Source organism: Streptomyces cucumeris, from assembly GCF_024295805.1.
Classification (GTDB): Bacteria; Actinomycetota; Actinomycetes; order Streptomycetales; family Streptomycetaceae; genus Streptomyces; species Streptomyces cucumeris.
In genome coordinates this window covers 249,281-304,790 of sequence record NZ_JANCLX010000007.1, presented here as the reverse complement: position 1 = coordinate 304,790, position 55,510 = coordinate 249,281, and the positions used below count along the sequence as shown (strand labels likewise).

The 55,510-nt window shown below is 72.7% G+C and carries 56 protein-coding genes and 1 pseudogene (2 of these 57 cut by a window edge); 38 read left to right on the top strand and 19 right to left on the bottom strand.

Annotated elements, in window-relative coordinates; genetic code table 11:
* Together NMK44_RS13950 and NMK44_RS13945 are read left to right on the top strand one after the other, a co-directional pair.
* On the top strand, positions 1 to 363 hold the 3' portion of the coding sequence (locus tag NMK44_RS13950) for an aspartate aminotransferase family protein (RefSeq protein WP_254742471.1). 1,038 nt of this gene lie to the left of the window's left edge; the window shows 363 of its 1,401 coding nt (coding positions 1,039-1,401); its start codon lies beyond the left edge, outside the window; it ends in the stop codon at positions 361 to 363.
* Positions 364 to 382: 19 nt separating this feature from the next.
* Positions 383 to 1,597 carry a serpin family protein gene (locus tag NMK44_RS13945; protein ID WP_254742468.1) on the top strand — a complete coding sequence of 405 codons (1,215 nt, stop codon included), beginning with the start codon at positions 383 to 385 and terminating at the stop codon, positions 1,595 to 1,597.
* Between the two features lie 59 nt (positions 1,598 to 1,656).
* Here the strand turns inward: NMK44_RS13945 and NMK44_RS13940 are convergent, their stop codons facing one another.
* Complete coding sequence (locus NMK44_RS13940; RefSeq protein ID WP_254742465.1) at positions 1,657 to 2,466, bottom strand: tyrosine-protein phosphatase; 810 nt, start codon at positions 2,464 to 2,466, stop codon at positions 1,657 to 1,659.
* Between the two features lie 171 nt (positions 2,467 to 2,637).
* Between NMK44_RS13940 and NMK44_RS13935 the strand changes: the two genes are divergently transcribed.
* Together NMK44_RS13935 and NMK44_RS13930 are read left to right on the top strand one after the other, a co-directional pair.
* Positions 2,638 to 4,737 (top strand): alpha-galactosidase, encoded by a 2,100-nt coding sequence (locus NMK44_RS13935; RefSeq protein WP_254742462.1) that lies wholly within the window; start codon positions 2,638 to 2,640, stop codon positions 4,735 to 4,737.
* Positions 4,738 to 4,815: 78 nt separating this feature from the next.
* Entirely contained in the window at positions 4,816 to 5,613 is a 798-nt protein-coding gene (locus NMK44_RS13930; protein ID WP_254742459.1) for an SGNH/GDSL hydrolase family protein, read from the top strand.
* Between the two features lie 132 nt (positions 5,614 to 5,745).
* Here the strand turns inward: NMK44_RS13930 and NMK44_RS13925 are convergent, their stop codons facing one another.
* Positions 5,746 to 6,186 (bottom strand): ATP-binding protein, encoded by a 441-nt coding sequence (locus tag NMK44_RS13925; protein WP_254742456.1) that lies wholly within the window; start codon positions 6,184 to 6,186, stop codon positions 5,746 to 5,748.
* Positions 6,187 to 6,322: 136 nt separating this feature from the next.
* On the opposite strand from NMK44_RS13925, the gene NMK44_RS13920 reads away from it, so the two are divergent.
* Genes NMK44_RS13920 through NMK44_RS13910 form a run of 3 tightly spaced genes read left to right on the top strand, consistent with a single transcriptional unit; the run spans position 6,323 to position 8,288 of the window.
* Entirely contained in the window at positions 6,323 to 7,189 is an 867-nt protein-coding gene (locus NMK44_RS13920; protein ID WP_254742453.1) for a Sco1979 family transcriptional regulator, read from the top strand.
* 3 nt (positions 7,190 to 7,192) lie between these two features.
* Positions 7,193 to 7,444: a DUF397 domain-containing protein gene (locus NMK44_RS13915; RefSeq protein WP_254742450.1), complete on the top strand. Its 252-nt coding sequence runs from the start codon at positions 7,193 to 7,195 to the stop codon at positions 7,442 to 7,444.
* A gap of 16 nt (positions 7,445 to 7,460) precedes the next feature.
* Entirely contained in the window at positions 7,461 to 8,288 is an 828-nt protein-coding gene (locus NMK44_RS13910) for an SAM-dependent methyltransferase (RefSeq protein WP_254742447.1), read from the top strand.
* Here the strand turns inward: NMK44_RS13910 and NMK44_RS13905 are convergent.
* From NMK44_RS13905 to NMK44_RS13885, 5 genes are read right to left on the bottom strand one after another with little or no spacing between them, the layout of a single operon-like run.
* Entirely contained in the window at positions 8,261 to 9,154 is an 894-nt protein-coding gene (locus NMK44_RS13905) for an STM4011 family radical SAM protein (protein ID WP_254742444.1), read from the bottom strand. The genes NMK44_RS13910 and NMK44_RS13905 overlap by 28 nt on opposite strands.
* Positions 9,155 to 9,165: 11 nt before the next feature.
* Complete coding sequence (locus NMK44_RS13900) at positions 9,166 to 10,515, bottom strand: STM4012 family radical SAM protein (protein WP_254742441.1); 1,350 nt, start codon at positions 10,513 to 10,515, stop codon at positions 9,166 to 9,168.
* Positions 10,512 to 11,315 (bottom strand): STM4013/SEN3800 family hydrolase, encoded by an 804-nt coding sequence (locus NMK44_RS13895; RefSeq protein ID WP_254742629.1) that lies wholly within the window; start codon positions 11,313 to 11,315, stop codon positions 10,512 to 10,514. Before NMK44_RS13895 ends, NMK44_RS13900 begins: the two co-directional genes overlap by 4 nt.
* Positions 11,316 to 11,322: 7 nt before the next feature.
* On the bottom strand, positions 11,323 to 12,507 hold the full coding sequence (locus NMK44_RS13890; RefSeq protein WP_254742438.1) for an STM4014 family protein: 1,185 nt from the start codon (positions 12,505 to 12,507) through the stop codon (positions 11,323 to 11,325).
* Between the two features lie 41 nt (positions 12,508 to 12,548).
* Positions 12,549 to 13,490 (bottom strand): STM4015 family protein, encoded by a 942-nt coding sequence (locus NMK44_RS13885; RefSeq protein WP_254742435.1) that lies wholly within the window; start codon positions 13,488 to 13,490, stop codon positions 12,549 to 12,551.
* 181 nt (positions 13,491 to 13,671) lie between these two features.
* On the opposite strand from NMK44_RS13885, the gene NMK44_RS13880 reads away from it, so the two are divergent.
* A complete protein-coding gene (locus NMK44_RS13880) occupies positions 13,672 to 13,998 on the top strand; it encodes a DUF8820 family protein (RefSeq protein ID WP_254742432.1) in 327 nt (108 codons plus the stop codon).
* 17 nt (positions 13,999 to 14,015) lie between these two features.
* Positions 14,016 to 15,179: a DUF6745 domain-containing protein gene (locus NMK44_RS13875; protein ID WP_254742429.1), complete on the top strand. Its 1,164-nt coding sequence runs from the start codon at positions 14,016 to 14,018 to the stop codon at positions 15,177 to 15,179.
* Here NMK44_RS13875 and NMK44_RS13870 read toward each other — a convergent pair.
* Positions 15,155 to 15,745, bottom strand: a complete 591-nt coding sequence (locus tag NMK44_RS13870; RefSeq protein WP_254742426.1) for a carboxymuconolactone decarboxylase family protein — start codon at positions 15,743 to 15,745, stop codon at positions 15,155 to 15,157. The two genes, NMK44_RS13875 and NMK44_RS13870, sit on opposite strands and share 25 nt — an antisense overlap.
* A gap of 203 nt (positions 15,746 to 15,948) precedes the next feature.
* Here NMK44_RS13870 and NMK44_RS13865 point away from each other — a divergent pair, with 203 nt between their 5' ends.
* The 3 genes from NMK44_RS13865 to NMK44_RS13855 all read left to right on the top strand — a co-directional run bounded on the left by NMK44_RS13865 (position 15,949) and on the right by NMK44_RS13855 (position 19,119).
* Complete coding sequence (locus NMK44_RS13865) at positions 15,949 to 16,860, top strand: GNAT family N-acetyltransferase (RefSeq protein WP_254742423.1); 912 nt, start codon at positions 15,949 to 15,951, stop codon at positions 16,858 to 16,860.
* A 76-nt stretch (positions 16,861 to 16,936) separates the two neighbouring features.
* Entirely contained in the window at positions 16,937 to 18,151 is a 1,215-nt protein-coding gene (locus NMK44_RS13860) for an MBL fold metallo-hydrolase (protein WP_254742420.1), read from the top strand.
* Between the two features lie 104 nt (positions 18,152 to 18,255).
* Positions 18,256 to 19,119 carry a chitosanase gene (locus NMK44_RS13855; RefSeq protein ID WP_254742417.1) on the top strand — a complete coding sequence of 288 codons (864 nt, stop codon included), beginning with the start codon at positions 18,256 to 18,258 and terminating at the stop codon, positions 19,117 to 19,119.
* A 67-nt stretch (positions 19,120 to 19,186) separates the two neighbouring features.
* Here the strand turns inward: NMK44_RS13855 and NMK44_RS13850 are convergent, their stop codons facing one another.
* The 3 genes from NMK44_RS13850 to NMK44_RS13840 form a co-directional block, all read right to left on the bottom strand.
* Positions 19,187 to 19,885, bottom strand: a complete 699-nt coding sequence (locus NMK44_RS13850) for a gamma-glutamyl-gamma-aminobutyrate hydrolase family protein (protein WP_254742414.1) — start codon at positions 19,883 to 19,885, stop codon at positions 19,187 to 19,189.
* A gap of 50 nt (positions 19,886 to 19,935) precedes the next feature.
* Positions 19,936 to 21,411, bottom strand: coding sequence for an ethanolamine permease (gene eat / locus NMK44_RS13845; RefSeq protein ID WP_254742411.1), 1,476 nt, complete (start codon positions 21,409 to 21,411; stop codon positions 19,936 to 19,938).
* 148 nt (positions 21,412 to 21,559) lie between these two features.
* Positions 21,560 to 22,324, bottom strand: a complete 765-nt coding sequence (locus tag NMK44_RS13840) for a FadR/GntR family transcriptional regulator (protein ID WP_254742408.1) — start codon at positions 22,322 to 22,324, stop codon at positions 21,560 to 21,562.
* An 87-nt stretch (positions 22,325 to 22,411) separates the two neighbouring features.
* Between NMK44_RS13840 and NMK44_RS13835 the strand changes: the two genes are divergently transcribed.
* The 6 genes and pseudogenes from NMK44_RS13835 (at position 22,412) to NMK44_RS13810 (ending at position 28,086) form a co-directional block, all read left to right on the top strand.
* Entirely contained in the window at positions 22,412 to 23,779 is a 1,368-nt protein-coding gene (locus NMK44_RS13835) for a glutamine synthetase family protein (protein ID WP_254742405.1), read from the top strand.
* 11 nt (positions 23,780 to 23,790) lie between these two features.
* The gene (locus NMK44_RS13830; protein WP_254742402.1) at positions 23,791 to 25,173 is read left to right on the top strand and encodes an aldehyde dehydrogenase family protein; all 1,383 of its coding nucleotides are present in this window, start codon (positions 23,791 to 23,793) and stop codon (positions 25,171 to 25,173) included.
* A gap of 1 nt (position 25,174) precedes the next feature.
* Positions 25,175 to 25,957 carry a 3-oxoacyl-ACP reductase gene (locus NMK44_RS13825; protein WP_254742399.1) on the top strand — a complete coding sequence of 261 codons (783 nt, stop codon included), beginning with the start codon at positions 25,175 to 25,177 and terminating at the stop codon, positions 25,955 to 25,957.
* Between the two features lie 79 nt (positions 25,958 to 26,036).
* Positions 26,037 to 26,144 (top strand): annotated as a pseudogene (locus NMK44_RS42435) (DUF2510 domain-containing protein); the annotation flags it as partial.
* Between the two features lie 249 nt (positions 26,145 to 26,393).
* A complete protein-coding gene (locus NMK44_RS13815; RefSeq protein WP_254742647.1) occupies positions 26,394 to 27,083 on the top strand; it encodes a hypothetical protein in 690 nt (229 codons plus the stop codon).
* A 55-nt stretch (positions 27,084 to 27,138) separates the two neighbouring features.
* Positions 27,139 to 28,086, top strand: coding sequence for a DUF2510 domain-containing protein (locus tag NMK44_RS13810; protein WP_254742396.1), 948 nt, complete (start codon positions 27,139 to 27,141; stop codon positions 28,084 to 28,086).
* Between the two features lie 20 nt (positions 28,087 to 28,106).
* Here NMK44_RS13810 and NMK44_RS13805 read toward each other — a convergent pair whose 3' ends face one another.
* Complete coding sequence (locus NMK44_RS13805) at positions 28,107 to 29,312, bottom strand: amino acid deaminase/aldolase (protein ID WP_254742393.1); 1,206 nt, start codon at positions 29,310 to 29,312, stop codon at positions 28,107 to 28,109.
* 305 nt (positions 29,313 to 29,617) lie between these two features.
* Here NMK44_RS13805 and NMK44_RS13800 point away from each other — a divergent pair, with 305 nt between their 5' ends.
* Positions 29,618 to 30,601 carry a hypothetical protein gene (locus tag NMK44_RS13800; RefSeq protein WP_254742390.1) on the top strand — a complete coding sequence of 328 codons (984 nt, stop codon included), beginning with the start codon at positions 29,618 to 29,620 and terminating at the stop codon, positions 30,599 to 30,601.
* A complete protein-coding gene (gene mycP, locus NMK44_RS13795; RefSeq protein WP_254742387.1) occupies positions 30,598 to 31,812 on the top strand; it encodes a type VII secretion-associated serine protease mycosin in 1,215 nt (404 codons plus the stop codon). Before NMK44_RS13800 ends, mycP begins: the two co-directional genes overlap by 4 nt.
* Here the strand turns inward: mycP and NMK44_RS13790 are convergent.
* On the bottom strand, positions 31,790 to 32,836 hold the full coding sequence (locus NMK44_RS13790) for a serine hydrolase (protein ID WP_308358461.1): 1,047 nt from the start codon (positions 32,834 to 32,836) through the stop codon (positions 31,790 to 31,792). The genes mycP and NMK44_RS13790 overlap by 23 nt on opposite strands.
* Before the next feature lie 63 nt (positions 32,837 to 32,899).
* Between NMK44_RS13790 and NMK44_RS13785 the strand changes: the two genes are divergently transcribed.
* Positions 32,900 to 33,634, top strand: coding sequence for an SseB family protein (locus NMK44_RS13785; RefSeq protein WP_254742384.1), 735 nt, complete (start codon positions 32,900 to 32,902; stop codon positions 33,632 to 33,634).
* A 152-nt stretch (positions 33,635 to 33,786) separates the two neighbouring features.
* Complete coding sequence (locus NMK44_RS13780; protein WP_254742381.1) at positions 33,787 to 34,632, top strand: MIP family channel protein; 846 nt, start codon at positions 33,787 to 33,789, stop codon at positions 34,630 to 34,632.
* 32 nt (positions 34,633 to 34,664) lie between these two features.
* Here NMK44_RS13780 and NMK44_RS13775 read toward each other — a convergent pair whose 3' ends face one another.
* Complete coding sequence (locus NMK44_RS13775; protein ID WP_254742378.1) at positions 34,665 to 35,027, bottom strand: DUF1844 domain-containing protein; 363 nt, start codon at positions 35,025 to 35,027, stop codon at positions 34,665 to 34,667.
* Between the two features lie 551 nt (positions 35,028 to 35,578).
* Here NMK44_RS13775 and infC point away from each other — a divergent pair.
* The 10 genes from infC (at position 35,579) to NMK44_RS13725 (ending at position 46,560) form a co-directional block, all read left to right on the top strand.
* Complete coding sequence (infC, locus tag NMK44_RS13770; protein WP_254742623.1) at positions 35,579 to 36,196, top strand: translation initiation factor IF-3; 618 nt, start codon at positions 35,579 to 35,581, stop codon at positions 36,194 to 36,196.
* 149 nt (positions 36,197 to 36,345) lie between these two features.
* Positions 36,346 to 36,540: a 50S ribosomal protein L35 gene (gene rpmI, locus NMK44_RS13765; protein ID WP_254742375.1), complete on the top strand. Its 195-nt coding sequence runs from the start codon at positions 36,346 to 36,348 to the stop codon at positions 36,538 to 36,540.
* A 102-nt stretch (positions 36,541 to 36,642) separates the two neighbouring features.
* A complete protein-coding gene (gene rplT, locus NMK44_RS13760; protein ID WP_254742372.1) occupies positions 36,643 to 37,026 on the top strand; it encodes a 50S ribosomal protein L20 in 384 nt (127 codons plus the stop codon).
* Between the two features lie 129 nt (positions 37,027 to 37,155).
* Positions 37,156 to 37,989, top strand: a complete 834-nt coding sequence (locus NMK44_RS13755; RefSeq protein ID WP_254742369.1) for a TrmH family RNA methyltransferase — start codon at positions 37,156 to 37,158, stop codon at positions 37,987 to 37,989.
* Positions 37,990 to 38,029: 40 nt separating this feature from the next.
* The gene (locus tag NMK44_RS13750; RefSeq protein WP_254742366.1) at positions 38,030 to 39,217 is read left to right on the top strand and encodes a sensor histidine kinase; all 1,188 of its coding nucleotides are present in this window, start codon (positions 38,030 to 38,032) and stop codon (positions 39,215 to 39,217) included.
* A 176-nt stretch (positions 39,218 to 39,393) separates the two neighbouring features.
* Positions 39,394 to 40,542, top strand: a complete 1,149-nt coding sequence (gene pheS / locus NMK44_RS13745) for a phenylalanine--tRNA ligase subunit alpha (protein WP_254742363.1) — start codon at positions 39,394 to 39,396, stop codon at positions 40,540 to 40,542.
* Positions 40,542 to 43,067 (top strand): phenylalanine--tRNA ligase subunit beta, encoded by a 2,526-nt coding sequence (gene pheT, locus NMK44_RS13740; protein WP_254742360.1) that lies wholly within the window; start codon positions 40,542 to 40,544, stop codon positions 43,065 to 43,067. Before pheS ends, pheT begins: the two co-directional genes overlap by 1 nt.
* Positions 43,068 to 43,410: 343 nt before the next feature.
* Positions 43,411 to 44,550, top strand: coding sequence for a PP2C family protein-serine/threonine phosphatase (locus tag NMK44_RS13735; RefSeq protein ID WP_254742357.1), 1,140 nt, complete (start codon positions 43,411 to 43,413; stop codon positions 44,548 to 44,550).
* A gap of 74 nt (positions 44,551 to 44,624) precedes the next feature.
* The gene (locus tag NMK44_RS13730) at positions 44,625 to 45,962 is read left to right on the top strand and encodes an NsdA family TPR-like regulatory protein (RefSeq protein WP_254742354.1); all 1,338 of its coding nucleotides are present in this window, start codon (positions 44,625 to 44,627) and stop codon (positions 45,960 to 45,962) included.
* Positions 45,963 to 46,029: 67 nt separating this feature from the next.
* Positions 46,030 to 46,560, top strand: coding sequence for an NUDIX hydrolase (locus NMK44_RS13725; protein WP_254742352.1), 531 nt, complete (start codon positions 46,030 to 46,032; stop codon positions 46,558 to 46,560).
* Between the two features lie 32 nt (positions 46,561 to 46,592).
* On the opposite strand, the gene NMK44_RS13720 is transcribed toward NMK44_RS13725, so the two are convergent.
* Positions 46,593 to 46,850, bottom strand: coding sequence for a hypothetical protein (locus NMK44_RS13720; RefSeq protein ID WP_254742350.1), 258 nt, complete (start codon positions 46,848 to 46,850; stop codon positions 46,593 to 46,595).
* A 250-nt stretch (positions 46,851 to 47,100) separates the two neighbouring features.
* Between NMK44_RS13720 and NMK44_RS13715 the strand changes: the two genes are divergently transcribed.
* Positions 47,101 to 47,889, top strand: coding sequence for an MgtC/SapB family protein (locus NMK44_RS13715; protein ID WP_254742348.1), 789 nt, complete (start codon positions 47,101 to 47,103; stop codon positions 47,887 to 47,889).
* Positions 47,890 to 47,950: 61 nt separating this feature from the next.
* Here NMK44_RS13715 and NMK44_RS13710 read toward each other — a convergent pair whose 3' ends face one another.
* Positions 47,951 to 48,808, bottom strand: a complete 858-nt coding sequence (locus tag NMK44_RS13710) for a 3-hydroxybutyryl-CoA dehydrogenase (RefSeq protein WP_254742346.1) — start codon at positions 48,806 to 48,808, stop codon at positions 47,951 to 47,953.
* 340 nt (positions 48,809 to 49,148) lie between these two features.
* On the opposite strand from NMK44_RS13710, the gene NMK44_RS13705 reads away from it, so the two are divergent.
* On the top strand, positions 49,149 to 50,381 hold the full coding sequence (locus NMK44_RS13705) for a glycoside hydrolase family 10-like protein (protein WP_254742343.1): 1,233 nt from the start codon (positions 49,149 to 49,151) through the stop codon (positions 50,379 to 50,381).
* Between the two features lie 38 nt (positions 50,382 to 50,419).
* On the opposite strand, the gene NMK44_RS13700 is transcribed toward NMK44_RS13705, so the two are convergent.
* Entirely contained in the window at positions 50,420 to 50,623 is a 204-nt protein-coding gene (locus NMK44_RS13700) for a DUF1918 domain-containing protein (protein ID WP_254742341.1), read from the bottom strand.
* A gap of 47 nt (positions 50,624 to 50,670) precedes the next feature.
* Positions 50,671 to 51,675, bottom strand: coding sequence for a DMT family transporter (locus tag NMK44_RS13695; protein WP_254742338.1), 1,005 nt, complete (start codon positions 51,673 to 51,675; stop codon positions 50,671 to 50,673).
* On the opposite strand from NMK44_RS13695, the gene NMK44_RS13690 reads away from it, so the two are divergent.
* The 4 genes from NMK44_RS13690 to NMK44_RS13675 all read left to right on the top strand — a co-directional run bounded on the left by NMK44_RS13690 (position 51,674) and on the right by NMK44_RS13675 (position 54,904).
* Positions 51,674 to 53,122, top strand: a complete 1,449-nt coding sequence (locus tag NMK44_RS13690; protein WP_254742337.1) for an aminotransferase-like domain-containing protein — start codon at positions 51,674 to 51,676, stop codon at positions 53,120 to 53,122. The two genes, NMK44_RS13695 and NMK44_RS13690, sit on opposite strands and share 2 nt — an antisense overlap.
* An 83-nt stretch (positions 53,123 to 53,205) precedes the next feature.
* Positions 53,206 to 53,652, top strand: a complete 447-nt coding sequence (locus tag NMK44_RS13685; protein WP_254742335.1) for a GNAT family N-acetyltransferase — start codon at positions 53,206 to 53,208, stop codon at positions 53,650 to 53,652.
* A gap of 13 nt (positions 53,653 to 53,665) precedes the next feature.
* Positions 53,666 to 54,247, top strand: a complete 582-nt coding sequence (locus NMK44_RS13680) for a histidine phosphatase family protein (protein ID WP_254742333.1) — start codon at positions 53,666 to 53,668, stop codon at positions 54,245 to 54,247.
* 147 nt (positions 54,248 to 54,394) lie between these two features.
* On the top strand, positions 54,395 to 54,904 hold the full coding sequence (locus NMK44_RS13675) for an allene oxide cyclase barrel-like domain-containing protein (protein WP_254742331.1): 510 nt from the start codon (positions 54,395 to 54,397) through the stop codon (positions 54,902 to 54,904).
* An 84-nt stretch (positions 54,905 to 54,988) separates the two neighbouring features.
* On the opposite strand, the gene NMK44_RS13670 is transcribed toward NMK44_RS13675, so the two are convergent.
* Positions 54,989 to 55,510, bottom strand: the 3' portion of a protein-coding gene (locus NMK44_RS13670; protein WP_254742329.1) for a beta-ketoacyl-[acyl-carrier-protein] synthase family protein. It continues 723 nt past the right edge of the window; only the last 522 of its 1,245 coding nucleotides appear in the window; its start codon lies off the right edge, out of view — the gene reads right to left on this strand; its stop codon occupies positions 54,989 to 54,991.

Genomic DNA, 55,510 nt, shown 5'->3' with positions numbered 1-55,510 from the left:
CTGGTGGACCGCTACGAGCTGCTGCACGACGTACGCGGCCGCGGCCTGATGATCGGCATCGAGTTCGGCAGGCCCTCCTCGCTCGGACTGCGCGGCCGCTGGTCGATGCTCCAGGCCGCGCGCAAGGGGCTGTTCGCGCAGATGGTCGTGGTCCCGCTGCTCCAGCGCCACCGCATCCTCACCCAGGTCTCCGGTGACCACCTGGAGGTGATTAAGCTGATCCCGCCGCTGATCATCGGCGAGCGGGAAGTGGACCGTTTCGTCGGGGCGTTCACTGCGGTCATGGACGACGCACACGGGGGCGGCGGTCTGATGTGGGAGTTCGGACGGACTCTCGTCAAGCAGGCGGTGGCCCACCGCTGAACCGACGGGGGACAGAGGCATGCTCGACGCGCACGCGATACGGGCCGTCAACACACTGAGCGCGCGCTGGGCGCGGGAGGCCGTGGCGGACGAGGGCACCGTCTTCACCGGCGCCGGGGTGTGGGCGCTGCTGGCCCTGCTGGCGGGCGGGTCCGGTGGCCCGGCCCGCGCCGAGCTGGAAGGCGCGCTCGGGGTGAGCGCGGACGGCGCGACGGCGCTGGGCCGTGACCTCGTCGGAACGCTGGCCGCGATGGACGGCGTGGACGCGGCCACCGGGCTGTGGACCCGTCAGGACCTGCCCATCAGGCCCGAGTGGGAGGCGGAGCTGCCGCCGGGGGCGCGCGGCGCGCTGACCGGCGATGCCGATCGGGACCGGAAGGAGCTGGACGGCTGGGCGTCCCGGCAGACCCGGGGCGAGATCGCGCGGATGCCGGTGCCGCTGAGCTCGGCCACCGTGCTGGTCCTCGCCGGTGCGCTGTTGCTGAGGACCACGTGGGTGCAGCCGTTCCGGGTGGGCTGGATGTACCCCTCCAGCGGGCCCTGGGCCGAGCGCTCGCTCGCCGGACTCACCCGCCGTACCGCGGATCTGGACGGCACCCTCAAGGTCGTTCCGGACACCCCGGCCGGACCGCTGACCTTCTCCGGGGTGGCGGGTGACAACGGCCTGGATGTGCATCTGGTGCTCGGTGGCGAGGACGTCGGCGGCGCCGAGGTGCTGGAAGCGGCGATCACCGCGGTCGGACGGTCCGGGCTGCCCGGTTCGCAACTGCCGCTCGGCGCCGCGGGCCCCGGCGTCGAGGTCCATGAGGTCACCGGATTCGACCCGACACCCCAGTTGGTGCTCAACACCCCGCAGTTCACCGTGCGGGCCGAGCATGATCTGCTGCACCACGCCGAGGTGTTCGGGCTGCGGTCCGCGCAGGACGCCTCCCGGGGGCACTTCCCCGGGATCAGCGACGTCCCGCTGGCGGTCTCCTCCGGAGGCCAGTCCATGACGGCGTCGTTCAGCCGCGAGGGCTTCTTCGCCGCCGCCGTGACCGCGTTCTCGATGGAGGTGGGCGGGATACCGCAGCAGAAGGCGAAGATGATCAGCGTCAGCTACGACCGCCCGTTCGGCTTCCTGGCCGTGCACCGCGCCACCGGGCTGGTGCTGGCGGCGGGCTGGGTGACCGAGCCCGAGGCGGGTGCGGAGAGCCGCTTCGCGCCGGTGCCGCGACTCCGGCCGGGCACCTGAACCAGGGGGCCGGGGAAGCCCCGGCCCCACCGTGCCCGGCCCGTCGGTGCCCCGTGCGGTCAGCCGGTGAGCAGCCGCTCCCGCAGCCGCTCGCGCTGTGGGGCGGTGAACCCGAGCCCCTCGGAGAGGTAGCGCTCGGGGTCGCCCCAGGTCTCCTCGATGGTGGTGAACGCGGCCGCCAGGTACTCCAGGCGGGCGTCGAACAGCGGGAGCAGCAGCGCCAGCACCTCCGGTGCCATGGTGTCCTCGCCGCCGCCCTTGCGCCAGATCTTGTAGCGGCGGTGGGCGGCGGCCGACTCCAGGTAGTCGGCCTCGATCACGTCCCGCTCCACACCGAGGGCGAGCAGGGTCACCGCGATCGACAGACCCGCCCGGTCCTTGCCCGCGGAACAGTGCATCAGCACCGGTGAACTGTCCTCCGCGATGGCGCTGAGCATCCGGCCGTGCTCATCGAGCCGGCCGGTGATCAGGGCCCGGTAGGAGTTGATCATCCGCTGCGCGGCGCGCCCCTCGTCCAGCAGCTTCCGCAGGGTGTTGAGGTCGCCCTCGCGCACCATGGTCCAGAACCCCGCGCCGTCGGCCGGGTCGGACAGCGGCAGATTGACGTTGCGCACGCCCCGCAGGGTGACGTCCGGCCCCTCCAGCTTGATGTCGGCCGCGTTGCGGAAGTCGAAGACCGTGTGCAGCTTCAGTGCGTCGAGGAAGACGGTGTCCTCCTCGGTGGCGTGGGCGAGGTGGCCGCTGCGGAAGAGCACACCCTCGCGCACCCGGCGCCCGTCGGCGGCCGGCAGCCCGCCCAGATCGCGGAAGTTCCGTACCCCCACCAGTGCGGCCTCGGTCTGGGGGACCTGCGGGGGCTGCTGCGTCACGGGCGCTCCTCGGGTTCGGCCGCCTCGGCGCCTCCGGGTGGCGGGGCGGGCTCCGCCGACCCTACGACATGTGTTCCCAGGGCAATCAGTCCGTGGAAGCGCGCAGGGCCATTGCCGTACCGGGCCACCTCCCTGATCCTGTTGGCACCTGTTGAGAAGCGGGGAAGTGTGATGATCGATGTCGGCGGAAACGGTCGGATCTGGCTGCTGTCAGGACGCCACAGCAGCTATGCCCTGCACCTCACCGACCACGATGAGCTGCTCCATCTGCACTGGGGCCCGCGGATCGCGGTCGAGGACGCCGAAGCCCTCGCCGCCGAGCCCGGACCCCCGGAGCGGGGCTTCGAATCACCGCTGGACGGGCGCGAGGAGTATCCGGTCGAGGGCGGCCCCCGCTTCGTCCGCCCCGCCCTGTCCGTACGCACCCCCGGTCTGCGGGGCACCGAGTGGCGCTACGAGGGGAGCGGCGCCGATGACGACACCCTGGGCTTGCGCTTCCACGATTCGCTGCACCACCTCGGGATCACCCTTCACTACCGGATGCGCCAGGACGGCGATGTCCTGGAGCGGTGGACCACCCTGGTCCACACCGGCACCGCGGACCACCCGCCGCTGGACGTACTGCGCGCCGATTCCGCCGCCTGGTCGCTGCCGGCCCGGGACCGCCGGCGGCTGACCCATCTCTACGGGCGCTGGGCCGCCGAGAGCCGGATCGCCCGGACCCTCCTCACCCCCGGGGAGCAGGTGATCGGCAGCCGCCGGGGCCACACCAGCCACCACCATCTGCCCTGGGTGGCGCTGGACGGCGGGGACGCCACCGAGGAGAGCGGTGAGGTCCACGGCTGCGCGCTCGCCTGGTCCGGGTCCTGGCGGATCGCCGTCCAGCGGCTCTCCGACGGGGCGGTCCAGGTGGTCGGCGGGATGGGCCACGACGACTCCGGCCAGCTCACGTTGGCGCCGGGGGAGTCCTTCACCACCCCGGTCTTCGCGGGGCTGTGGACCGACGGCGGGTTCGGCGCCGCCAGCCGGGCCTGGCACTCCTGGCAGCGGGCCCATGTCATCCCGGACGCCGGTGCCGAGCGGCCGGTGCTCTACAACTCCTGGGAGGCCACCGGGTTCGACGTCCGGGAGGGGCAGCAGCGTGAACTGGCCCGGATCGCCGCCGGCCTGGGCGTGGAACTGTTCGTCGTCGACGACGGCTGGTTCGGGGCGCGGACGGGCGACCGGGCCGGGCTCGGCGACTGGACCCCCAGCCCGGACCGCTTCCCGTACGGTCTGAAGCCGCTGGCCGAGGAGGTGCGCGCGCACGGGATGCGGTTCGGTATCTGGGTCGAGCCGGAGATGGTCAACGCCGACAGCGACCTCTACCGGGCCCATCCCGACTGGGTCCAGCACCACCCCGGCCGGACCCGCACCGAGTTCCGCCATCAGCTCGTCCTCAACCTGGCCCGCCCCGACGTCCGCGCGTACCTGTGGGAGTCGATGGACGCTCTGCTCCGCAGCGCCCCCGTCGACTACGTGAAATGGGACTTCAACCGCTCCTTCACCGACGCGGGCTGGCCCGGCGACGGCTGCCCACAACGGTTGTGGGCCGAGCACGTCCACGGGCTGTACACCCTGCTGGGGCGGCTGCGCGCGGCCCACCCCCACGTCGCCTTCGAATCCTGCGCGGGCGGCGGCGGCCGGATCGACCTGGGCGTTCTGCACCTGACCGACCAGGTGTGGACCTCGGACAACACCGATCCGCTGGACCGGCTCGCCATCCAGCACGGCTTCGGCCAGCTTCACCCGGCCCGGGTGATGGCGGCCTGGGTCACCGACAGCCCCAACGCCATGGGCAACGCCCGGGTCTCCTCGCTGCGCTTCCGCTTCGTCAGTGCGATGGCCGGAGTGCTGGGCATCGGCGGGGACCTGCTGCGGTGGAGCGAGGCCGAACGTGCCGAGGCCCGCGACTGGGTGGCGCTCTACAAACGGGTGCGGCCGGTCGTCCAGCACGGCGAGCTGTACCGGCTGCTGCCCCCGGACGGCGACCGGCTCACCGCCGTCCAGTACGTCCGCGGCGAGGAGACGGTGGTGCTGGCCTGGCTGCCCGCGCAGCACTTCGGCGAGGCACAGCCACCGGTGCGGCTGCGCGGTCTGGACCCGGCGGCCCGCTACGAGGACCGGACCACCGGTGAGGTCCACCGGGGCGCGGTGCTGCTCCACCGGGGACTGCGGACCGGGCTGCGCGGTGATCTCGACGCCGCCGTATTCCACCTACGACGGATTTGACTAGTGGTATACATCACCACTCGTCAACCCCTGGTTACGATGGCGTAGGTCACGTATTGAGGTGAATGATGTCCTGACGTGGCAGACGATTCGAAGATAGTGAACAACGGTGGGATCGGGTCGTACGCAGCCGTCGGCGACAGCTTCACCGAAGGCGTCGGCGATCCCGGTCCTGACGGGGTGTTCGTGGGATGGGCTGACCGGCTCGCGGTCCTGCTGTCCGACCAGCGGCCCCAGCACGATTTCCGCTACGCCAACCTCGCCGTGCGCGGCAGACTCCTCGACCGGATCGTCGAGGAGCAGGTGTCCCGCGCGATCGAGCTCGGCCCCGATCTGGTCACCTTCTGCGCGGGGGGCAATGACATCCTGCGGCCCGGCAGTGACCCCGACGATGTGGCCACCCGCTATGAGACGGCCGTCTCCGAGCTGGTGGCGAACGTCGGCACGGTGATGCTGTGCACCGGTTTCGACACCCGGGGCGTCCCGGTGCTGCGCCATCTGCGTGGCAAGATCGCGACCTACACCGCCCATGTGCGGGCCATCGCCGACCGCTACGGCTGTCCGGTGCTCGACCTGTGGTCGCTGCGCTCGGTCCAGGACCGCCGCGCCTGGGACGACGACCGGCTGCATCTGTCGGCCGACGGGCACACCCGGGTGGCGCTGCGGGCCGGTCAGGTGCTCGGTGTTCCGGTGCCGGCCGACCCCGACCAGCCGTGGCCGGAGGAGGGGCAGCGCAGTGCGTCCGAGGTGCGCCGGGACAACATCCACTGGGCGCGCGAGTATCTGGTGCCGTGGATCGGACGACGGCTGCGCGGGGAGTCCTCGGGCGATCACGTCGAACCCAAGCGTCCCGACCTGTTGCCGCTACGGCCCTGAGTGGTCCCGAAGGAATAGGGGCAGACCCCCGTTGGCGCCGCGCTCATCGCGGCGGCGCTGTCGCTGTCCCTATTCCCTCGGCACCGCTCGTCCCGTGCGGTGGTCCCGCGTTTCCCGGCCGGATGCGCGGCTCTAGGCCAGATACGCCCAGACGGCCCGGCCCGTACCGCCGTGCTCGGCCCGTACCCCCCATGCCTCCGACAGGGCCTCCACCAGCATCAGCCCCCGGCCGCCCTCCTGGTCGACCCCTACCGACCTCGCCTGCGGCACCGACCGGGCGCACCCCTGGTCGGCCACTTCCAGCCGCAGGCGGGTGCCTATGAGCTGGAGGGAACAGCGGACCTCTTCGCTGGAGGTGTGGCGGACGGCGTTGGTGAACAGCTCGGAGACCACCAACTCGGCGCTGTCCCGGGTGTCCTCGACCACGCCCCATGAGCGCAACCGGAACACGACATGCCGTCTTGCCTCCGCGACGGAGGTGCTCAGCGCCGGGAGACAGAACACGTCCTGGAGGCACGAAGCGACCATGGTGCCGCCGCGCCCTAACCGGAGAGCCTCGTAGGAAGGAGCCACGTCGACACTATGCTCTGTGAGACTCGCGCATGGCAAGGTTCAATCTGTAAATTACAGAATCGCAAGCGCAGGCTGTTCGGGAAGCTGAGCCCATGCCAGACTGCTGTGCTGTGAAGGTACTTGGAGGGGGACGATAGTGGCGGATGCGCGGGCGGGCGGAGCCCCGACCGTCCTGCGGGTCGTGCTCGGCAAGCGACTGCAGGACCTGCGCGAGAAGGCCGGGCTGTCGTTCGAACAGGCCGGCCGCGCCCTCGACGTCACCCATGCCACCATCCGCCGGATGGAGAAGGCCGAAGTCGGCCTGAAGCTCCCCTATGTCGAGAAGCTGCTGCGCACCTACGGCGTGGACGACCCCGAAGAGGTGGAGGGCTTTCTCGCGCTCGCGCGCGAGGCCAACAAGAACGGCTGGTGGCACCGGTTCCGCGATGTGCTGCCGGAGTGGTTCAACACCTTCGTCAGCCTTGAGGTCGAGGCCAATCTGATCCGCGCCTACGAACCGCACTACATCCCCGGGCTGCTGCAGACCGAGGACTACGCCCGCGCGGTGCTCCGGGCCGGGATGCCGCACGCCCCCGAGTCCGAGATAGAGCGCAACGTCGCGCTGCGGATGGAGCGCCAGGAGCTGCTGACCCGGGACAACCCGCCGATGCTGTGGGTCGTCATGGACGAAACGGTGCTGCGCCGCCCCATCGGCGGGTCCGCCACCATGCAGGCGCAGATCGCCCGGCTGATCGAGGCCGCGGAGTCGCCGCAGGTCCGGCTGCAGGTCATGCCGTTCGACGCCGGTCCGCACCCGGCGATGTACGGCCCCTTCCATATCTTCCGGTTCCCGATCCCGGAACTGCCCGATATCGCGTATACGGAGACGCTGGTCAGCGGCTCCTACTTCGACCACCGCGATGATGTCTCGGCGTTCCTGGAGGCCCTGGACCGGATGTGCGCGCAGGCCGCGCCTGCACAGACCACTCAGGCCATTCTGAGTGGCATTCGCAAGGAGATCTGAACGATGGATCGCATATGCGACAGCCGTGTCTACAGCGGTATGCCGGCGAGGGACCTCGGCAGCGAGGGCTGGCACAAGCCGTGGAGCGGTGGCAACGGGGGAAGCTGCGTCGAAGCGATGAGGCTCAAGGACGGACGGGTGGCGCTGCGTCAGTCGACCGATCCCGACGGCCCGGCACTCATCTACACCCACTGTGAGATGAAACGCTTCATCCAGGGGGCGAAGGCCGGGGAGGCCGACTTCCTGCTTCTGTGACGCCTGATCGCGGCCCATGGGGGCCTTGAGGGGGAATGGTGTGACCGACCTGCGATTCTCCGCCGAGGAGATCGACACCAGCAGACCGCATCCGGCCCGGATGTACGACTACTACCTGGGGGGCCGGGACAACTACGAGACCGACCGCGAGGCCGCCGAGCGGATCATCGCGGTCTCACCGGACATCGTCGACAGCGCCCGCGCCAACCGTGACTTCATGGCGCGGGCGGTACGTGCCGTGGTGGCGGACGGGGCCCGGCAGATCATCGACATCGGGACCGGGATACCGACCTCGCCCAACACCCATGAGGTGGCACGCGGGATCGCCCCGGACACCCGGGTGGTGTACGTCGACAACGACCCGATCGTCGCGGCCCACGCCGACGTCAAGCTGACCGGCACCCCCGGCACCGGCTTCGTGGTCGGGGACGTCCGGACCCCGGAGAAGATCCTCGCCGAACCGGTGGTCCGGGAACTGATCGACTTCTCACGGCCGGTGGCGCTGCTGCTGGTCGCGGTGCTCCACTTCGTCACCGACGAGGAGGACCCCGCCGGGATCGTCGCCGCCCTGACCCGGTCGGTGGCCCCGGGCAGCCATCTGGTGATCAGCCACGGCACCGCCGACTTCCACGGCCGCAACCAGGTGGCCGACGAGGTCTACCGGAAGTCCACCGCCCGGCTGAGCCTGCGCCGCCACGAGGAGATCCGGCCGTTCTTCGACGGCTGGGACCTGCTCGAACCGGGCCTGGTGAGGGTGCCCGGATGGCGGCCGGGTCCGGCCGCCGGCGACCCCGAACGGCGCGGCCCCATCGGGGTCTACGGCGGGGTGGGCCGCAAGGGCTGACCTCCCGGGGCGGCGGGCCCGGTCCAGCCGGCCGGGATCCGCTCCAGCACCCCGCCCGCGAACACGTCGTACAGCGGCAGCGACTCCAGGTGCACATAGCCGATGTGGCAGTCGCACCGGGTCAGCGGACACGGGCGGGGGCGCAGCGCCTCGCGGTACGAACCGTCGTAGAGGTTGCCCAGCTCCTCGGTGACGAAGTGGCAGCGGCGCACCGTGCCGTCGCCGTCCACCGAGATCACCGAGGCGCCGGTCCGGCACGGCAGACCGGCGCTGCGGTGCGGATGGCGGCTGTAGCCGAAGAGCGGGTCCAGCGCGGTCCACCGGGCCGCCTCGGCGTCGGTGTAGGTGTGGCCCTCGGCCGCGTTCACCCACAGATAGACCCGCTCCGGGAGGTCGTCCCGCAGCCGGCGCGCCGCGTCGAGGTGCTCCGGCAGCCCCACGATGCCCACGCTGTGCCGCACCCCGCGTCCGTCCAGCTCATGGCACTTGGCCAGGAACCGGGGGTACGGCGTCTGGCCCGGATGGTAGGTGCACCACAGCGCGAGGGTGTCCGGATCGGCCCGCTCCGTCCAGCCGGTGCGGCCGCTGAGATTGGTCTGGATCGCCACCCGCCGGATATGCGGCAGATGGCTCAGCCCGATCAGCGCCTCCCGGTACCAGGAGCGCACCAGCCCCTCGCCCCACGGGGTGAACAGCACCGAGAGCCGGTCACCGGTCCGCTCCGCCGCCCACGCGGTGAAGCGCTCCAGCGCCGCCCGGTCCGCCCGCAGCCGCCGCGGATCGTCCCGGCGCTTGGCGAACGGACAGTACGGACAGTCGTAGTCGCACGAGGTGAGCGGACCCCGGTACAGGATGGTCAGATCCATGCCGTGCTCCGTCACTTGAGGTCGTACGCGGCCATATCGGCGCGTACCGCGGGTGAGAACAGCTCCGGGCCCAGCGCGTCGGAGTGCGCCAGCCCCTCCGCCGACAGCCGCAGCCGGTCCGGTCCGGCGGCGGGGTCCAGCCAGCCGCGCTCCGCGAACCGTGCCAGCTCGGCCGGGAAGTCCTCGGCCGGATCGCCGCCGAACCGGGTCCGGTAGTCCTCCAGCGGCATCCCCTCGGCCTGGAGCACCGACTGCAGCAGATGGCGGCGGCGCGTCTCGTCGCCCGTCATGGCGCGGCCGTGCTCGGCACGGGCGAAGTCGGCCGCGGGCCGGGACACGTAGTCGTCGATGATGCCGCGTATCTGCCGCATGTCGACGGCGTAGTCGAAGGAGTAGTGCAGACCGTAGGTGTAGGAGCGGGCGCCGCAGCCCAGGCCGATCATGCCGTCGGTCTGGCAGACGTGGTCACCGCCCCCGGTGGCGGGCGCGTCCGCGCGGCGGAACATCCGCATGGACACCTGCTCATAGCCCCGGGCCAGCAGGTGGTCACGGCCGAGGGCGTACAGCCGCAGCCGCCGCGCGTCCCACTCCGCGTCGGTCTCCGGGACGCCCTTGCGGCCGAGTCCGGTCAGCGGACGGACATACAGCGGGTAGAGGTACAGCTCCTCGGGGTGCCAGGCCAGGGCGGCGTCCAGGGAATGCCGCCAACTGTGCTCGGTCTGCCCCTCGATGCCGTAGATGAGGTCGATGTTGAGCACCGGGATCCCGGCCTCCCGGATCCGGCCGAGCGCCGCCTCGACATCGGCCCGGGCCTGCGGCCGCACCGCCGAGCGGGCCTCGGCGTCCACGAAGCTCTGCACCCCCAGGCTCAGCCGGGTGGTGCCGCGCCGGGCCAGTACCGCGAGCCGGTCGGCGGTGGCGGTGGCCGGGGAGGCCTCGACCGACAGGGGGACGGCCCGCAGATCGGCGCCCATCCGCCGCTCGGCGATATCGCACAGCCGCTCCAGCTCGGGCGCCTCCAGGAAGGTCGGAGTGCCGCCGCCGAAGGCCGCGCCCGCGAAACGGGCCCCCTCGCCCAGCGCGTCGGCCACCGCCCCGGCCTGGCGCTCCAGCGCGTCGAGGTAGGCCGTGGTCAGCCCCTCGGGCGCGCCGATCCGGGTGAACAGATTGCAGAAGCCGCAGCGCACCTCGCAGAACGGGATGTGCAGATAGAGCGAGAGCGCGTCCTTCGGCTCGTCCGCCCACAGATCGCGCAGAGCGGGCCGTCCGGCCAGCGGCCGGTACGCGGTCTTGTGCGGATAGGCGTAGACATACGCCTGGTAGGGGCGGACGGGCGCGGAAGCGATGGTGCCGGGGTTCATCGGGCCTCGAGGAAGAAGTGGGTGTACGGCACGGTCCAGACGACCTCATGGCCGATCCGGTGGCCGGTGTGGCCGTCCTCGCCGTACGCCGTGCCGTGGTCGGAGCAGACGATCGCGAACGCGGGCCCCCGGCCGCCCACGGCGGCCAGGAGACGGCCGATGTGGCGGTCCACGTACTCCAGCGCGGCGGCGTGGGAGTCGCGGGTGTCACCGCTGTCGCGGGTGGCGCCGGGCAGATGGAACCAGTTGGGCTGGTGCAGTGCCGACACATTCAGGAACAGGAAGAGCCGTCGCTCCGGATCGAGCCCGGAGATGACCTTCTCGGCACAGGCCACCTGCGCCTCGAACGAGGTCGGCGACGGAACGCCGAACTCCGGTTCCCAGTGGCTCTCCTGGAAGAGTCCCGGCAGCACCGATCCCAGCGCGCCCTGCTTGTTGAAGAAGCCGACGCCCCCGACGCACACCGTGTGGTACCCGGCGGCGGACAGCCCCGACACCAGGTCCGGGGTGTCGAAGACATAGGTGCCCTCCGCGGTGGTCTCACTGCCCGCGAACCGGGCCGCGAACAGCCGCCGGTGCCGTCCCGGAGCCACCGGAGTGGGCAGGAAACCGGCGAACATCGCCTGGTGGGAGGCGTAGGTGAAGCTGCCGGGGGCGTGCCGCTCGTCCCAGATCCCATCGGGCAGATGGCGGGCCAGATGCGGGATCCGGCCCGCGGCGGCCAGTTCGGCCGCCACGTCGTACCGCAGGGTGTCGAGAGTGATCAGCAGCAGGTCATGGCTGCCCACCACCTGGTTCATATCCGGTTCAGCCAGTGGCATCGCGGGGGTGCTCCTCGGGGTCGTTCCAGTGGGCGCGGATGCCGTCCGCGCGGGTGCGCACCACGGCGGCGATCTGTGCGGCGTAGGTGTCCAGGCCCTCGGCCCCGCTGCCGGGCAGTCCGGTCAGCCGCGGCAGCAGATCGCCGAACGCGTTGACCTCGCCGACCGCGAAGCGGCGCCAGCCGGTGGTGGGCAGCAGATCCACCCCCACGCACAGGGTGCCGGGGAAGCGGGCCGCGGCGCGCTCCGCCGTGCCCAGCACCGTGCTCCACGCCACCCCGGCCGCCTCGGCGGCGGCGCGGGCGGCGGCCAGATCGCCCCGCACTCCGCCGAGATGGAGATTGGTCATGGGGGAGCGGCTGGTGCGCACCACGGCATGGGTGGCCCGGCCGCCGACCACCACCACCCGCAGATCCGCCGCCCGCTTGTCCTGGGACGCCTTGGGCAGCCAGTGCTCGATATGCAGTCCGTCGGGTGCCAGCGCGTCGACGATCGCGGCGACCTCCCGCTCGGTGCCGTACCGGCGCACCCGCAGCGAGTTGAACAGCCGGCCGTCCTCGGTGAGCTCCACGGAGGTGGTGGCCCGCACCCGCCCCGGCCCCGCCGTCTCCACGGCGAGCACCCCGGACGCGGACGAGCCGTGCGCCAGCTTCACGAACGCGCGCCGCAGCCCGGAGCTGCCCAGCATGGTCCGCACCTCCTCCCAGTCGCGCACCGGCGGTGCCTGCGGCCCCGACGTCGGCGACGGCGGTACGGGCACCCCCGCCCCGTCCAGCACCCCGTGGCACAGCCGCTTGTCGAACAGCACGGCCAGCTCGGCCGGATCGTCCAGCAAGGCCGCGCCCGCCGTGCGCGCCGCCGCCCCGATGCCCCGTACGGACTCGGTGAACCGCGCGTACCAGCGGCCGGTGCCCTCCACCCGGGTCGGATCGGAGGTACCGCGCAGCAGCCACTCCACCTCGTCGTCCTCGCCCGGGGAGTCGATTCGCACGGTCTCCCCGCGGTGGAACTCCGGTCCGTCGCACAGCACGTCGTGCCACGGCAGGACCCGGGGCGCGGGCAGCCCGGCGCTCCGCGCCGCCTCGGTGAACATCTCCACCCGGCGGTTGCGCGGATTGCCGATCACCGCGAACCGGACACCGTCGCCGGGCCCCGGCACGGACGGCGGCATGGCGGTACTCCTCTCGTCATCGCCGGGGGCGGGGGCTCCGGTCACTCGGCGACCGCGGTGTACCGGAAGACCTGGTCCCCCTCCTCGTCCTCATCGCCCCGCTCGTCCAGCTCCACCCGCACCCCGGACGGCTCCAGGGCGTCCCGCAGCCGCTGGGCCATGGCGGGCGAGAAGAAGTTGTGGTCGAGGTCGAGGCGGGAGAGGTGGGTGAGCGGCTGGCCCTCCAGCAGCGCCTGGCCGCCGGTGTCGGTGAGGATGCCCATGGACAGGTCGAGGGAGGTCAGCTGGGCGACGACGGGCGCCGCGGCCACGGCGGCCGCGATCTCGTCCTGTATCTCGCTGTTCTGGAGGCCCAGATGGCGCAGGGCCGGAAACCGGCCGCCGGCCAGCAGCGGTGCGACATCGGCGGCCGTGGCGTCACCGCCGTACTCGTCGATGCCCAGCCACATCTCCAGGTGCTCCAGAGCGGGCAGGGTGCTGCCGCCGACCCCGCGCACCACCTCACCGGGCAGCCCGCCGGTCTCGAAGCGCAGCCTGCGCAGCCGCTCATGGGTGACCGGCGCGAACTCCAGCCCGTTGCCACCGCGTACGCCCAGCTCGACCAGGTCCGGGAAGGCGCCGAGCAGCCGGGACACATCGGACTGCTCGATCCAGGAGATCTCCTGCTCATCCGGTTCGATATCGCCGATGAACAGCGCCTCCAGGGAGGTGAACCGGTCCTTCGCCGCGATCAGCGGATCGATGACCGAGCGGGAGTCGTCGCCGTACTCCCCCCAGACGCTGGTGATCACCGCGCGTACCCGGGAGACGTCCACCGTGTCCAGGAACCGCTGGAACAGCGGGCCGTAGTCCTCGTCCTCGTCGTGATACGGGTTGGCACAGAACCGCCAGGCCACGCTGTCGGGTTCGGGCAGGGTGGCTCGCTCCTCCTCGGACGGGAAGTCGAAGGCCGGGAGGCCGTGCAGTTCCTCGAGGTCGGGCATGGGGGGTCTCCTGGGGCGGTCGAGCGGATACGCGACGCCGGATGGCGTGTGCGAAGAGTTCTACCAAGCGTCACCGACAGCCGGGTCGGCGGACGTTGTCAGACCCTTGCCCTAGCGTCCTGACCACCGACCGGGCCATGGCGTCCGGTGGGCCACCGACCGCTGCGCCGAGGGGAAGAGCATGTACCGACAGGGGGACGTCCTGATCGTGCCGGTGACACCGGAGGAGCTGCCGCCGGGCACCGGCACCCTGCCCGCGGTGCCGAGGGACGGCCGGGGGCGGCTGGTGCTGGCCCTCGGCGAGGTGACCGGACACGCCCACGCGGTGATCGGACCGGGCACGCTGGTGCGCGAGCCGGGCGCGTTCGGCGTCGCGTACCTCCATCTCCCCGAGGGCGGGCGGGTGGTGCACGAGGAGCACGCCGCGATACCGCTGCCCAAGGGGTGGTACCGCGTGGTGCGCCAGCGGGAGTACACGCCGGGCGCCGTACGCGTCGTGGCCGACTGAGAGCGGGGGAGCGACCGATGACCACGGTGACGAAGGAAGCGACGGGGCCGGTGAACGGCGGGGGCGAGGCGGCGGACACCGAACGGACCGCCCACTGGCGGGCGGTGGCCGCCGCCACCGGCCCGGCCGACCGCGCGGCGGCCGAGGCCGGGGTGCGGCTCGCGTATGCGTTGGCGGGGCTGGCCCCGCCGGAGGCGTTCGTCTGGGTCGGCTCACCGCTCGCGGGCACGGCGGCCGCGCTCCTCCTGGCGGGACGGCAGGAGCTGCTGCCCGGGCCGTTCGCGGAGCGCGCGGCGAACGCGCTGGCGGCGGCCGGAGTGCGGCCGGAGCCGGGGGCCGCGGGCGCCTCGGTGCGGGAGGCGGTGCGCACCCTGCCCTGGGAGCGCGTCCGGCGTGAACTCCTCACCGCCCTCGGCCCGTCCGGCTGGGCGGAGCGCTGGGCCCGTACGGCCGCGCCGCTGTGGGACATCACCCGCGGGCTCACCGAGCGCATCCGCACCGGGCTGACCGAAACCCTCACCGAGGGCTCGGGCCGGGCGGAGCCGGAGGTGCGGCTCGCCGCGCTGGAGGCCGTGGCCGGGCAGCATGACGCGCCCTGGCTGGCCGCGGTCAGCGCCGACCCGGGCGGCGCCGGATCCGATCCGCTGGCCGGGGTGGCCGCGGTCGCCCGCGCCGCCGGATGGTGGTGGCCCTACGAGAAGGCCGTGATCATCTCCGAGCGGCCGGTGGAGCTGCACCGCGACGAGGCCGGACGGCTGGACCGCGCCGACGGACCCGCGCTCGCCTTCCCCGACGGCTTCGCGCTGCACGCCTGGCGCGGTATGCCGGTGCCCGCCGACTTCCTCAGGCAGCTCGGCGAGCTCACCCCGGACCGCATCCGCACCGAGGAGAACGCCGAGCTGCGCCGGGTGATGCTGGAGTCCTACGGCTACGACCGCTATCTCGCCGAATCCGGCGCCGAGCCGGTGCACCGCGACGCGACCGGTGTGCTGTGGCGTATCCAGCTCCCCGACGACGAACCGGTGGCGATGGTGGAGGTGGTCAACTCCACCCCCGAGCCGGACGGTACGCACCGCACCTACTGGCTGCGCGTACCACCGCGGGTGGCGACCGCCCGGGAGGGAGTGGCCTGGACCTTCGGACTGGACGCGGACGCCTATGCGCCGGAGCGGGAGACCTGACCGGCGGCGGGGCCCGGGGCGGCCGGGAGGTCACAGCTGTCCTTGAACCCCTGGCTGGTCAGCCCGAGCGCCGAGTTGATCCGCGAGCGGAGGTTCTCCACCGCCACCATCGCGGTCAGCTCGACGAGCTGCGCCTCGTCGAGGTTCCGGCGCAGCCGCTCCACGAGGGCGTCGTCCACGGTGGGCGGGTTGGCGGTCATGGCCTCGGCGTACTCCATCACGTCCCGCTCCAGCGGGGTGTAGACATCGCTCTCCCGCCACATCGGCACATCGTGCAGCTTGCGGTCGTCGATGCCCTGGCCACGGCTGACCCAGTAGCCGAAGTCCATGCACCAGGAGCAGCCGATGGAGGCGGCCGAGGCCATCTCGGCGAGCGCCTTGAGCCCGGGGTCAAGGGAGTTCCACTTGCTCAGCGACTGCTCGAAGCGCGTGTAGCTGAAGAGCACACGCTGGTTGTGGGCGAGTGCCTTGCCCGGGTCCAGGACCTTCCCGTAGGTGCGCTTCGAGTACCACTCCATGGCGCGGTAGAAGAGGGTGCGGCGCGGGGTGAGCGAGATGCGTGACATAGGGGGTGCCTCCGTACGGGGCCGTGGTGCCGCGGCGGTCGCTGCCGCCCTTCCACACGTACGACGGAGCACCCCGCGCCGGATGTGACACGGACGGATGTGGGCCGCGTCACGTCTTCCAGCGTAGGCACCGATGGGCGGTGGCCTGGCCCCGGCGGAAAACGGGGTGCGCCGGCGGAGGGGCGCGGGCCAGCCTGGAGCCCATGACATGGACGACGACGGACGACCTGGACGCGTTCCTGGCCGCGGCGGGCGGCTTCCTGCGGGGACGCCCGGCCGAGCACACCGTCCTGCTGACGGTGGCCGCCTCGCTGGCGGCGGCGGGCAGCGGCCGGTACGGGGAGCGGCCGCCCCGCTACGGCTGGTGGCGGCCGGAGCCGGGGGCCGGGGGAGACGGGGAGGGATCCGTCGGCGGGGCGTTCCTATGCACCCCGCCCTATCCGCTGGTGCTCTCCCCGCTGCCCGACGAGGCCGCGGAGGAGCTGGCCCGCGTCCTGGCGGAGCCCGGCGCGGCGCACGGCCCGCTGCCACCGGTCACCGGAGTGAACACCGGACGGCGTACCGCCGAGACCTTCGCCACCGCCTGGGAGCGGCTGACCGGGGCCGGCGCCGCGGTGGAGCAGACCCATCGGCTCTACCGGCTGGGCGCCCTGACCCCGCCCGATCCCGCGCCGCCCGGGCGGGCCCGGGCGGCCACCGCCGCCGACCGCGCGCTGGTGCTGAGCTGGTACGAGGCGTTCGCGGGTGAAGTCGGCACGCACGGCGGCGACGTCTCCCGCGCGGTGGACGACCGGCTCAGCGACGGCGGGATCACCCTCTGGGAGGTGGACGGCGCACCGGTCTCGTTGGCGACGGCCAGCCGGACGGAGGCCGGCATGGTCCGGGTCGTCCGGGTCTACACCCCGCCTGAGCTGCGTGGACGCGGGTACGCCGGGGCCGCCACCGCCGCCGTGAGCCGGTCGGCGCGGGACGCCGGCGCCCAGGAGGTGCTGCTCTTCACCGATCTGGCCAACCCCACCAGCAACGCCCTGTACCAGCGGCTGGGATACCGGCCGGTGGAGGACCACCTGGAGCTGTCCTTCACGGCACCAGGAACAACAGCACCCGTCGAGTGAGTTGTGTTATTGCAGTACAGCAGCGCACCCGCGCAGGCCGCGGGGTGACCCGCCACCCCCTCACCCTGGAGGTCCAGTGACCGGCTCCCGTCCGCACCGTTCCCGGCTCGCCGCCGCCCTGCGCCCCGCCGCCTTCGGGGCGGATCCGGCCGGGGAGCGGATGGAGCGCATCCGCCGGTCGCCGAATTTCCGGGACGGCGTCTTCGTCAATCCGGAGGGTGCCCGCACCCGGCCGTCCGGTTCCATGCTGGCGTTCCTCCCCACGTACTTCCGCAAGGAGGAGCGGATCCGCCGGGCCCCGGCCGGTCCGGTGCCGGTCCATCCCACCACCCTCGCCGACCTGGCCGTGCCGCCCGCCTCGGGGCTGCGGCTGACCTGGATGGGCCACTCCACCGTGCTCGCGGAGATCGACGGCCGCCGGGTGCTGTTCGATCCGGTGTGGGGCAGCCGCTGTTCGCCCTTCGCCCATCTGGGCCCCAAGCGGCTGCATCCGGCGCCGGTGCCGCTGCGGGAGCTGGGCCCGGTGGACGCGGTGGTGATCTCCCACGACCACTACGACCACCTCGACATGCCCACCGTCCGGGCGCTGGTGCGCACCGGCACCCGGTTCGTGGTCCCGCTCGGCGTCGGCGCCCACCTGGAGCACTGGGGCGTTCCGGCCGACCGGGTGACCGAGCTGGACTGGCACGAGTCCACCGAGGTCGCCGGGCTGACACTCACCGCCACCCCCGCCCGCCACTTCTGCGGCCGCGCCCTGCGCAACACCCAGCACACGCTGTGGGCGTCCTGGGTGGTGGCCGGGCCCGAGCACCGCGTCTACCACAGCGGGGACACCGGGTACTTCTCCGGTTTCGCGGAGATCGGCGCGGCCTACGGGCCGTTCGACGCGACCATGATCCAGATCGGCGCGTACAGCGAGTTCTGGCCGGACATCCATATGACCCCCGAGGAGGGCATGCGCGCGCATCTGGACCTCCAGGGCGGTGAGCCCACGCGCGGGATCATGCTGCCGATCCACTGGGGCACCTTCAACCTCGCCCCGCATCCATGGGAGGAGCCCGCCGAGGGCACGGTCACGGCGGCCGAGGCCGCCGGGGCCTCGGTGGCCGTTCCGCGGCCGGGGCTGCCCTTCGAACCGGAGCGCGGACTGCCGCTGGACTACTGGTGGCGGGCGATCGCGGCCCGGCCCGCGGCCGGTGCGCCGGACACCACGGCGGTCTCCACGGAGCTCCCGGCGCCTGCGGGCACCACCGGCGGCACCGATCCCGCCGTCCCGGTCCCGCAGCCATGACCTGCGCCCAATTCCTGTAGCGACAGGGCCCGTTGCGGTGATGCGACCGCAACGGGCCCTCGTACGTCCCACCCCCGGTCGTCAGGGAACGGAACGGAGTCCTCATGTCCCAGCGCATCGGCCTCGCCGCCGCGGCAGCGGCCGTGGCGGTACCGGTGGCCCTCGTCCTCACCGGTTGCGGATCCGGGCCGGAGTCCGGCAAGCCGCCCGCCGCCCGTGGGCACCACTCCGCCCACAAGGCCGGTGCCACGTCCGCGGTCGGGCTGGACGACCCGGCCAGGAAGGAGATCGCCATGAAGCTGGTCTCCAGTGCCGAGAACTCCTCCCTGGACTGGCGTGCCCAGTTCGGCTACATCGAGGACATCGACGACGGCCGCGGCTACACCGGCGGCCTCATCGGCTTCTGCTCCGGCACCGGCGACATGCTCGACCTCGTTGAGTACTACACCCTGCGCAAGCCGGACAACGTCCTGGCGACGTACCTGCCCGCGCTGCGCGAGGTCGACGGAAGCGACTCCCACGACGGTCTGGACCCCGGTTTCACCTGGGACTGGAAGAAGGCCGCCGCCGACGAAGTGTTCCGTGACGCCCAGGAACACGAGCGCGACCGCGTCTACTTCACCCCCTCGGTCCAGCGGGGCAAGGACGACGGCATCGGCGCGCTCGGCCAGTTCATCTACTACGACGCCACGGTGATGCACGGCCCCGGCGACGGCGCCCACAGCTTCGGCGGTATCCGCAAGGCCGCGATGCGCCAGGCCAGGACCCCGGCCCAGGGCGGCGACGAGGCCACGTACCTCCATGCCTTCCTCGACGCCCGCAAGGAGGCCATGCGGGCCGAGGAGGCCCACAGCGACACCAGCCGGGTGGACACCGCGCAGCGGAAGTTCCTCGACGAGCGGAACTTCGATCTGGCGCCGCCGCTGAAGTGGAGCGTCTACGGCGACCCCTACGAGGTCAACTCCTAGGTCCTGTTCTGCCGGTGGGCCCCTCGTGAGGGGCCCACCGGCAGAACAGACGGGCGAATGCCCCGGTTCACCGGGCCGCCGCGACCAGCGCCTGCATGACCCGCAGGTCGTCGCCCGCCTCCGGATGCCACTGCACCCCGAGGACGAACCGGTCGGCCCCGGGGAGCTCGGCGGCCTCGATCATGCCGTCGTCCGCCGCGTACGCCGAGGCCACCAGGCCCTTGCCCAGTTCGTCCACCGCCTGGTGGTGGAAGGTCGGCACCGACAGCGGCTCCGGCAGTACCTCGCCGAGCAGTGTCCCCGGCACCGGCTGCACCAGATGGCGTTCGAAGACCCCGGGTGCCCCCGCGTGGCCGTCCAGGTGCTGGATCAGCGTGCCGCCGAGCGCCACGTTCAGCAGCTGGTGGCCACGGCAGATGCCCAGCAGCGGGGTGCCCGCGGCGAGGGCGGCCTCGATCAGCGCCAGCTCCCAGGTGTCGCGCTCCCGCGCTGGCGGGCCGGTGCGCTCATGGGGTTCGGCGCCGTAGCGCACCGGTTCCACATCCGGCCCGCCGGAGATCACCAGCCCGTCGAGGCGGGAGACGACGCGGGCCGCCGCCTCCGGGTCCTCGTCGGGCGGCAGCATCGCGGCGAGTCCGCCCGCCTGCTGCACCAGCCGGTGGTAGCCGACGGGCAGCAGTGCCGCCGGGAGGTCCCACACACCCCAGCGGGCCGAGGACTCCAGATAGGTGCTGATGCCGATCAGGGGCTTGGACAACGGGGACATCCTCTTTCTCGGTCGCTTTCTCTCGGTCGCTTTCTCTCGGTCGTGCCCGCTCAGTCGCGGGACAGTTCCGCCTCGGCCTCCGCCAGCGCGGCGAACTCCTCCTCGGGGGCCGCGGCCACCAGACGGTGCCGGCTGTAGAAGGCGAAGTAGGCGAGCGCCACCGCGTAGACGCCGAGGGCGATGAACGCCGCGTCCTTGTCCACCAGGAAGGTGGCGACCAGCGCCGAGCAGGCGAGGACGAAGGCGATCGACGACGTCACCGTGCCGCCCGGGGTGCGGTAGGGCCGCTCCAGATGGGGTTCGCGGCGCCGCAGCACGATGTGCGAGAGCGACATCAGCGCGTAGGAGATGGTGGCGCCGAAGACCGCCACGTTGAGCATCCGGGCCCCGTTGCCGGACCAGGCGGCCAGCGCGAACCCGATGGCACCCGGGACCAGCAGCCCCAGGTAGGGGGCCTTGCGGCGGCTGGTCAGGGACAGGAAGCGGGGCAGGTAACCGGCGCGGGAGAGGGCGAACAGCTGCCGGGACCCGGCGAAGATCAGGGAGAAGAAGGAGGCCACCAGACCGGCGAGACCGGCGTAGTTGACGATGCGCGAGAGCACGGTGGCCTTGCCGTCCGGCTGGAGCGCCTCGACCAGCGGGTTGCCCGCGCCCTGCACCGCGTCGGAGCCGCGGGCGCCGGTGGCGGCGATGAAGGTGATCAGGGCGAGCAGCAGCAGGATGCCCATGGACCAGGCCATGGCCTTCGGCAGGGTACGGGCCGGGTCGCGGGTCTCCTCGGCGGCCAGCGGCACCCCTTCCACCCCGAGGAAGAACCACATGCCGAACGGGAACGCCGCCCAGATGCCGAGCAGACCGAACGGCAGCCACGAGTTGGAGCCGAAGGCGGAGTGGTCGACCTTGATGTCGTTGAGCGAGGCGGAGTCGAAGTCGGTGAAGGCGGCGACGGCGAAGATCAGCAGCGCGGTGACGGCTATCGCGGTGACGATCAGGCTGAACCGCAGGGCCTCGCCCACACCCCACAGGTGGATGCCGATGAAGATGACGAAGCACGCCAGATAGACCGGCCAGCTCGATTCCAGCCCGAACAGCCCCAGTGACTCGACGTAGTCGCCGATGAAGATGGAGATCGCCGCAGGGGCCAGGACATATTCGATGAGGATGGCGGTACCGGTGAGGAAGCCGCCCCAGGGGCCGAGCGCCCGCCGGGCGAAGCCGTAGCCGCCGCCCGCGGTGGGCAGGATCGCCGCCAGCTCCGCCAGGGCGAACACCATGCAGGTGTACATCAGGCCCATCAGCACCGCGGCGATGGCCAGACCGCCGAAGCCGCCCTCGGCCAGTCCGAAGTTCCAGCCGGAGAAGTCACCGGAGACGACGTAGGCGACGCCGAGGCCGGTCAGCAGCAGCGGACCCGCGCTGCCGCGCCGCAGGGTGCGGCGCTCCAGATAGCTCTCCTCGGGGGACGCCGGACCGCCTGGCGGTGCGGCACTGAGGGAGGTACGGGCGGAGTCTGTTCCGTCGGCCATGGGGTGCTCCTGCTCCACACGAGGGGGTGGCAAAGGTGTGGGGCCATACCTTTGTCTGCCCTGGGGCGATGCGCAAGCCCTCTGAGTAAAAGGATCGTTAATGAGGTTCCCGGGGAGGGGCCGCGGGGCCGCGCCGGACGGGGCCGCGCTAGACGAGGAAACCGCGCAGCAGCGACGCCGTGCCCTCGCAGTGCTCGCGCATCACCTCGCGCGCGCCCTCCGCGTCCCCGTCGAGCACCGCCTCGACCAGCGCGGTGTGCTGGGCCTGCGAGTGTTCCAGATTGCGCACCAGAAGCGGAATGCAATCCAGCAGATCATTCACCGACGCCCGCACCGCCGCGTACTGGGCGGCCAGCGTGGGGGAGCCCGCCAGCTCCGCCAGGGTCAGGTGCAGCATCGTGTCCAGCCGCCGGTAGTCGCCCAGCGGCGCGTCCCGGGTGGCGTCCAGAGCCGCCCGCAACCGCGTGACCTGCGCGTCGTCCAGTCCGTGCGCGGCGCACAGCCCGGCCGCGCCGACCTCCAGCACCTCCCGGAAGCGCAGGGTGTCCTCCAGGTCCACCGCCTCGACGCGGCGCCGCAGCTCGTCCTCGCCGCCCGCGGCGGGCTCGGGCCGCGCCCGGACGAAGGTGCCGCCGTACCGCCCGCGGCGGCTCTCCACCAGCCCCTGGTCCTGGAGCACCTTGAGCACCTCGCGCAGGGTCACCCGGCTGATCCGCAGCCGGTCCGCCAGCTCCCGCTCGGCCGGGAGCCGCCCGCCGTGCGGGACCAGCCCCAGCCGGAGCACCTGGAGTATCTGCTCGAGTGCTTCCTCGAAGCCGTTCCCGGCGCGCACCGGGCGCAGTACCGGGGCCAGCCGGTCACCGATCCGGTCGCCCGACGTGACCTCGCCGTCCCCGCTCTGGCTGTCGCTCATCGAACCTTCCGCACCTACTTCCCAATCAATGGTCTGCGGTATTACCTTATGGCCTTCCGGCGCTGCAATCTTCGCAGGAGGACCACCGTGGCAGACCGCAAATCCCCGCTCTCGGTCGATGAACTGACCAGACTCGTGAACGCCGGGGAGATCGACACCGTCGTCCTGGCCTTCACCGATATGCAGGGAAGGCTGCAGGGCAAGCGGTTCGCCGCCCGCTTCTTCCTGGACGACGTCCTCGATCACGGCACCGAGGGCTGTAACTACCTTCTCGCCGTCGACACCGATATGAACACGGTCGACGGTTTCGCGATGTCCTCCTGGGAGCGCGGCTACGGCGACTTCGCCATGCGCGGCGACCACGCCACGCTGCGCCACACTCCCTGGAACCCCGGCACCGCGCTGATGATCGCCGACCTCGGCTGGCACGACGGCTCACCCGTGGTGGCCTCCCCGCGCCAGATACTGCGGCGGCAGCTCGACCGGCTGGGCGAGCGCGGCTGGACCGCCTACGCGGGCACCGAGCTGGAGTTCATGGTCTTCAAGGACACCTACGAAGAGGCATGGAACTCCGGGTACCGCGGGCTCACCCCCGCCAACCAGTACAACGTCGACTACTCCGTCCTCGGCACCGGCCGGGTCGAGCCCCTGCTGCGCCGCATCCGCAATGAGATGGGTGCGGCCGGGATGATCGTCGAGTCGGCCAAGGGCGAGTGCAACTACGGCCAGCATGAGATCGCCTTCCGTTACGACGACGCTCTGACCACCTGTGACCAGCACGTCATCTACAAGACGGGCGCCAAGGAGATCGCCGCGCAGCAGGGCAACGCGCTCACCTTCATGGCCAAGTGGGATGAGCGCGAGGGCAATTCATGCCATATCCATCTCTCGCTGCGCGATGAGTCCGGGGCACCGGTGCTCGCCGACGACGCGGGTGAGTACGGCATGTCGAAGACCATGCGCCACTTCCTGGCCGGGCAGCTCGCCGCCATGCGGGACTTCACCCTGCTCTACGCCCCCAACATCAACTCCTATAAGCGGTTCCGGCCCGGTTCGTTCGCGCCGACCGCCGTCGCCTGGGGCCCGGACAACCGCACCTGCGCGCTGCGGATCATCGGCCATGGCCACGGCCACCGGCTGGAGAACCGCCTCCCCGGCGGTGACGTCAATCCGTATCTCGCGGTCGCGGGCATGGTGGCGGCCGGACTCCACGGCATCGAGAACGAGCTGGAGCTGCCCGAGGTCTGTACCGGCAACGCCTACAACGGCGACGCCGAGCATGTGCCGACCACGCTGCGCGACGCCGCCGAGCTGTGGGAGGCCAGCCCCATCGCGCGGGCCGCCTTCGGCGACGAGGTGGTGGAGCACTACCTCAACATGGCCCGCGTCGAACTGGACGCCTACGACACCGCCGTCACGGACTGGGAGCGGTTCCGGTCCTTCGAGCGCATGTGAGGAACCATCAGGTGACCAACGACCACCCGCACGAGCATCACGTACTCAACCCGGCGACCGAGGAGGTCATCGCCACCGTCCCGGCGGCCTCCGCGGCCGATGTGGACGCCGCCGTCGCGCGCGCCACCACGGCCCAGCACGGCTGGTCCGCGGCCGCGCCCGCCGACCGGGCCCGGCTGCTGCGCCGCTTCGCCGCCGTCGTCGACGACCACATCGAGGAACTGGCCGCACTGGAGGTCCGCGAGGCGGGCCATCCGATCGGCAACGCCCGCTGGGAGGCGGGCAACGTCCGCGATCTGCTGGACTACGCGGCCGGCGGGGCGGAGCGGCTGACCGGGAGCCAGATCCCGGTCGCCGGTGGCCTGAACGTCACCTTCCATGAACCGCTCGGCGTGGTCGCCGTGATCGCGCCGTGGAACTTCCCGATGCCGATCGCCGCGTGGGGCACCGCGCCCGCGCTCGCCGCGGGCAACGCCGTCCTGCTCAAGCCGGCCGAGACCACTCCGCTCACCGCGCTGCGGCTGGCCGAACTCGCCCTGGAGGCCGGGCTTCCGGAGGGGCTGTTCCAGGTGCTGCCCGGCGCCGGTCCGGTGGCGGGCACGGCGCTGGTCGAGCACCCCGGCGTGGCCAAGGTCGTGTTCACCGGGTCGACCGGCGTCGGCAAGGAGATCATGGCCCGCTGCGCGGCCGGGGTGAAGCGGGTGACGCTCGAACTCGGCGGCAAGAGCCCCAATATCGTCTTCGCCGACGCCGATGTCGAGCTGGCCGCCCGCTCGGCCCCGGGGTCGTTCCTCGACAACACCGGACAGGACTGCTGCGCGCGCAGCCGGATCCTGGTCCAGCGGAGCGTCTACGACCGGTTCATGGAGCTGCTGGAGCCCGCCGTGACCTCGTTCGCGGTCGGCGACCCGGCCGATCCGGCCACCGCGATGGGCCCGCTGATCTCGGCCGCCCAGCGGGAGCGGGTGCGCTCCTACGTCCCCGAGGACGCGCCCGCCGCGATCCGCGGTGAGGCTCCCCGGGGCAAGGGCTTCTGGTACCCGGCGACCGTCCTGGAGGCCACCGGCCCGCAGGACCGCACCGCCGTCGAGGAGATCTTCGGCCCGGTGGCCGTGGTGCTCCCCTTCGAGGACGAGGCCGACGCCGTACGGCTGGCGAACGCCACCGACTACGGCCTGTCCGGTTCGATCTGGACCCGGGACGTCGGCCGCGCACTGCGGGTCTCGCGCGCCGTGGCCGCCGGGAACCTCTCCGTCAACTCGCACAGCAGCGTGCGCTATTCGACCCCCTTCGGCGGCTACAAGCAGTCCGGCCTCGGCCGGGAGCTGGGCCCCGACGCCCTGACCGCCTTCACCGAGACCAAGAACGTCTTCATCAGCACCGAGGAGCAGTGACGTGACCGAGACCCCCGTGTGCCGCCGACTGGTCGGCCGTACCGCCGTCATCACCGGAGCGGGCAGCGGCATCGGCCTGGCCACCGCCCGCCGCCTCGCCTCCGAGGGCGCCAACGTGGTCTGCGCCGATATCGACGAAGCCGCGGGCAAGGCCGCGGCCGACGAGGTCGGCGGGCTCTACGCCCGCGTGGACGTGACCGACCAGGAGGAGGTGGAGGCGCTGTTCAAGACCGCGTACGACACCTACGGCTCGGTCGACGTGGCCTTCAACAACGCGGGCATCTCGCCCCCCGACGACGACTCGATCCTCACCACCGGGCTGGACGCCTGGAAGCGGGTCCAGGAGGTCAACCTCACCTCCGTCTACCTGTGCTGCAAGGCGGCGCTGCCGTACATGCAGCGGCAGGGCCGGGGCTCCATCATCAACACCGCCTCCTTCGTGGCCGTGATGGGCGCCGCGACCTCGCAGATCAGCTACACCGCGTCCAAGGGCGGAGTGCTGGCGATGTCCCGCGAACTGGGCGTGCAGTTCGCGCGTGAGGGCATCCGGGTCAACGCCCTGTGCCCGGGGCCGGTCAACACCCCGCTGCTGAAGGAGCTGTTCGCCAAGGACCCGGAGCGGGCCGCGCGCCGTCTGGTGCACGTCCCGGTGGGCCGGTTCGCCGAACCGGAGGAGATGGCCGCCGCGGTGGCCTTCCTCGCCAGCGACGACTCCTCGTTCGTCAACGCGGCGGAGTTCCTGGTGGACGGCGGTATCGCGGGCGCGTACGTCACACCCGTGTGACAGATGTCCGGCCTTCGGGACGGAAGCGCGTTCGATGCGCTCGGGGTAAAGCCCTGGCCATAGGGTGGTGTGCGTGAGCATGACGACACCACCCGGCTGGTACCCCGACCCCGAACACCAGGGCTCCGGCCCCACGCAGGAGCGTTATTGGGACGGGTCCGCCTGGACCGACGACCGCCGCGGCGCACCGGGCGGGCCTGGTGACGCCCAGGCCGTGCACTACGCACCCACGATGCACGCCATGCCGCCCGTGCAGGGCCCGCCCACTCCGCCCACTCCGCCCGGCCCCCCGGGGCAGCCCCCCGTCCCGGGGTACTCCGCGGCGCAGACTCCCCCCGGTGCGCCCGTACCGGGGGCTCTGCCCGGGTATCCGGGAGCGCCGGCTTCCGGTCAGCCGGGCGGTGCGCCGCGCGGTGGTTCGAAGACGGGGGCACTCGTGGTCGCCGGAGTCGTGCTCGTCGCGGCGGTGGCCGGCGGTGTGCTGCTGTTCCAGGACGACGACGGCAAAGGCCGCAAGGCCAAGCGGAACTCGGCGGGCAAGCTGCCCGGTGGGAACGGCGGTGGCACCGCCGGTATCCCGCCGGGCGGCCGGTCCGGGGGCGGCCCGGACGATCCGGCGGTCGTCGAGGACCGGGTCAATCACATCAGCCTGCCCCTCCTCACCGGCTGGACGGAGTACCAGGGCGTCAAGGACGGGGTGGGGCTCCAGGGCGCTCCGACCCCCTGCGCGAAGAAGCCCGGCAAGACCTGTGCGCGCGGGGGCATTCGTACGCTGACCGTCCTCCCCGACTACTACAAGGCCACGACGGCGGAGGGCATCGCCAAGGAGGACATCCCGACGAACGCGGACGACGCCTACAGCAAGGAGAACTACGGCGGCATCGTGTCGCACAAGGAACTCAAGTCCGAGGCGGTCACCGTGGCCGGCCGGCAGGGCTATCGGGTCCTGTGGCAGGTGGACAACGCGGCGGGCGACGACGGATACGTGCAGTCCCTCGCCCTGCCGGACCCCAGGAGCGCGGCCAAGAAGATGATCGTCATCAGCATGGCCATCGACAAGAACCCCGCCGCGCCGCCGCTCTCCCACATGGACACGATCACGCAGGGCATCAAGGCCCTGAACTGACGGGGGCGGTCCGCCCCGGTGTACGGCCGCCGACTCGTGGCCATAAGGTGACCGCGTGACCACGAACACACCTCCCGGCTGGTACCCCGACCCCGGTGACGCGGGCAACGGCCCCGGCATCGAGCGCTGGTGGAACGGCTCGGCCTGGACCGAGTACACCCGCGGCGGCGCCGCGGCGCCCGGGATGCCGTACGGCGCGCCCCCGGTGCCCGGCCATGTCCCCGGGCAGCCGGGCGGGCTCCCGGGGCGCGGGCGCGGGCCGAAGGTCGCCGCGCTCGCGGTGGCTGTGGGGGTCGTGATCGCCGCGATCATCGGGGGTGTGGTGCTGCTGGGCGACGGCGGGGACGACGACGGCAGGCCCAAGGCCAAACCGTCCCCTTCCGCCTCCGCCCCGGAGGACGACGGCGGCGGCGCGCCGTCGGAGCCGCCCACCGAGCCCCCCGGCGGTACGCCCAGCTTCGACCCGGACACCGCACCCGACCCGGTGAACGGCATCAGCCTGCCGGTGCTCTCCGGGTGGCAGGCGGGGCGCAGCAGCTCAGGCGGCGCCGGGATCACCACCTCCCGCTACCCCTGCCCGGGCGATCCGTCCACCGAGTGCGTGCGCGGCGGCGCCTTCTCCCGCACCGCCAGCGGCTACAAGGCCGACACCGCCAAGGGCATAGCCAAGGAGGACATCGCGCAGAACGCGGAGGACTCCTACGGCCAGGACGAGGAGAGCAACCGCAAGGCGTACGGCGGGATCAGCTCCCACAAGCAGCTCAAGGCCGGGGCGGTCGACGTCGTGGGCGGCAAGGGCTACCTCGTCCGCTGGAAGGTGAAAACCAAGAAGGGCGACGACGGCTACGTCCAGTCGGTCGTCTTCCCCTCGCCCACCGTGCCCGACACGATGGTCGTGGTGCGCTTCGGCTTCGATGTGAGCGACAAGGCTCCGCCGCTCAGCGATATGGACAAGATCATCAAGGGCATCAAGGCGCTGGCGGGCGACGGCCGTTCCATCTGAGCCCCGCGGAGCCATCGCTGCTAGAGGAACGTACGGCCCTCGCCCCGGTAGGTCGGGACGGAGTTCACCACCCGGTCCCCGCTCTCTCCGTCGATGAGATGGAGCTCCGCGAAGCGCTCGCACAGTTCACCGGCCTTGGCGTGCCGGAACCACACCTTGTCGCCGATCAGCAGATCGTCGGCGGCCGTGCCCAGCAGCGGTGTCTGCACCTCACCGGGTCCCTCCTGCGGGTCGTACGCCAGCCCCTCCGGGAGGCAGGGCACCGGCAGCCGGTCGGCACCGGCCACCCCCGAGGCCGGATAGCCGCCGCCCAGCACCGTCACCACCCCCACGCCCGGACGGCGCACCACCGGCTGGGCGAAGAGCGCCGCCGGGCGGCCGTGGAACGAGGTGTAGTGGTCGAACAGCCGCGGCTGGTAGAGCCCGGACCCGGCGGCGATCTCGGTCACCGCCGCCTCGGCCGCGGTGTGCTGCACACTGCCGGTGCCGCCGCCGTTGACGAACTCCAGGTCCGCCACCGTGCGCACCGCCCGGACCGCCGCCGCCCGGCGCTCGGCCAGCTCGCGGCGGGCGGTGCTCTGCATCAGCCGGATCATCCGGGAGCGCAGCGGACGGCCGGGCACCGCGTCACCCACCCCCGCCACATGCCCCTCGTACGCCATGAGGCCGACCACCCGGAAACCGGGGCGGCGCTCGACCGCCCGCGCCAGCTCGGCCAGTTGGACCGGTTCGCGCAGCGGTGAGCGCCGGGCGCCCACCCGCACCCGGCCGCCCAGCAGCCGCAGCGAGGTGTCCAGCTCCAGACAGACCCGGACCTCCTCGGTCCCCGCGCGGACACTGTCGATCAGATCGAGCTGACCGATCCCGTCCACCATCACCGTGACCGCCGCGGCCAGTTTGGGATCGCTGGTCAGTGTGGCGAACCCGTCCCGGTCGGTGGAGGGGTAGGCGAGCAGTACGTCGTCGAAGCCCTCGCGGGCCAGCCACAGCGACTCCGCGAGCGTGAAGCTCATGATCCCCGCGAACCCGTCCTGCGCCAGCACCCGTTCCAGCAGCGCCCGGCACCGCACCGACTTGCTGGCCACCCGGACCGGTTTGCCTCCCGCCCGGCGCACCAGGTCCCGGGCGTTACGGTCGAACGCCCCCAGATCGACGATGGCCAGGGGCGCTTCGAGATGCGCGGTGGCCCGGTCGTACCGGGCCCGGTCAGCGGCGGCAGACGACATGGACGCAGCTTGCCAGACCGCTATTACCACTGGGTAGAGGGCAGCGGTGCGCGGCCCCCCTGGTGCACCGTAGAGTGTCGCGCACGCCACGACCGGCAGGTCAGGGGCGTGATGTCCGTATACGGGCCCGCCTGTCCGAAAGGCGGTGGCACAGCGCGGCGAACCGGACGGAGTCAGGTGAACCAGGTCCTGAAGCGCGCGAGGGGGTGCAGGTGAGCACCGACGCCGAAGCGGCACACTCGCCCCACGACTCACCCCCGCCACACCCCGCGTACCCACCCCAGCCGTCCCGGCGTGCGCACACCGTGCCCACACAACCGTCCGCCCCGCCGCGCCCCTCCGCGCCGCCCGGTTTCACCCCGGATCCGGACACCCCGGTCCTCGGCGTACCTGCCCGGGTCCCCTCGCCGCGCGGCTCCCGGCCCTGTGACGACCGCCCGCGCACCACCACCGCGGCGCTCGGCCACCAGCCGCCCCCGCGGCCCCCCGATCCGCCGCACACCGCGATATCCGCGCCCGCCACCGGCGGCCGCCGTTCCCGCGGCCGCACCGCGGCCGCCGCCGTCTGCCTCGTCCTCGGACTCGGACTGCTCGGCGGGGCGGCGGCCGGAAGCTGGCTCGGTGACGGCGCCGGGACCCCGCCGACCACCGCCGACACCTACGCCCACGCGCGCACCGCCTGGCGCGCCGTCCCCGTCGACACCCTCTTCCCGCGCACCCTGCGCGGCAAGGGCGAGGGCCCCGGCGGCGCCGACCGCGGCTGGACCCGGATCGCCGTCGCCCCCGACAGCAGCTGCGGCGGCGGATTCGACCCGCTGCTCGGCAAGGCACTGGCCCCCGTGGGCTGCAAACGGCTGCTGCGCGCCACGTACACCGACGCCACCAGCACCAACGTCACCACCGTCGGTCTGCTGATCACCACCTCCGACGTTGCCGGGATGCGCGCGCTGCACGAGCGCTTCGCCACCGAGCGGCTGGACGAGCGCACCGACCTGATGCCCCGCCCCTACGCCGCGAAGGGCACCGCGGCCGCCCGGTTCGGCGACGCCCAGCGCGCAAGCTGGCACATCACGGTCCTCACCGACGCCCCCGCCGTCGTCTACAGCGTCAGCGGGTTCGCCGACGGCCGGAAGGTCACCGACCCCAGCCCGGCCGGGGAGGCCATCGAGCGCGGCGCGACCACGGCCCCCGCGCAGTCGGGCCTCGGCCATGACGCCCGGGGTCTGGCCGAGGAGATCACGACCGCCTTCCGCCGCACGCTGGCCGACTCCGGGGACGGCAGCGCATGACCGGGACGGGACGGCGGTTCGCCGTGGCCCTGGCCGCCGCCGGTCTCGCCCTGCTGCCCGTCGCCCCCGCACGGGCCGATGGCATACAGGCCCAGGAGTGGGCGCTGGACGCCCTCCACGTCCGGCAGGCGTGGCAGACCACCAAGGGCGCCGGCACGACCGTCGCGGTCCTGGACACCGGTGTCGACCCCGACCACCCCGACCTCAAGGGCCAGGTGCTGCCCGGCAAGGACCTCATCGGCTTCGGTGCCGGACCCGGTGACCGCGCCTGGGCCCGCCACGGCACCGCCATGGCCGGGATCATCGCCGGCCGCGGCCACGGCACGTCCCGTGGCGATGGGGTGCTCGGCGTCGCGCCCCGTACGAGGATCCTCCCGGTGCGGGTGATCCTGGAGGACGCCGACCCCGACCGGAAGAAGGCGCGTGCCTCCCGCGGCGGCGCGCTCGCCGACGGCATCCGCTGGGCGGCCGACCACGGCGCCGACGTGATCAACCTGTCGCTCGGCGACGACAGCGAATCCGCCCACCCCGAACGCGCCGAGGACGCCGCGGTCCAGTACGCCCTGCGCAAGGGCGCGGTGGTCGTCGCCTCCGCGGGCAACGGCGGGGAGAAGGGCGACCGCGCCTCCTACCCGGCCGCCTACCCCGGCGTGATCGCCGTGACCGCCGTGGACCGCTACGGCAGCCGCGCCGCGTTCTCCACCCGCCGCTGGTACGCCACCGTGTGCGCGCCCGGAGTCGACGTGGTCATCGCCGACCCCGACCGGCGCTACTACGAGGGCTGGGGCACCAGCGCCGCCGCCGCCTTCGTCTCCGGCTCCGTCGCCCTCGTCCGCTCCGCCCACCCCGGGCTGAGCCCGCGCCAGATCCGCCAACTGCTGGTCAGCACCGCACAGGACGGCCCCGAGGGCGGCCGCAGCGATGAACTCGGCGCGGGCATGGTGGACCCGGCGGCGGCCGTCGCGGCGGGGGAGAAGCTGACGCCGCGCGCCCAGGAGCCCACCGCCGCTGCCGCCGCGCACCGCTACTTCGGCTCCGGCCCCGGCCACGGCACGAGCCACCGGGAAGCGGACGGCCCGGGCCGTCCGGCGCTGTTCGCCGGACTCGCCGGAGCGGCCCTGGTGGTGGTCGCGGTCGCGCTGTGGCGCGGCTCAGGGGCGCTGCGACTGCCGGGGCCGCGCGGGGCGTTCACCAGCCGCCGTCCCCGTTGAGGGCCGCGGTGGTCGCCTCGACGGCCCGTCGCGCCGCCTCCTCCACCAGCGCGACCCCGCTGTCCATACCGGCGCTGCCGTCGGACAGCACCGCGACGAGGTAGCCGCGCCCACCCGCCGTGATGTGACCGATGCTGTTGATGTCCCACAGACCGGTGGTGCTGCGCGGCAGCCAGCCGTTCTTGAGCCGGAATCCGGTGCCGTCACCGTCGGCGGCGGCCGAGACACCCCAGCTCTGCTCGTCGGCGGTGCGTCCCATCAGCGTGCCGATGTACTCCCGGGCCCGCTCGCCCAGCGCCGAACCGTCCTCGAAGACCGCGCTCAGCAGCCGCAGTTGGTCCGCCGCGGTGGTGCGGGTCAGGCCCCACCGCCCGGCCTCGCCGCCGAACGTTTCCGTCAGCCCCAGCCGCCGGTGCGCCGCGTCGAGACCGTCGGCGCCGCCGATCGCCCGCCAGAGCGCGTTCGCGGCGCCGTTGTCGCTCTGCTCGATCATCGCGGCGGCGTGCGCATGCTCCTCGCCGCTCAGCTCCCGGCCCTCGTCCTGGGCGTCCAGCAGCAGGGCCGCGAGGATCCCGACCTTGACGATGCTCGCGGTGTCGTACCAGCCGCCGCCGTACACCCCGACCGCCCCGGACCGGAGGTCGCGCAGGCCGACGGAGAAGTACGCGGCGGAGCCTTCCGCCATCGGGGCGAGTGCCCGGGTGAGGGTGTCGCTGAGGGGGCGGGCCGGGGGCGGTGGCGCGGACCGCGTCCCGTCGTCGCCTGCCACAGCTCCTCCTCCGTCCATGCCCGCCGTCGGCCGTTCGGGGCCGCCCGCCGGCCGGGCGCCCACTTCTCCGTCGGCCTGCCGGTCCCGTACCCCGCCGGAGCCGCAGCCGAGCAGGGACAGGGTCAGCGCCGCGACGACCGCGACCGCGGCACTCGTGGTGACCCGGGCGGGGCGCCGGGTCGGTCGAGTGTCGTTGTTTCCGTCCGGGGACGCCAGGTGGCCTGCTTTCGTCCGTGATGAGGAAATGATCAACATCTCATCAGTAAAGACGGCTCCCCGGCGCGAGGCCGGTTGCCCCGCCCCCGATACCCTCGCGATGTGGCGTTCAAGAACATTCCCGACCCCGGCTTCTCCGGCGACGACGGCTCCGCCGATCCCCGCCTGACCGCGGCGCTCGCCGCCTGGGCCGATGACCGCTCCACCGAACCCGAGGTGCTGGCCGCGCTCACCGGGGCCCGGCTCCTGGTACCGGTGGTCGCCATGCTCGGCGAGGTGGAGGAGGGGCCCGGGGGGCTGCGCCGCGAGAAGACCAGCGACATGGCGGTGCCGACGCTCCAGGCTCCCGACGGACGCCGCGCGCTGCCCGCCTTCACCTCGACCGAGACCCTGGCCCGCTGGCGTCCGGACGCCCGCCCGGTGGCCGTACCGCTGCGCCAGGCCCTGGAGGCCGCCGCGCACGAGAAGGCGGACACCCTGGTCCTGGACCTCGCCGGTCCGGTGCCCTATCAGCTCACCGGTCCCGCCCTGCTGGCCCTCGCCGAGGGCCGGACCAGCGCCGATCCGCTCGGCGACCCCGCGGTCACCGACGCGGTGCGATCCGTGCTGGCCGCCGAGCCGGATGTGGTCCGGGCCCACCTGGGACCGGCCCAGGACGCCGACGGCATGCTCGCGCTCGCCCTGGCCCCGCACGCTCCGGCGCGCGAGACGGCGCAGCGCGTGGCGGGCGCCCTGGCCTCCGACGAGGTGCTGCGGGCCCGGCTGGTGCGCGGGCTGACGCTGGCGCTGCTGCCGCCGGACGCCACGGTGCCCGGGGAGCCGCTCTTCCACCGCTGAGCCGTACCCCGTCAACGGGCGCGGGATCGGCCGCCCGACCTGCCCCGACCCCCCTCTGACCCGGGCCGTAATCGAACCAACAGGCGAAATCTCCTGGATCGCCCCACAATGCATAGGGCAACTGGCGGTCCGATCGGTAAGAGGAGAGCGCCATGGAGACGAGAACGGTCGTAGCGGAATGCACGGGGACCGCGATGCTGGTCCTGTTCGGAGTCGGTTCCCTGGTCCTGGCCGGGGATTACATCAACGCCCTCGGCATCTCGCTCGCCTTCGGCTTCACGCTGATCGCGATTGCCTACGCGTTCGGGCGCATCTCGGGCTGCCACGTCAATCCGGCGATCACGCTCGGGGCGCTGCTCGCCAAACGCATCGACATCCGGCAGGCCGTGGAGTACTGGGTCGCGCAGCTGGTCGGCGCGATCATCGGCGCCGCGGTGCTCTTCCTGCTGGCCAAGCAGGTGCCCAGGCTCCAGACCGACGGTGCGTTCGGCACCAACGGCTACGGCGGCCGGTCACCGGTGGGCCTGGGCGCGGGCGGGGCCTTCCTCGCCGAGGTGCTGCTCACCTTCCTGCTGGTCTTCGTGTTCCTCACGGTGACCCAGCGGGCGGACCGGAAGGCCGGCCGGGCCGGCCAGGGGGAGGGGGCGGAGGAGGAGCCGTCCGGCTTCGAGCCGATTCCGATCGGCCTCGCCTACGCCGCGGTCAACCTGATCGGCATCCCGCTGACCTGGGCGTCGGTGAATCCGGCGCGCAGTCTGGGCCCGGCGCTGTTCGCGGGCGGCGCGGCGCTGTCGCAGCTCTGGCTGTTCCTGATCGCGCCGCTGGTCGGCGGAGTGCTGGCCGCGGTGGTGCACCGGTTCACCCATCAGCACCCGGTGGGCCAGGCCCAGCGGGAGCAGACGACCGGAGAGCCCGCGGCCGGGCCGTGGGGCCGGATGCGCGGCGGTCACCGGCCCGAGGCGGGCGGCCCCGAGGCCAAGGGCCCCGAGGCGGCCTGAGCGGCCCCGCCGGCGTCCGCTGCGCGGAGCGCTCAGCCGAAGACCGGGCCGGTGAACTTCTCGCCCGGCCCCTGACCCGGCTCGTCCGGCACCACCGACGCCTCGCGGAACGCGAGCTGGAGCGACTTGAGGCCGTCCCGCAGCGGGGCGGCGTGGAAGGAGCTGATCTCCGTGGCACTCGCCGTCACCAGCCCCGCCAGCGCGTTGATCAGCTTCCGCGCCTCGTCCAGGTCCTTGGTCTGCGGACCCTCCTCGGCCAGCCCCAGGTTGACCGCGGCCGCGCTCATGAGGTGCACCGCGACCGTGGTGATCACCTCGACCGCGGGCACGTCCGCGATGTCACGGGTCATACGGTCGAAGTCGGGGGCCGGCTGCCCGGCGTTGGCGTCGCTCATGGTGGTCGGGGCTCACTTCCTGGACGATGGGTGTCCCCAGCCTAGTGCCGCGTCAGCCAAGGTTTGCCCGGTAGCGAGGCGTCCTGGTGCGGTCAGCTGCAAGGCGCCGGATCGGCCTCGTAGTGGGCCTACTCGGCCGGTTCGGCAACGCCGCAGATGGCCGTGCCAGGGCGGCGAGCGGGGCGAACCTTGGCTGACGCGGCGCTAGGGGCCGCCCGGAATCGCTCGTACCGGGCGGGTGCCGAGCACCGGGCGGGCGGCGTGGTGAGCAACGCTCCGCGGTCCTGGTAAGCTAGGGGAGCGACCGGCCGGTCACTCGCGTGCCCGGCCCACAAGTGGAGGCTCCACGCTCCCACCTCCCGGCCCTTGGTCGGCAGGTCATCGGTCAGGCTGCGCCCCGCGGTGACATCGCGGCGGTGCTCCCGGTCAATGAGGAGCCCCGCCTGTGTACCGTCAGGGGCGTTTTGTGCGTCCGGTGCGGTGGTCTCAACCGATACAGACGTTACGCGGCAGTCCGCCAGGCGGTCGCGTGGTGCAACCGAGGAGGATCCATCAGCGCCGAGCCCCGCATCAACGACCGGATTCGCGTCCCCGAGGTGCGACTCGTCGGTCCCAGTGGCGAGCAGGTCGGCATCGTGCCGCTTGCCAAGGCCCTGGAGCTTGCGCAGGAGTACGACCTCGACCTGGTCGAGGTGGCGGCGACCGCCCGTCCGCCGGTCTGCAAGCTCATGGACTACGGAAAGTTCAAATACGAGTCGGCCATGAAGGCCCGTGAGGCGCGCAAGAACCAGGCGCACACGGTCATCAAGGAGATGAAGCTCCGGCCGAAGATCGACCCGCACGACTACGACACCAAGAAGGGTCACGTCGTCCGGTTCCTCAAGCAGGGCGACAAGGTCAAGATCACGATCATGTTCCGTGGCCGTGAGCAGTCCCGGCCCGAGCTCGGCTACCGGCTGTTGCAGCGGCTCGCGGAGGATGTCCAGGACCTCGGCTTCGTGGAGTCCAACCCGAAGCAGGACGGCCGAAACATGATCATGGTCCTCGGTCCGCACAAGAAGAAGACCGAGGCGATGGCCGAAGCCCGCGAGGCCCAGGCCGCCCGCAAGGCGGAGCGCCAGGGCGGCACTGCCGCCGAGGAGCACGCCGAGGAGCCCGCCGAGGCGTGATCGCGAGGCGCGAGCCTCCATCGCCCACCCGGGGCCGCAAGGCTCCGGAGACCAACCGAAATACCAGACGCTTCCGGACGCCGGACCGCGGTCACCGCCGTGCCCGCCCGGTCACCGGACAGCGCCCCCGACGAGGAGTGAACGGCGACATGCCGAAGAACAAGACGCACAGCGGTGCCCGCAAGCGCTTCAAGCTCACCGGTTCCGGCAAGGTCATGCGCCAGCGCGCCGGTCGCCGCCACCTTCTCGAGCACAAGTCGTCCACGTTGACGCGCCGCCTGGCCGGCAAGACCGAGATGGCCCCGGCCGACGCCAAGAAGATCAAGAAGCTCCTCGGCAAGTGACGCCCCCGCCCCGCCGAGGCGGGGTGTGCGTCGAGCCGACCGGGACCTATTCGTTTCCGGGCCGTATGAGTCACCCGCGGCCCCGTACAAGGAGTTAAACAAGTGGCACGCGTCAAGCGGGCAGTCAACGCCCACAAGAAGCGCCGGGCGATCCTCGAGCAGGCCAGCGGCTACCGCGGTCAGCGGTCCCGCCTGTACCGCAAGGCCAAGGAGCAGGTCACCCACTCCCTGGTCTACAACTACAACGACCGCAAGAAGCGCAAGGGCGACTTCCGGCAGCTGTGGATCCAGCGCATCAACGCCGCTGCCCGCGCCAACGGCATGACGTACAACCGCTTCATCCAGGGTCTGAAGGCCGCCAACATCGAGGTGGACCGCAAGATCCTCGCCGACCTCGCGGTCAACGACGCCAACGCGTTCGCCGCGCTGGTCGAGGCGGCCCAGAAGGCGCTGCCGAGCGACATCAATGCCCCGAAGGCGGCCTGACGCGTAACGCTGAGCCGTACCGGCGACGGACCCGCAGGTGATCACTCACCTGCGGGTCCGCGCGTGTCGGCGCCCCTGCCCCGTCACCCCGCACGAGAACCCGTCACCCCGCACGAGAAGGCGCACCCCATGGCGGCCCCTGAGCTGACTTCCCTGAAATCGCCGCGTGTCACGGCGGCGCGACGGCTCGCCAAGCGCAGCTTCCGCGGCAAGGAGCGGCGGTTCCTCGTCGAGGGCCCGCAGGCCGTACGGGAGGCCGTCGGCCATCTCGTCGAGGTCTACGCGACCCCCGAGGCCGCCGGGCGCCACGCGGAGATCGTCGCCGCCGCGCGGGCCGCGGGCGTACCGGTGCTCACCGCCTCCGACGAGGTCGTCGCGGAGATGTCGGACACCGTCACCCCGCAGGGCATCGTCGGGCTGTGCCGCTTCCTGGACTCGCCGTTCGAGGAGGTGCTGCGCGCCCGCCCGCGGCTCGTCGCCGTCCTCGCCAACGTCCGTGACCCCGGCAACGCCGGAACCGTGCTGCGCTGCGCGGACGCCGCCGGGGCGGATGCGGTGGTGCTCACCGACGCCTCGGTGGACCTGTACAACCCCAAGGCCGTCCGGGCCTCCGTGGGCTCCCTCTTCCACCTCCCGGTCGCCGTCGGGGTGCCCGTGGAGCACGCGGTGAGCGGGCTGAAGGAGGCCGGCGCCCGGGTGCTGGCCGCCGACGGGGCGGGGGAGCGGGACCTGGACTCCGAGCTCGACGACGGTCTGCTGGGCGCCCCCACCGCCTGGATCTTCGGTAACGAGGCATGGGGGCTGCCGGAGGAGACCCGCGCACTCGCCGACGAGGTGGTGCGCGTTCCGATCCACGGGAGGGCCGAGAGCCTCAACCTGGCCACGGCCGCCGCGGTGTGCCTCTACGCCTCGGCTCGTGCGCAGCGCGCTCCCGCGGGGTGCCGCTCCGTCACACCGACCTAGTAGGGTTGCCCCCTCTGGGGGCCCAGGAGGGGGTGTGGGGATGGACGTCAGGACCTCCGGCGCCAGGGCGGCCGACGCCCGCGCGCCCGGAGCGGGGCTGCCCGCCGCCGCGGACGGGCCGCCGGAGCCCGACGCCCTGGCGGCCGTGCTCGGCCTGCACCCCGACGATCTGCCCGACGGCCTGGTGGTGGCCGATGAGACCGGCCGCGTCACCTGCTTCAACGCCGCGGCGGCCCGGATCACCGCCACCCGCCCCGCGGACGCCGTCGGCGCCCCGCTCGAACGCGCCCTGCCGTTAGAGGACCTGGACGGCCGCCGCTGGTGGACCCTGACCGATCCCTACGGCGGCCTGGCCACCCGGGTCGGGCAGCCGGAGCGCAATCTGCTGCTGCCCGGCGGTCGGGAGGTCCTGGTCTCCGCGCGGTACGTCCGTGACCACCCCACCGGGCCGGTGCGCCGGCTGGTGGTCTCGCTGCGCGGCACCGAGGCGCGGCGCCGCACCGAGCGCAGTCACGCCGAGCTGATCGCGACCGTCGCCCATGAGCTGCGCTCCCCGCTGACCTCGGTCAAGGGTTTCACGGCCACCCTGCTCGCGAAGTGGGAGCGGTTCACCGACGACCAGAAGCGGCTGATGCTGGAGACCGTCGACGCCGACGCCAACCGGGTCACCCGGCTGATCGCCGAGCTGCTGGACATCTCCCGTATCGACTCCGGGCGGCTGGAGGTGCGCCGCCAGCCGGTGGACGTGGCCGCCGCCGTCCGCCGCCATGTCCAGGCGCTCACCGCCGCCGGACACTGTGCCGAGCGCTTCCTGATCCGGGTCAGGGGGCCGCTGCCGGATCTGTGGGCCGATCCCGACAAGATCGACCAAGTGCTGGGCAACCTGCTGGAAAACGCGGTGCGTCACGGTGAGGGAACTGTCACCATCGAGGTGGCACCCGCACCGGCCAGGCCCGCTGCGGACGGCCCGGCCGTGGAAGGCCCCGCAGTGGAGAGGACCGCCGTCACCGTGAGCGACGAGGGCCCCGGGATCCCCGAGGAGTCGATGAGCCGCGTCTTCACCCGCTTCTGGCGGGGCAGCAAGCGCGGCGGCACCGGCCTGGGCCTGTACATCGTCAAGGGCATCGTCGAGGCCCACGGCGGCACCATCACCGTCGGGCGGGCCCGCGGCGGCGGCGCCGAGTTCCGATTTACCCTGCCCGTGGGCACCCCGGCCTATCTGGTCTGAGTCCGCCCACGGGCTTACCCAGGAACAGCAGCAGCCGCGCGCCCCTTAGACTCGGGCTTTGGCACCTTTGGCGTCCCTTGTGGTCCCTGTGGTCGCAGCAGCCGTCGGGCGGGGTCGCGCAGCCAGGGGGCACCTCCTCAGCGGTAGCTGGGGAACAAACGGAAGCACGGGAAGAGATGTCGGCACCCAATAAGTCGTACGACCCTGTCGAGGTCGAGGCACTGAAACCGGAAGAGATCGCCCGGATGCGGGACGAGGCGCTCGCCGCCATCGCCGCCGCGGGTGACCTCGAGGCGCTGCGCGAGGTGAAGGTCGGCCACACCGGCGACCGTTCCCCGCTGGCCCTGGCCAACCGCGAGATCGGCGCCCTGCCACCGCACGCCAAGGCGGACGCGGGCAAGCGCGTCGGCCAGGCCCGCGGCCAGGTGAACCAGGCGCTCAAGGCCCGTCAGGAGGAGCTGGAGGCGGAGCGCGACGCGCGGGTGCTGGTCGAGGAGGCGGTGGACGTCACACTGCCCTACGACCGCATCCCGGCCGGCGCCCGCCACCCGATCACCACCCTCTCCGAGCGCATCGAGGACGTCTTCGTGGCCATGGGCTACGAGGTCGCCGAGGGCCCCGAGGTGGAGGCCGAGTGGTTCAACTTCGACGCGCTGAACTTCCCGCCGGACCACCCCGCCCGCGAGATGCAGGACACCTTCTTCGTCCGGGGCGCCCGGAGCGGCGAGGGCGACGAGGGTGACGAGGGCGGCGGATCCTCGGGTCTGGTGCTGCGCACCCACACCTCGCCGGTGCAGATCCGGTCGATGATCGACCGCGAGCCGCCCATCTACGTGGTCTGCCCGGGCCGCACCTTCCGCACCGATGAGCTGGACGCCACCCACACCCCCGTCTTCCACCAGGTCGAGCTGCTGGCCGTGGACGAGGGGCTGACCATGGCCGACCTCAAGGGCACGCTCGACCACATGGTGCGGGCGCTGTTCGGCGAGGGCATGTCCACCCGGCTGCGGCCGAACTTCTTCCCGTTCACCGAGCCGTCCGCCGAGATGGACATGCTCTGCTACGTCTGCCGCGGTGAGTCGGTCGGCAACCCCGACCGCCCCTGCCGCACCTGCTCCAGCGAGGGCTGGATCGAGCTGGGCGGCTGCGGCATGGTCAACCCGCGGGTGCTGGTGGCCTGCGGTGTCGACCCGGAGAAGTACAGCGGGTTCGCCTTCGGCTTCGGCATCGAGCGGATGCTGATGTTCCGGCACAACGTGGAAGACATGCGAGACATGGTCGAGGGTGATGTGCGCTTCACCCGGCCCTTCGGGATGGAGATCTGATGCGGGTCCCGCTTTCTTGGCTGCGGGAGTACGTCGACCTGCCGGCCGGTGAGACCGGACGCGACGTACAGGCCAAACTCGTCACCGCCGGGCTGGAGGTCGAGACCGTCGAGCAGCTCGGCGCCGGTCTCAAGGGCCCCCTGGTGGTGGGACATGTCCTGGCCATCGAGGAGCTGGAGGGGTTCAAGAAGCCCATCCGCTACTGCCAGGTGGACGTCGGGCGGGCCAACGGCACCGGTGAGCAGCAGAACATCGTCTGCGGCGCCCGGAACTTCGCCGTCGGCGACAAGGTCGTCGTGGTGCTCCCCGGCGCCGAACTCCCCGGCGGTTTCGCGATCGCCGCGCGGAAGACCTACGGCAAGGTCTCCGAGGGCATGATCTGCTCCGCCAGTGAGCTGGGCATGTCCGACGACCACGACGGCATCATCGTGCTGCCGCCGGAGTACGAGCCCGGCACCGACGCCATCGAGCTGCTGGAACTGGTCGACGAGGTCCTGGACATCGCGGTCACCCCGGACCGGGGCTACTGCCTGTCGATGCGCGGTGTCGCCCGCGAGACCGCCACCGCCTACGGGCTGCCGCTGCGCGACCCGGCCCTGCTGGACGTGCCGTCGCCCAACAGCCACGGCTACCCGGTCACGGTCACCGACCCGGTCGGCTGCGACCGCTTCACCGCCCGTACCGTCACCGGGCTCGACCCGCAGGCGCACTCCCCGATCTGGCTCCGGCGCCGGCTGCAGAAGGCCGGGATGCGCCCGGTCTCGCTGGCCGTCGACATCACCAACTACGTGATGCTCGAACTCGGTCAGCCGCTGCACGCCTACGACCGCGCCCGGATCAACGGCACGATCGGGGTGCGCCGTGCCGAGCAGGGCGAGAAGTTCACCACCCTGGACGGCACCAAGCGGGTGCTGGACGCGGAGGACCTGGTCATCACCGATGAGAGCGGGCCGATCGGCCTCGCCGGGGTGATGGGCGGCGCCAACACCGAGATCGCGGACGCGGTGGCCGACCCCGCGACCGGGGAAGCGGGCGGCACCACCGAGGTCGTCATCGAGGCCGCCCACTTCGCACCGGTCTCGATCGCCCGCACCGCCCGCCGACACAAGCTGTCCTCCGAGGCGTCGAAGCGGTTCGAGCGCGGCGTCGACCCGGAGGCCACCTCGGCCGCGGCCCAGCGCACCGTCGATCTGCTGGTGCTGCTCGCGGGCGGTACCGCCGAGGCGGGCGTCACCGAGATCATCTCGCCCAGCGCTCCGCACACCATCACCCTGCGCGCCGACCACCCGGACCGGGTGGCGGGCGTGGCGTACGGCCGCGAGACCGTGGTGCGCCGCCTCCAGCAGATCGGCTGCGACGTCTACGGCGCCGACGACCTCACCGTCACGGTGCCGAGCTGGCGGCCGGACCTCACCGACCCCAACGACCTGGCCGAGGAGGTCATCCGGCTCGAGGGGTACGAGAACCTCCCCGCGACGCTGCCCCAGCCGCCCGCCGGGCGCGGGCTGACCGAGCGCCAGCGGCTGCACCGCAGGGTGGGCCGGGCGCTGGCCGGTGCCGGGTACGTGGAGGCGCTCAACTACCCGTTCATCGGCGAGGAGGTGCTCGACCAGTTCGGACTGGCCGCCGACGACCCGCGCCGGGACCTCGTCACGCTGGTCAATCCGATCTCGGACACCGAGCCCGCGCTGCGTACCACCCTGCTGCCGGGGCTGCTCGCCGCGCTGCGCCGCAACGACGGCCGCGGTGAGCACGACCTCGCGCTCTTCGAGACCGGTCTGGTCTTCCGCGCGAGCGGTGCCCGGCGGATCGCGGTCACCCTGCCGGTGGACCACCGTCCGACGGACGAGGAGATCGCCCTGCTGGACGCCGCCCTGCCGCGTCAGCCGCGCCGTGCCGCGGTCGTGCTGACGGGCGCGCGTGAGCAGTCCGGATGGTGGGGCACCGGCACCCCGGCCACCTGGGCCGACGCGGTCGAGGCGGGCCGGACCGTGGCCCGTGAGGCGGGTGTCGAGCTGATCGTCCGCCAGGACCAGCAGGAGCCGTGGCACCCGGGCCGCTGCGCCGCGCTCCTGGCCGTCGTGGACGGCCAGGAGGTCCTGGTGGGCAATGCGGGCGAACTGCACCCGCGGGTCACCAAGGCCCTCGGCCTCCCCGAGCGCACCTGCGCCATGGAGATCGAGCTCGACCGTCTGGAGGAAGCCGGTTCCGGCTCCCTGGAGGCGCCGCGGGTGTCCACCTTCCCGGTGGCCACCCAGGACGTGGCGCTGGTCGTGGACACCGCGGTGGCCGCGGCCGATGTGGAGTCGGCGCTGCGCGAGGGCGCGGGCGAACTGCTGGAGTCCCTGCGGCTGTTCGACGTGTTCACCGGTGAACAGCTCGGTGCGGGCAGGAAGTCGCTGGCCTACGCGCTGCGCTTCCGCGCCGCCGACCGCACGCTGACCGCCGACGAGATCGCCGCCGCCCGGGACGCGGCGGTGGCCCTCGCGGCCGAGCGCACCGGCGCCGTGCTCCGCGGCGCCTGACACCGGTCGTCAGGACCGACAGGGCGCGTCCCGCCTCGGCGGGGCGCGCCCTTCGCGCGCCTTCGCTCTCCCGTCCGTGCCACGGAGCGGTGTTCGGATGCCGGTCGAGAACGGCATCACACGATCAGGTGAGAATCGGAAGCTGCTGGTCCATTTGGCAGTGACTGTCGCGAGAATCGTCCCGGTCGCACGGCCCAGGTCAGGACCGAGTCAGAGCCGGCCCCAGGGTCCCGCCGACCGCCTCATTGGCTGTGAACGGGGGCGTCGCATGATCGGAAACAGGGCGGGAGGCGGGCCGCCGGGAACGGCCCCCCGATGCGGGCGGAGGGCCGCCGTCGCGCTGATGTGCGGATGGCTGCTCGGCATCGTCGTCTGGGAGCTGAGCTGTCCCTACGGACCGCGGGTGATCCAGCTCCTGGCCGCCGCGCCCGCCATCGCCTGCGCCTTCACCGGCAGCAGACTGTGCATGGTGCTCGGCGGCGCGAGCGCGCTGTTCGCCCTCGTCCCGCTGGGCATCCCCGCCCCGGAGAGCTCCGCCGACGCCCTGGGTGCCCGGATCGGCGCCTGCGCGGCCATCCTCACCGTGGTCGCGGTCGGCTATCTCACCACCGGCCGGCACTCCCGGCTGGTCCGTGAACTCCACCGGGCCCGGGAGGTGGCCGCCGCCGCCCAGCAGGCCGTACTGCGCCCGCTGCCGCCCCGCCTGGAGGGCATCGAGCTGGCGGGCGGCCATCTGTCGGCCAGCCGCGGCGCGGCGGTCGGCGGCGACCTCTACGAGGTGCTGGCCACCCCGTACGGCGTCCGCGCCGTCATCGGGGACGCCCGTGGCCACGGCCTCGCCGCCATCGGCACCGTCGCCGCCGTCCTCGGCAGCTTCCGTGAGGCCGCCCACGAGGAACGCGAACTCGCCGGTGTGCTGCGGCGACTGGACCGCGCCCTGGAGCGGCATCTGCGCGAACGCGCGGGCGGCGCGTACACCCCGGAGAGCCCCGAGGCCGAGGAGTTCGTGACCGTCCTGCTGCTGGAGGTGGGCCCGGACGGCGAGGTCACCGCACTCAACTGCGGCCATCCCTGGCCGTACCGGCTCCTGGAGCAGCCGGTCGGCCCCGCCACCGCCCGGCAGACCGCGCCCGGTGAGGTGCTGCCCCCGCTCGGTCTCTTCCCGCTCCCCGCCGAACTGCCCCTGGCCCACTGCGCGCCGCTGCCGCCCGGGGACGCCCTGGTGCTGCACACCGACGGTGCCGAGGACGCCCGGGACGCGGCCGGCACCTTCTTCCCGCTGCGCCGCGCGCTCGCCGAGGCCGCGGGCCCCGGCCCGATCGTCCCGGCCGCGGTGGTCGAGGGGGTGCGCTCGGCGGTACTGCGGCACACCGGCGGACGGCTGGCGGACGACATGGCGGTGGTGGCGCTGCGCAACGACCGCCGCCCGCTGTCCGCCACCTCCTCGCTCTCCGTCCCGGCCGGCGATGCCCGGCACCGCTGACCGCTGTCCGGTTCACACCCCGTGCGAATCCGTCTCCACTACGCTGGCGCCACCGAGGGCGTCGGGAGGGCGAGATGGAGCCCAACACACTGCTCGACTCCGTACTCGACGAGGCCGGGATCTCCCACGCGGGCCTGGCCGCGCACATCAACGAGGCGGGCCGGGCACGCGGTATGACACTGCGTTACGAACACACCGCGGTGGCGCGCTGGCTCAAGGGACAGCGTCCGCGCGGCCAGGTGCCCGACCTGATCTGCGAGGTGCTCGGCGAACGGCTGCGCCGCGCCCTCACCCTCGACGACATCGGGCTCGGCACCCCCGGCAGCCCCCGCGCCCCCGCCACCCCGCTCTCCGGGTTCGTCGAGCGCGCCACCGCGCTGTGGCGCTCCGACGAGCAGCAGCGCCCGCATGTCATGGCCGCCCCCGCGGTCACCGGCACCTCCGCCGTCATCCCGGTGTGGGAGTGGGAGAACCCGCCCGAGGACGGCGATGTCTCCCGCAACGGGCTGACCCGCGTCAGCATGTCCGACATCGAGATGCTGCGCGCCGCCCGCGCCCACTACGAGCAGCTCTACCGCAAGGCCGGGGGAGTGGCGACCCGGGCCCGCGTCGTGGGCTTCCTCAACGCCGAGACCGCCCCGCTGCTGCGCGGCAGCTACCCCGACGACACCGGGCGCCAACTCCACCGCGCCACCGGCGGACTGGTGGCCATCGCCGGGATCTGCGCCTACGACTCCGACGCCCACGGCCTGGCCCAGCGCTACTTCCACCAGGCGCTGCGGCTGGCCAAGGCCAGCGGGGACCGCGGTCTTGGCGCCTATGTGATAGCGCTGCTGGTCAACCAGTCGCTGTTCATGCGGGAATACCGGCAGGCGGTCGCCTTCGCCGAGTCGGCGCTGCGCGCCGCGGGCACCCAGATCACCCCCGCGCTCGCCGCCGATCTGTACGCCATGCAGGCCAAGGCGTACGCGCGGCTCGGCGACGGCGCCGGGGCGCTGGCCTGTATCCGGCGGGCCGAGACCGCCGCCGACCGGATCCGTCCGGGCCAGGAGCCCGAGGAGACCGGATATGTCCAGCCGGGTCTGGTCAACGTCCAGGTGGCCGAGGCGCTGTTGAGCCTGGGCGACCTCGGGGCCGCCCGCGAACACGCCACCGCCGCCGCCGGCGCGCCCGCCCACGACCGGGGGCGGGTGCACCGGCTCGCCATGCTCACCCATATCGAGCTGCGCACCGGCGACGCGGACCGGGCGGGCGCCACCGCGGTGGAGATGACCGAGCGGGCCCGCGGGATGGAGTCCCAGCGGTTACGCGACCGGCTGCGGGCGGTCCGGGAGCACCTCGCGGCCAGCGGGTGCGCCGCGACGAACGAGGCCGCGGAACTCATCGACGGGGCACTGCGCGTTCCTCTCTGAGCGCGGTCCGCACTCTCGTCAGCGGCTGGCCGGGGATTGCCATCTGTGCGGCGGAAGGTGTCCGGTAGTGCGGTGGAAGAACCTCAGGGAGCGGACCGTGTACGAGAACCGGTGGTTCCGGGTCAATCTCGCCGATGTCAGACTCCCCGACGGCCGCCATCTCGACCACTATCTGATCCGGCTGCGCCCGGTGGCCGTGGCCACCGTGGTCAACGCGGCCAATGAGGTGCTGCTGCTGTGGCGGCACCGCTTCATCACCGACGCCTGGGGCTGGGAGCTGGCCGCCGGTGTCGTCGAGGACGGTGAGAGCGTCGAGGACGCCGCCGCGCGGGAGATGGAGGAGGAGACCGGCTGGCGCCCCGGGCCGCTGCGCCATCTGCTCTCGGTCGAACCGTCCAACGGGCTCACCGACGCCCGCCACCACATCTACTGGGCCGAGGAGGCCGCGTATGTCGGCCCCCCGGAGGACGACTTCGAGTCCGACCGCCGGGAGTGGGTACCGCTGAAGTCGGTGCCCGATCTGGTCGCGCGGGGCGAGGTGCCCGCGGCCAACATGGCGGCGGCGCTGCTGCTGCTGCACCACATCCGCCTCGGCTGACCGCGGGCCCGGCGGGACGTTGCGGACACGCTCTAGCGCCCCGCCACCTGCCACACCGCGAGCACCAGGGACAACAGGCCGGTCAGGGCGGCGATGGAGGGCAGTGGCCAGCGCCCGTGCTCCAGGATCCTGATCCGACCGGCCAGTTGGCCGACGTCCTCCTCCGCCTGGTCCCCCCGGTGGTCGAGCAGGGCGAGCTGGCCGTCGACACGGGTGAAGCCCACGTCGACGGTGCGCCGGAGTTCCGCGAGCTCCACGGATAACGCGACGTGGTCGGGCTCGGTGGTCACGGGTTGATCCCCTTCCGGATGTACGTCCGTGCAGTGGTCACACAGCCGAGTCAACCGCTTACCGGGGTCGCGCGGGAGAGTGTGCGGCGGGGGTGTGTGAGTCACCGGCGCACACCCCGTGCGAACGTCGGCGCGCTACGGCCCCGCCGCTCCGTTTCCCCTTCCGGTTGCCACGTTGTCCGGCCGGTCCCTGGGTACTCGGGGCAGGCATGGGCTGGGCTTTGCACAGAGTGAGCAGGGAGGGCTATCCGTGCACACGATCGCCGCCCCGCTGTGGGACTTCTCCGCCGACCAGGGGGCGCGGCAGTTCGCCGAGCTGGGCATCGCGCTGGTGCTCTCCACGCTGATCGGGCTGGAGCGGGCCGTCCAGCAGAAGAGCGCGGGGCTGCGCACCCACACCCTGGTCGGTGTGGGCAGCGCGCTGTTCATGCAGGTCTCGCAGTACGGCTTCGCCGATGTGCTGCTGCGCGACCACGTCACCCTGGACCCGTCCCGGGTGGCGGCGCAGATCGTCTCCGGGATCGGCTTCATCGGCGGTGGCCTGATCTTCGTCCGCCGGGACGCCGTCAAGGGGCTGACCACCGCGGCGACCATCTGGCTCACCTGTGCGGTGGGTATGGCCTGCGGCGGTGGTCTTGCACTGCTGGCCACGGCGGCCACCGCGGTCCACTTCCTGGTGGTGCGCGGCTATCCGATGGTGACCCGGCACCTCCCGGCCGTCTGGGCGGAGGAGCAGGTGGAGGTGCAGCTCGCCTACCGGATCGGCGGCGGACTGCTGCCCCGGGTGCTGGAGCTGTGCACCGCCGCCGGGTTCCGGGTGCTGCGGGTGCGGGTGGACCGGGCGCCCTGGAAGGGCCGGGACCGGCCGACCCGGACGGTGCGCGCCGAGGAGGAGCGCCGCCCGGACGACCGGGGCATCGCCGAGGTGCTGGTGGCGCTGGAGGGCAGCGGTGATGTCCACCGGCTGGTCGGGGAGATCTCCGAGCTGGACGGGATCCTGGGCGCGGACGCCGGACAGGACCTGGACTCCTCCGACTGACCGCCGGGCCCGCTCCCGCCCCGGAGGGAAGGACACGGGCCCGTGGCGCGCGGCGGTGGGATCAGTACAGGTAGAAGCCGGAGCCGGTCTTACGGCCCATACGTCCCGCGTCCACCATGCGCAGCAGCAGCGGGGGAGCGGCGTACAGCGGTTCCTTGTACTCGGAGTACATCGAGTCGGCGATGGCCGCGATGGTGTCCAGGCCGATCAGATCGGACAGCTTCAGCGGGCCCATGGGGTGGGCGCAGCCCAGCTCCATGCCGTTGTCGATGTCCTCACGGCTGGCGATCCCGGACTCGAACATCCGGATCGCGGACAGCAGGTACGGGATGAGCAGTGCGTTGACCACGAAACCGGAGCGGTCCTGGGCCCGGATGGCGTGCTTGCCGAGGACGTCGTGGACCAGCGCCTCGGCGCGCTTGAGGGTCTCCTCGCTGGTGGTCAGCGCCGGGATCAGCTCCACCAGCGCCTGCACCGGGGCCGGGTTGAAGAAGTGGATACCGATGACATGGTCCGGCCGCGAGGTGGCGACGGCCAGCTTGACCAGCGGGATCGAGGAGGTGTTGGAGGCCAGGATCGCGTCCGGGCGGGTCACCACCTGATCGAGCACCTGGAAGATCTCGGTCTTGACCTGCTCGTTCTCCACGACGGCCTCGATGACCAGATCGCGGTCGGCGAACTCCCCCAGATCGGTGGTGAAGCTCAGCCGGGCCAGCGTCGCGTCCCGCTCCTCCTCGGTGATCTTGCCGCGTTCGGCGGCCTTGCCGAGGGAGTTGGTCAGGCGGGTCCGCCCTATCTCCAGGGCCTCGCCGGTGGTCTCCGCGACCATGACGTCCAGGCCGGAACGGGCGCACACCTCCGCGATGCCCGCGCCCATCTGGCCGCAGCCCACCACTCCGACGCGTTCGATGTCGGTCACATCGTGCCTTTCGCTGATCACTGATCTGTCTGCCGGCTGTGTCGTCCCCCTGCCGCCCCAGACGTTACCCCCCGGTTATGGCCGGGGGACGGGGCGGGGCCGGATTCACCAGGAGCCCTCCGTCCCCTGTCACCCCTCCGTCACCACCCGTTTCCGCGCGGACGCGCGCGGCCGGGCGCCCGCGCGGGAAGAGTGAAGTCACCGGGGTGCGGCGACCGCCGGATCAGGCCGTCGCGGGAACCGCGGGAGGCATTGCCTCCGGGCCCGCAACGGCCGCATCATCAGCGGGAGTTACCAGCGACAGCGGGAGTATCGGCGAGCGGCGAGCGAGGAGACGGCCATGGGGCGGATCACACGCAGAAGTCTGACGGTGGCGGCGGCCGGGGCGCTCGCGGGCGCCGGCACGGCGGGTGAGGCGCTGGCCGCCGGGCGGGCCGCGCGGCAGCGCCGTGAGCTCCGCGGGATGTGGCTGGCCACCGTCGCCAACCGGGACTGGCCCTCCCGGCCCGGCCTCCCCGCCGAGCAGCAGCGGGCGGAACTGCTCGCCTTCCTCGACACCGCCGTACGGCGCAGGCTCAACGCGGTGATCTTCCAGGTGCGGCCGACCGCCGACGCGCTGTGGCCCTCACCGTACGAGCCGTGGGCGGAGTACCTGACCGGCGCCCAGGGCCGGGACCCGGGCTGGGACCCGCTGGGCACCGCCGTGCGCGAGGCGCACCGGCGCGGTCTGGAGCTGCACGCCTGGTTCAACCCCTACCGCATCGCCAACCACACCGACCCCGGCAGGCTGGTCCCCACCCACCCCGCCCGGCGCCATCCCGAGTGGGTCGTGCGCTACGGGGGGAAGCTCTACTACAACCCCGGACTGCCCGAGGTCCGCCGCTTCGTCCAGGACGCGATGCTGGACGCGGTCGTCCGCTATGGCATCGACGCCGTCCACTGGGACGACTACTTCTACCCCTATCCCGTCGCGGGCCAGGTCTTCGACGACGACGACGCCTTTGCGCGCCACGGCACGGGCTTCCCGGACCGGGCCGCCTGGCGCCGGGACAACATCGACCGCCTGGTGAGCGAGACGGCCGCGCGGATCAGGCGGCTGGGGCGCGGGGTGCGGTTCGGTATCAGCCCGTTCGCCGTCTGGCGCAACGCGGCCACCGATCCGCGCGGCTCGCAGACCACCGCCGGGGTGCAGACCTACGACGACCTCTACGCGGACACCCGCGGCTGGGTGCGGCGGGGCTGGCTGGACTACGTGGTGCCGCAGGTCTACTGGAACATCGGCTTCGCCGCCGCGGACTACGCCAAGCTGGTGCCGTGGTGGGCGGACGTGGTGCGCGGCACCGGGGTGCGGCTGTACATCGGCGAGGCGCTCTACAAGGCGGGTGATCCGGCACAGCCCGCCCCCTGGCAGGACCCGGCGGAGCTGTCCCGCCATCTCACCTTCGACCGGGACTTCCCCCAGGTCCGCGGCAATGTCTTCTTCTCGGCCAAGGAAGTGGCCGCCGACCGCAACGGCGCCATGGCGCGTGTGGTCGCCGACCACTACGGGTGCCGGGTCCGCCCGCCCCGCTGAGCCGCTCCCGCCGAGCCGGTCCCGCGGTAGGACAGGGCCTAGCGCCGCGGTCCGGTGGACAGGTGGCGGACGATCGAGTCCGGGCCGGGGGAGAACAGGCACTCATGGCCGTCGTCCTCGTAGCGGACTCGGTAGGGCGGTTCGCCGTGGTCCCCGAGCACTTCGATGATTTCCGCGGTCCGGTCGTGAATGCCGACAACCCTGCCGTGCACCAGCAGTTTGTCGCCTACGGTGGCCTCCATCTGCATGACCTCCTACGGCTTTCCGGAGGGCAATCCCTGTGGCCAGTTTATGGCCGCTCCTCCGGGTTTGCGCCTGCCCGGATGCCGTTCCCCCCGGTCTTCTCCGTCATCCGGGCCCGCTGGGTCGCCCCGATGCACACCAGCACCGCGACCGCGGCGGCCGGGGCGGCGGGGGAGAGGTCCTCGTCGAGCAGCAGCACCGACCACACCAGAGTCAGCAGCGGCTGGGCCAGCTGGAGCTGGCTGGCACGGGCCACCCCGATGGCGGCCATCCCGCGGTACCAGACCAGCAGCCCCAGGAACTGCGAGCCCACCGCGAGCCACAGCAGTCCGGCGACGGCGTGGAAACCGAGGTGGACCGGTTCGAACCGCAGCGACAGGGCCGCGCCCACCACGGCGAGCGGCAGACATCCGACCAGGGCCCAGCCGATCACCTGCCAGCCGGGCATATGGCCGGCCAGCCGTCCACCCTCGGTGTAGCCCGCCGCGCACACCAGCAGCGCGGCGAACAGATACAGATCGCCGGTGGTCGGGGCGCCGCCGCTCTGCTGCACCGCGAAGGCGATCACCACCGCGGCCCCGGCCAGTGCCGCCGTCCAGAACAGCCGGGACGGCCGCACCCCGGTGCGCACGGCGGAAAAGGCGGCGGTGGTCAGCGGCAGCAGTCCGACGACCACGGCCGCATGGGAGGTGGTGGAGGTCTGCAGTGCCAGCGTGGTCAGCAGCGGGAAGCCCACCACCACCCCGGCGGCCACCACCGCGAGACCGGCCCAGTGGCGGCGGGGCGGCAGCGGCACCCGCAGCGCGAGCAGCGCGCTGCCCGCGACCAGCGCGGCGAGCACCATCCGGCAGGTGGTCACCGACCAGGGCCCGAGTCCCTCCAGACCCCAGGCGGTGGCGGGGAAGGTGAGGGAGAAGGCGGCCACGCCGAGCGCGGCGAGCAGGGTGCCGGTTCCGGAGCCCTCGGTGGGTGCGGTGCCGCCCGGCCGCGGTCCGTCGCCCTGGTGCACCGCTATCGTGCGGGGAGCGGTAGCGCTATCCTGTGCTGTCATGCATGAGCGTAGCAGTGTGACCGAGCTGGCCGATACGCTGCGGAAAGAGCTGAACCGCTACTCGCCGGGTGAGAAGCTGCCATCCAGCCGGGCCCTGATGGAGCGCCATCGGGTGAGCCCGGTGACGGTCTCCCGCGCCCTCGCCGTCCTCGCCGCCGAGGGACTGGTGGTCACCCGCCCCGGCGCCGGTGCCTTCCGTGCCGTCCGTTCCACTCCCGGGACGCCACGCCCCGGCGACACCTCCTGGCAGGAGATCGCCCTGAGCGTGGAGACGGCGGGCGAGTCCGTCCCCCGCTCGGTCGACGCCTCGGGGGTGCTCGCCACACTCGCCGCCCCGCTGCCCGGCACCCTGGAGCTCAACGGCGGCTATCTTCACCCCTCCCTCCAGCCCGAACGTGCCTTGGCCGCGGCCCTCGCCCGCGCCGGACGGCGGCCCGGTGCCTGGGGCCGCCCGCCCATGGAGGGGCTCACCGAACTGCGGGACTGGTTCGCCCGGGAGATCGGCGGTCCGGCCGGCACCCTCGCCGCCGGCGATGTCCTGATCACGGCGGGCGGCCAGGCCGCGCTCACCTGCGCACTGCGCGCCCTCGCCCCGCCCGGCGCCCCGGTGCTCGTCGAGTCCCCCACCTACCCCGGCATGCTGGCCGCCGCCCGTGCCTCCGGACTCCGCCCGGTACCGGTGCCGGTGGACACCGACGGGGTGCGCACCGATCTCCTCGCCGAGGCGCTGCGTGCCAGCGGCGCCCGGGTCTTCGTCTGCCAGCCGCTCTTCCAGAATCCGACCGGGGCGAGCCTGGCCGCCGGGCGGCGGGCCGAGGTGCTGCGCATCGCCCGCGAGGCGGGCGCCTTCGTGGTGGAGGACGACTTCGCCCGCCTGCTGGTCCACGAGGACTCCCCGCCGCTGGCCGCCCCGCTCGCCGCGGACGACCCCGACGGGGTGGTGGTCCACGTCCGCTCGCTCACCAAGGCCACCTCGCCCAGTCTGCGGGTGGGGGCGCTGGCCGCCCGTGGCCCCGCCTTCGAGCGGCTGCGCGCGATCCAGGTCGTCGACAGCTTCTTCGTCCCCCGGCCGTTGCAGGAAGCCGCCCTGGAACTGGTCGGTGCCCCCGCCTGGCCCCGCCATCTGCGGACCGTCGCCAGCGAGTTGCGGGCCCGGCGCCAGACGATGGTCACCGCCCTCGGACAGGAGCTGCCCGGTCTCCACCTGGCGCACGTCCCGCCCGGCGGCTACCTCCTGTGGCTGCGGCTGCCCCAGTACACCGATGATGCCGCGCTGGCCGCCGCCGCGCTGCGCGCCGGGGTCGCTGTCGCCCACGGCCGCCCCTACTTCTGCGCCGAACCGCCCGCGCCGCATGTGCGGCTGAGCTTCGCCTCGGTGGCCGGGGCCGGTGAGCTGGCCGAGGGCGTCCGCAGGCTCCGTACCGCCTGTGCCGAGGTGCTCGGCTGAGCGGACCGCCCGGTGCCCGGCCACCCCCGGAGCCCGGCGGCAATTCGGTCGCCGCGCCGCCCGGCGGCTGATAGGAACACCCCATGAACGACGGCTTCGAGATATCCACCGATCCGGCGCGGCTCGATCCGGCCCGGATCCACCACTGGCTGTCCACCGACGCCTACTGGGCGATCGGCCGCAGCCGGGAGACACAGGACCGGGCGATCGCCTCCTCGCTCAACTTCGGCGTCTACGACACCGCGTCGGGCGCCCAGGTCGCCTACGCCCGCATCGTCACCGACTACGCCACCTTCTCCTGGCTGTGCGATGTCTACGTCGACCGCTCGGTGCGCGGCAAGGGGGTGGGCTCCGACCTGGTCGCCGCCGTCCGTGACCATCTCGCGCCGTACGGGACCCGCCGTATCCTGCTGGCCACCGACGATGCCCACGGTGTCTACGCCAAGGTGGGCTTCGAACCGCTGGATGACCCCTCCCAGTGGATGAACCTCCTCTTCTCCCGGCAACCGTCCGCCCGCGCCGAGGGGTGAATACGATGCCGGGATGACGTTCCGGCTCACACTGATAGCCGCCGCCCGCAGCTCCTCCCGGCTCGGTGAACGGTTCGAGGACGAGCGGCCCCTGGACGTGGAGGGCCGCATCGCCGTGGAGCGGGCCGCGCCCGCCCTGCTCCCGCTGGCCGCGGCGGAGCTGCGCTACTGCTCGCCCTCGCCGCGCAGCCGGGAGACCGGCGGCGCCCTCGGCTTCACCCCGCTCGTCCAGCTCGCCCTGCGCGACTGCGATATGGGCCGCTGGCGGGGCCGCACCCTGGCGGATGTGATGGCGCGCGAACCGGCCACGGTGGACGCCTGGCTCACCGATCCGTGCTCCGCCCCGCACGGCGGTGAATCACTGCTGGAATTCATCACCCGGGTCGGCGGCTGGCTGGACACCCGCCCGGCCGAGGAACACAGCAAGATGCTCGCCGTCGCCGACCCCGGGGTGATCCGCGCGGCCATGATGTACGCCCTCAAGGCGCCCCCGCACTGCTACTGGAACGTCGACATCCAGCCACTGGCCACCCTCGTCCTCACCGGCCAACCGGGTCAGTGGCGGCTGCGGATCGACGCGGACGCCCTGCGCTGACCGGGCGCTCACGGGGCGGTGGTTCACCTGGATGATCTTGTCAGGTCGCCGGGGAGTGCGAACCGGGCGAGGCTGACGGCGGAGCCGGGTCCGCGGTCCGGCACGGGGCCGGACCGAACGGCTCCCCGGACCTTACGGAGTCGTACGATGCGCCGCTTCGCCCCCCTCGCCCTGAGTGCCGCCGCGCTCATCACCACGCTCGTCCAGGCCGCCCCGGCGGTGGCCGCCGGTTCCGTTCCCGGCGGTGGCCACCCGGCGGGCGGCCACCGGACCGAAGTCCTCGAACTGGTCGCGCGGCAGACCCAGACCACCTTCATCGACCACGGCGACCCGGGTACGAGCCAGGGGGACGAACTCGTCCTGGCCGGGGACCTGCTGCGGGGGCCCGCCCTGTTCGGACGGTTCGGCGAGGTCTGCACCCTGACCCGGGTCGGCCCCGAGCCCGACTCCTTCGACCAGCAGTGCGTGGGCACCCTCACCCTCCCCGGCGGGGACCTCACCCTCCAGGGTCTGGTCTCGGTCACCGCGGCCGGACCCGGTGAGGTCACCGTCGCGATCACCGGGGGCACCGGGCGCTACCGCACCGCCCACGGCGTCATCGAGGCCGTCAACACCAGCGAGACCGAGACCCGGCTCACCCTGCGCATCATCCTCTGACCGCGGCAGCCGCCCGCCCCCTGAGTACGTGGGGATGAAGCGGCCGGTCCGGCGGTGGCCCCCGTCCGGACCGGCCGCCCCGCGTCAGGGCGCGGAGGTGAAGACCAGCGAGGCGTTGTGGCCGCCGAATCCGAAGGAGTTCGCCAGCGCAGCCGTCAGCGCGCCCCGCCGCGGTCCGCCCGCCACCACGTCGAGCCCCACCTCCGGGTCCAGCGCGTCCAGGTTGCGGGTCGGTGGGATCACGCCGTCACGTACCGCGAGGACCGCCGCCAGCGCGCCCACCGCCCCCGCCGCCCCGAAGAGATGGCCGGTCATCGACTTGGTCGCGGTGACGGCCGGATGTGTCCCGACGGCCTCGGTGACGGACCGCGCCTCGACCAGATCGCCCTTGGGGGTCGAGGTGGCGTGCGCGTGGACGTGCCCGATGTCGCGCGGGGACAGCCCCGCCGCCGCCAGCGCCCCCCGCATCGCGCGCACCTGGCCCTCGGGGTGGCCCGCGGTGATGTGGAACGCGTCCGACGTGACCCCCGCGCCCGCGAGCGCCGCATGGGCACGGGCCGTCCGCGCCGCGGCGAACCCCGCGCGCTCCAGCACGACCACCGCCGC

What these genes read in the sequence shown, in the direction of transcription:
- NMK44_RS13945 (WP_254742468.1), top strand. Translation starts at nt 383, where the DNA reads ATGCTCGACGCGCACGCGATACGGGCCGTCAACACACTGAGCGCGCGC.
- NMK44_RS13935 (WP_254742462.1), top strand. Translation starts at nt 2,638, where the DNA reads ATGATCGATGTCGGCGGAAACGGTCGGATCTGGCTGCTGTCAGGACGC.
- NMK44_RS13915 (WP_254742450.1), top strand. Translation starts at nt 7,193, where the DNA reads ATGGATCGCATATGCGACAGCCGTGTCTACAGCGGTATGCCGGCGAGG.
- NMK44_RS13910 (WP_254742447.1), top strand. Translation starts at nt 7,461, where the DNA reads ATGGGGGCCTTGAGGGGGAATGGTGTGACCGACCTGCGATTCTCCGCC.
- NMK44_RS13905 (WP_254742444.1), bottom strand. Translation starts at nt 9,154, where the DNA reads ATGGATCTGACCATCCTGTACCGGGGTCCGCTCACCTCGTGCGACTAC.
- NMK44_RS13900 (WP_254742441.1), bottom strand. Translation starts at nt 10,515, where the DNA reads ATGAACCCCGGCACCATCGCTTCCGCGCCCGTCCGCCCCTACCAGGCG.
- NMK44_RS13895 (WP_254742629.1), bottom strand. Translation starts at nt 11,315, where the DNA reads ATGAACCAGGTGGTGGGCAGCCATGACCTGCTGCTGATCACTCTCGAC.
- NMK44_RS13890 (WP_254742438.1), bottom strand. Translation starts at nt 12,507, where the DNA reads ATGCCGCCGTCCGTGCCGGGGCCCGGCGACGGTGTCCGGTTCGCGGTG.
- NMK44_RS13885 (WP_254742435.1), bottom strand. Translation starts at nt 13,490, where the DNA reads ATGCCCGACCTCGAGGAACTGCACGGCCTCCCGGCCTTCGACTTCCCG.
- NMK44_RS13880 (WP_254742432.1), top strand. Translation starts at nt 13,672, where the DNA reads ATGTACCGACAGGGGGACGTCCTGATCGTGCCGGTGACACCGGAGGAG.
- NMK44_RS13875 (WP_254742429.1), top strand. Translation starts at nt 14,016, where the DNA reads ATGACCACGGTGACGAAGGAAGCGACGGGGCCGGTGAACGGCGGGGGC.
- NMK44_RS13870 (WP_254742426.1), bottom strand. Translation starts at nt 15,745, where the DNA reads ATGTCACGCATCTCGCTCACCCCGCGCCGCACCCTCTTCTACCGCGCC.
- NMK44_RS13865 (WP_254742423.1), top strand. Translation starts at nt 15,949, where the DNA reads ATGACATGGACGACGACGGACGACCTGGACGCGTTCCTGGCCGCGGCG.
- NMK44_RS13855 (WP_254742417.1), top strand. Translation starts at nt 18,256, where the DNA reads ATGTCCCAGCGCATCGGCCTCGCCGCCGCGGCAGCGGCCGTGGCGGTA.
- NMK44_RS13850 (WP_254742414.1), bottom strand. Translation starts at nt 19,885, where the DNA reads ATGTCCCCGTTGTCCAAGCCCCTGATCGGCATCAGCACCTATCTGGAG.
- eat (WP_254742411.1), bottom strand. Translation starts at nt 21,411, where the DNA reads ATGGCCGACGGAACAGACTCCGCCCGTACCTCCCTCAGTGCCGCACCG.
- NMK44_RS13840 (WP_254742408.1), bottom strand. Translation starts at nt 22,324, where the DNA reads ATGAGCGACAGCCAGAGCGGGGACGGCGAGGTCACGTCGGGCGACCGG.
- NMK44_RS13805 (WP_254742393.1), bottom strand. Translation starts at nt 29,312, where the DNA reads ATGTCGTCTGCCGCCGCTGACCGGGCCCGGTACGACCGGGCCACCGCG.
- mycP (WP_254742387.1), top strand. Translation starts at nt 30,598, where the DNA reads ATGACCGGGACGGGACGGCGGTTCGCCGTGGCCCTGGCCGCCGCCGGT.
- NMK44_RS13790 (WP_308358461.1), bottom strand. Translation starts at nt 32,836, where the DNA reads ATGTTGATCATTTCCTCATCACGGACGAAAGCAGGCCACCTGGCGTCC.
- NMK44_RS13780 (WP_254742381.1), top strand. Translation starts at nt 33,787, where the DNA reads ATGGAGACGAGAACGGTCGTAGCGGAATGCACGGGGACCGCGATGCTG.
- NMK44_RS13775 (WP_254742378.1), bottom strand. Translation starts at nt 35,027, where the DNA reads ATGAGCGACGCCAACGCCGGGCAGCCGGCCCCCGACTTCGACCGTATG.
- rpmI (WP_254742375.1), top strand. Translation starts at nt 36,346, where the DNA reads ATGCCGAAGAACAAGACGCACAGCGGTGCCCGCAAGCGCTTCAAGCTC.
- NMK44_RS13755 (WP_254742369.1), top strand. Translation starts at nt 37,156, where the DNA reads ATGGCGGCCCCTGAGCTGACTTCCCTGAAATCGCCGCGTGTCACGGCG.
- NMK44_RS13750 (WP_254742366.1), top strand. Translation starts at nt 38,030, where the DNA reads ATGGACGTCAGGACCTCCGGCGCCAGGGCGGCCGACGCCCGCGCGCCC.
- pheS (WP_254742363.1), top strand. Translation starts at nt 39,394, where the DNA reads ATGTCGGCACCCAATAAGTCGTACGACCCTGTCGAGGTCGAGGCACTG.
- pheT (WP_254742360.1), top strand. Translation starts at nt 40,542, where the DNA reads ATGCGGGTCCCGCTTTCTTGGCTGCGGGAGTACGTCGACCTGCCGGCC.
- NMK44_RS13735 (WP_254742357.1), top strand. Translation starts at nt 43,411, where the DNA reads ATGTGCGGATGGCTGCTCGGCATCGTCGTCTGGGAGCTGAGCTGTCCC.
- NMK44_RS13730 (WP_254742354.1), top strand. Translation starts at nt 44,625, where the DNA reads ATGGAGCCCAACACACTGCTCGACTCCGTACTCGACGAGGCCGGGATC.
- NMK44_RS13705 (WP_254742343.1), top strand. Translation starts at nt 49,149, where the DNA reads ATGGGGCGGATCACACGCAGAAGTCTGACGGTGGCGGCGGCCGGGGCG.
- NMK44_RS13700 (WP_254742341.1), bottom strand. Translation starts at nt 50,623, where the DNA reads ATGGAGGCCACCGTAGGCGACAAACTGCTGGTGCACGGCAGGGTTGTC.
- NMK44_RS13690 (WP_254742337.1), top strand. Translation starts at nt 51,674, where the DNA reads ATGCATGAGCGTAGCAGTGTGACCGAGCTGGCCGATACGCTGCGGAAA.
- NMK44_RS13695 (WP_254742338.1), bottom strand. Translation starts at nt 51,675, where the DNA reads ATGACAGCACAGGATAGCGCTACCGCTCCCCGCACGATAGCGGTGCAC.
- NMK44_RS13685 (WP_254742335.1), top strand. Translation starts at nt 53,206, where the DNA reads ATGAACGACGGCTTCGAGATATCCACCGATCCGGCGCGGCTCGATCCG.
- NMK44_RS13680 (WP_254742333.1), top strand. Translation starts at nt 53,666, where the DNA reads ATGACGTTCCGGCTCACACTGATAGCCGCCGCCCGCAGCTCCTCCCGG.
- NMK44_RS13675 (WP_254742331.1), top strand. Translation starts at nt 54,395, where the DNA reads ATGCGCCGCTTCGCCCCCCTCGCCCTGAGTGCCGCCGCGCTCATCACC.